The sequence below is a fragment of the Sinomicrobium pectinilyticum genome (assembly GCF_003725735.1).
GTDB lineage: Bacteria > Bacteroidota > Bacteroidia > Flavobacteriales > Flavobacteriaceae > Sinomicrobium > Sinomicrobium pectinilyticum.
Genome location: NZ_RJTM01000081.1, coordinates 1 through 52,847, shown reverse-complemented (window position 1 = coordinate 52,847; position 52,847 = coordinate 1). Strand labels below are relative to the sequence as shown.

General features: G+C 46.2%; 39 protein-coding genes, 1 tRNA gene and 1 other RNA gene. 17 read left to right on the top strand and 24 right to left on the bottom strand.

The window, feature by feature from the left end; translation table 11 throughout:
- Positions 1–99 precede the first annotated feature (99 nt).
- Together aspD and aspT are read right to left on the bottom strand one after the other, a co-directional pair.
- On the bottom strand, positions 100–1,755 hold the full coding sequence (gene aspD / locus ED312_RS11490; RefSeq protein WP_123216159.1) for an aspartate 4-decarboxylase: 1,656 nt from the start codon (positions 1,753–1,755) through the stop codon (positions 100–102).
- 58 nt (positions 1,756–1,813) lie between these two features.
- Complete coding sequence (gene aspT / locus ED312_RS11485) at positions 1,814–3,508, bottom strand: aspartate-alanine antiporter (RefSeq protein ID WP_123216158.1); 1,695 nt, start codon at positions 3,506–3,508, stop codon at positions 1,814–1,816.
- Positions 3,509–4,282: 774 nt separating this feature from the next.
- On the opposite strand from aspT, the gene ED312_RS11480 reads away from it, so the two are divergent.
- On the top strand, positions 4,283–4,486 hold the full coding sequence (locus ED312_RS11480; protein WP_240643087.1) for a transposase: 204 nt from the start codon (positions 4,283–4,285) through the stop codon (positions 4,484–4,486).
- A gap of 93 nt (positions 4,487–4,579) precedes the next feature.
- On the opposite strand, the gene ED312_RS11475 is transcribed toward ED312_RS11480, so the two are convergent.
- Positions 4,580–4,653 (bottom strand) — tRNA-Arg (locus ED312_RS11475).
- A gap of 190 nt (positions 4,654–4,843) precedes the next feature.
- On the opposite strand from ED312_RS11475, the gene ED312_RS11470 reads away from it, so the two are divergent.
- The 5 genes from ED312_RS11470 (at position 4,844) to rny (ending at position 8,282) form a co-directional block, all read left to right on the top strand.
- Positions 4,844–5,740, top strand: coding sequence for a DUF72 domain-containing protein (locus tag ED312_RS11470; RefSeq protein WP_123216157.1), 897 nt, complete (start codon positions 4,844–4,846; stop codon positions 5,738–5,740).
- Positions 5,741–5,890: 150 nt separating this feature from the next.
- Positions 5,891–6,181: a hypothetical protein gene (locus ED312_RS11465; protein ID WP_123216156.1), complete on the top strand. Its 291-nt coding sequence runs from the start codon at positions 5,891–5,893 to the stop codon at positions 6,179–6,181.
- A 16-nt stretch (positions 6,182–6,197) separates the two neighbouring features.
- The gene (locus ED312_RS11460) at positions 6,198–6,488 is read left to right on the top strand and encodes a cell division protein ZapA (protein ID WP_123216155.1); all 291 of its coding nucleotides are present in this window, start codon (positions 6,198–6,200) and stop codon (positions 6,486–6,488) included.
- A gap of 59 nt (positions 6,489–6,547) precedes the next feature.
- Positions 6,548–6,669: non-coding RNA, 6S RNA (gene ssrS / locus ED312_RS11455), on the top strand.
- Between the two features lie 50 nt (positions 6,670–6,719).
- Positions 6,720–8,282 carry a ribonuclease Y gene (gene rny, locus ED312_RS11450; protein WP_123216154.1) on the top strand — a complete coding sequence of 521 codons (1,563 nt, stop codon included), beginning with the start codon at positions 6,720–6,722 and terminating at the stop codon, positions 8,280–8,282.
- A gap of 308 nt (positions 8,283–8,590) precedes the next feature.
- Here rny and ED312_RS11445 read toward each other — a convergent pair whose 3' ends face one another.
- The 16 genes from ED312_RS11445 to ED312_RS11370 form a co-directional block, all read right to left on the bottom strand.
- On the bottom strand, positions 8,591–9,289 hold the full coding sequence (locus ED312_RS11445) for a DUF2490 domain-containing protein (protein WP_123216153.1): 699 nt from the start codon (positions 9,287–9,289) through the stop codon (positions 8,591–8,593).
- A 204-nt stretch (positions 9,290–9,493) separates the two neighbouring features.
- Positions 9,494–11,485 carry a DUF349 domain-containing protein gene (locus ED312_RS11440; protein WP_123216152.1) on the bottom strand — a complete coding sequence of 664 codons (1,992 nt, stop codon included), beginning with the start codon at positions 11,483–11,485 and terminating at the stop codon, positions 9,494–9,496.
- A gap of 201 nt (positions 11,486–11,686) precedes the next feature.
- Entirely contained in the window at positions 11,687–12,427 is a 741-nt protein-coding gene (locus tag ED312_RS11435) for a shikimate dehydrogenase family protein (RefSeq protein WP_123216151.1), read from the bottom strand.
- An 86-nt stretch (positions 12,428–12,513) separates the two neighbouring features.
- On the bottom strand, positions 12,514–13,530 hold the full coding sequence (locus ED312_RS11430) for a DUF368 domain-containing protein (protein ID WP_123216150.1): 1,017 nt from the start codon (positions 13,528–13,530) through the stop codon (positions 12,514–12,516).
- Entirely contained in the window at positions 13,523–14,497 is a 975-nt protein-coding gene (locus ED312_RS11425) for a DUF368 domain-containing protein (protein WP_123216162.1), read from the bottom strand. Before ED312_RS11425 ends, ED312_RS11430 begins: the two co-directional genes overlap by 8 nt.
- A 33-nt stretch (positions 14,498–14,530) precedes the next feature.
- On the bottom strand, positions 14,531–15,931 hold the full coding sequence (locus ED312_RS11420; RefSeq protein ID WP_123216149.1) for a tetratricopeptide repeat protein: 1,401 nt from the start codon (positions 15,929–15,931) through the stop codon (positions 14,531–14,533).
- Positions 15,932–16,028: 97 nt separating this feature from the next.
- Positions 16,029–17,240 (bottom strand): aspartate aminotransferase family protein, encoded by a 1,212-nt coding sequence (locus ED312_RS11415; RefSeq protein ID WP_240643086.1) that lies wholly within the window; start codon positions 17,238–17,240, stop codon positions 16,029–16,031.
- Positions 17,224–19,248 (bottom strand): OstA-like protein, encoded by a 2,025-nt coding sequence (locus ED312_RS11410; protein ID WP_123216148.1) that lies wholly within the window; start codon positions 19,246–19,248, stop codon positions 17,224–17,226. Before ED312_RS11410 ends, ED312_RS11415 begins: the two co-directional genes overlap by 17 nt.
- Positions 19,249–19,415: 167 nt before the next feature.
- The gene (locus ED312_RS11405; protein WP_123216147.1) at positions 19,416–20,687 is read right to left on the bottom strand and encodes an adenylosuccinate synthase; all 1,272 of its coding nucleotides are present in this window, start codon (positions 20,685–20,687) and stop codon (positions 19,416–19,418) included.
- A 134-nt stretch (positions 20,688–20,821) separates the two neighbouring features.
- Positions 20,822–21,280, bottom strand: coding sequence for a Fur family transcriptional regulator (locus tag ED312_RS11400; protein WP_123216146.1), 459 nt, complete (start codon positions 21,278–21,280; stop codon positions 20,822–20,824).
- Positions 21,281–21,586: 306 nt separating this feature from the next.
- Positions 21,587–23,803, bottom strand: a complete 2,217-nt coding sequence (locus ED312_RS11395; protein ID WP_123216145.1) for a RelA/SpoT family protein — start codon at positions 23,801–23,803, stop codon at positions 21,587–21,589.
- Between the two features lie 251 nt (positions 23,804–24,054).
- Positions 24,055–25,290, bottom strand: coding sequence for a M48 family metallopeptidase (locus ED312_RS11390; protein ID WP_123216144.1), 1,236 nt, complete (start codon positions 25,288–25,290; stop codon positions 24,055–24,057).
- Between the two features lie 95 nt (positions 25,291–25,385).
- Complete coding sequence (locus ED312_RS11385; RefSeq protein ID WP_394342862.1) at positions 25,386–26,189, bottom strand: TrmH family RNA methyltransferase; 804 nt, start codon at positions 26,187–26,189, stop codon at positions 25,386–25,388.
- 393 nt (positions 26,190–26,582) lie between these two features.
- Positions 26,583–27,890 carry an amidohydrolase family protein gene (locus tag ED312_RS11380; protein ID WP_123216142.1) on the bottom strand — a complete coding sequence of 436 codons (1,308 nt, stop codon included), beginning with the start codon at positions 27,888–27,890 and terminating at the stop codon, positions 26,583–26,585.
- Positions 27,891–27,985: 95 nt separating this feature from the next.
- Positions 27,986–30,961, bottom strand: coding sequence for an amidohydrolase family protein (locus ED312_RS11375; RefSeq protein WP_123216141.1), 2,976 nt, complete (start codon positions 30,959–30,961; stop codon positions 27,986–27,988).
- A 236-nt stretch (positions 30,962–31,197) separates the two neighbouring features.
- Positions 31,198–32,253, bottom strand: a complete 1,056-nt coding sequence (locus ED312_RS11370) for a DUF3810 domain-containing protein (protein ID WP_240643085.1) — start codon at positions 32,251–32,253, stop codon at positions 31,198–31,200.
- A gap of 287 nt (positions 32,254–32,540) precedes the next feature.
- On the opposite strand from ED312_RS11370, the gene ED312_RS11365 reads away from it, so the two are divergent.
- From ED312_RS11365 to ED312_RS11320, 8 genes are all read left to right on the top strand, one after another.
- Entirely contained in the window at positions 32,541–34,004 is a 1,464-nt protein-coding gene (locus tag ED312_RS11365; protein WP_123216139.1) for an aminoacyl-histidine dipeptidase, read from the top strand.
- A 115-nt stretch (positions 34,005–34,119) separates the two neighbouring features.
- Complete coding sequence (locus tag ED312_RS11360; protein ID WP_123216138.1) at positions 34,120–34,980, top strand: helix-turn-helix domain-containing protein; 861 nt, start codon at positions 34,120–34,122, stop codon at positions 34,978–34,980.
- A 190-nt stretch (positions 34,981–35,170) separates the two neighbouring features.
- The gene (locus tag ED312_RS11355) at positions 35,171–35,884 is read left to right on the top strand and encodes a pirin family protein (RefSeq protein ID WP_123216137.1); all 714 of its coding nucleotides are present in this window, start codon (positions 35,171–35,173) and stop codon (positions 35,882–35,884) included.
- A gap of 149 nt (positions 35,885–36,033) precedes the next feature.
- Positions 36,034–36,318, top strand: a complete 285-nt coding sequence (locus tag ED312_RS11350; RefSeq protein ID WP_123216136.1) for a GNAT family N-acetyltransferase — start codon at positions 36,034–36,036, stop codon at positions 36,316–36,318.
- Positions 36,319–36,336: 18 nt separating this feature from the next.
- On the top strand, positions 36,337–37,209 hold the full coding sequence (locus ED312_RS11345; protein ID WP_123216135.1) for a pirin family protein: 873 nt from the start codon (positions 36,337–36,339) through the stop codon (positions 37,207–37,209).
- A 41-nt stretch (positions 37,210–37,250) separates the two neighbouring features.
- Positions 37,251–37,790, top strand: a complete 540-nt coding sequence (locus ED312_RS11340) for a YceI family protein (RefSeq protein ID WP_123216134.1) — start codon at positions 37,251–37,253, stop codon at positions 37,788–37,790.
- A gap of 370 nt (positions 37,791–38,160) precedes the next feature.
- Positions 38,161–38,736: a DJ-1/PfpI family protein gene (locus ED312_RS11330; RefSeq protein WP_123216132.1), complete on the top strand. Its 576-nt coding sequence runs from the start codon at positions 38,161–38,163 to the stop codon at positions 38,734–38,736.
- 747 nt (positions 38,737–39,483) lie between these two features.
- Positions 39,484–40,887, top strand: coding sequence for an acetylxylan esterase (locus tag ED312_RS11320; RefSeq protein ID WP_123216130.1), 1,404 nt, complete (start codon positions 39,484–39,486; stop codon positions 40,885–40,887).
- Positions 40,888–40,915: 28 nt separating this feature from the next.
- Here ED312_RS11320 and arsC read toward each other — a convergent pair whose 3' ends face one another.
- The 5 genes from arsC to fahA all read right to left on the bottom strand — a co-directional run bounded on the left by arsC (position 40,916) and on the right by fahA (position 46,077).
- Positions 40,916–41,257: an arsenate reductase (glutaredoxin) gene (gene arsC / locus ED312_RS11315; RefSeq protein WP_123216129.1), complete on the bottom strand. Its 342-nt coding sequence runs from the start codon at positions 41,255–41,257 to the stop codon at positions 40,916–40,918.
- 87 nt (positions 41,258–41,344) lie between these two features.
- Positions 41,345–42,443 (bottom strand): peptide chain release factor 2 gene (gene prfB / locus ED312_RS11310; protein WP_123216128.1). Its coding sequence is split into 2 segments (ribosomal slippage): positions 41,345–42,379 and positions 42,381–42,443, totalling 1,098 coding nucleotides; the frame shifts between segments, so codons are not numbered across the junction.
- A gap of 239 nt (positions 42,444–42,682) precedes the next feature.
- A complete protein-coding gene (locus ED312_RS11305; protein ID WP_123216127.1) occupies positions 42,683–44,023 on the bottom strand; it encodes a M28 family peptidase in 1,341 nt (446 codons plus the stop codon).
- 193 nt (positions 44,024–44,216) lie between these two features.
- The gene (locus tag ED312_RS11300; RefSeq protein ID WP_123216126.1) at positions 44,217–44,690 is read right to left on the bottom strand and encodes a GNAT family N-acetyltransferase; all 474 of its coding nucleotides are present in this window, start codon (positions 44,688–44,690) and stop codon (positions 44,217–44,219) included.
- A 97-nt stretch (positions 44,691–44,787) separates the two neighbouring features.
- Positions 44,788–46,077 carry a fumarylacetoacetase gene (gene fahA, locus ED312_RS11295; protein ID WP_123216125.1) on the bottom strand — a complete coding sequence of 430 codons (1,290 nt, stop codon included), beginning with the start codon at positions 46,075–46,077 and terminating at the stop codon, positions 44,788–44,790.
- A gap of 179 nt (positions 46,078–46,256) precedes the next feature.
- Here fahA and glyA point away from each other — a divergent pair, with 179 nt between their 5' ends.
- From glyA to ED312_RS11280, 3 genes are all read left to right on the top strand, one after another.
- Positions 46,257–47,531, top strand: coding sequence for a serine hydroxymethyltransferase (glyA, locus tag ED312_RS11290; protein ID WP_123216124.1), 1,275 nt, complete (start codon positions 46,257–46,259; stop codon positions 47,529–47,531).
- 350 nt (positions 47,532–47,881) lie between these two features.
- Positions 47,882–50,965, top strand: a complete 3,084-nt coding sequence (locus ED312_RS11285) for a SusC/RagA family TonB-linked outer membrane protein (protein ID WP_123216123.1) — start codon at positions 47,882–47,884, stop codon at positions 50,963–50,965.
- Between the two features lie 19 nt (positions 50,966–50,984).
- A complete protein-coding gene (locus ED312_RS11280; RefSeq protein ID WP_240643084.1) occupies positions 50,985–52,562 on the top strand; it encodes a RagB/SusD family nutrient uptake outer membrane protein in 1,578 nt (525 codons plus the stop codon).
- The last annotated feature ends 285 nt before the right edge of the window (positions 52,563–52,847 follow it).

Below are 52,847 nucleotides of genomic sequence, written 5' to 3'. Positions count from 1 at the left end.
ATCCCATTAAATGGGTCTAATTCCCCGATGCTCTGCATCGAAATGAGCTAAGGTTTGGCTCATTTGAATACCTCGTGGGCTTGCCCCGAGATAGTTGATTCAGGAGTTTGATTTTTTAGAATCTTGCCATTCCTGAACATATTCCATAAGGATCTTTCTGATATTTTTTCCGATAACGCCGTAGCTTTTCGTAGGCAAATTGGCCAATGATACCCTTATGCTCCATTCGGGGCCGGCAAACCCGCCACCGTTGAGCAATACGATGGATGTTTTCTCTGCGAGGCGAAATAGGACATCTACCGGTTCAAAATTATCTTTTAACCATTGGGCTAATTCATTTCCGTAAAAATGTTCCGCCCCTACCATAACATCTATTTCAGAATAGTAGCCGGCGCGCATGCTATCCGGAATGATATCAATACCTATACCTTCCCATAATAATTTCAGTCTTTTATGAACAAGGTCCTGGGTAAGTTTTTTGTAAGTATTCTTTTTATCGAGTAAGCAGAAGGATGCAAATAGCATCATTTGGAATTGTTGAGGGAGTGATAAACCGGCCGTATGGTTTAAAGCCACCTGCCGGCTGTCTGCTACCATGCGATCGATGAACTTTAACTTTTCCGGATGCAATGTCATGGTCTCATATCTTTTATGCAATTCCTTCTTAGCGGCATCGGGCAGGGCAGCGATCTTATCGTCATAAATATTTTTCTGATGCAACGCTATGGCCCCTAAGCGCCAGCCGGTGCATCCAAAATATTTGGAAAATGAATAGACGGTAAGCGTATTGTATGGCAGTACGCTCATTAACGAAACAAACCCCGGAACAAAAGTGCCATAGACGTCATCCGTAATGACCATCAGGCCGGGATTATCTTTATTAACGATATCTACTATGTGTTTTAATGCCCGGGGACGTATGGCCGTAGAAGGAGGGTTACTCGGATTTATGACAAAAGCTATTTTTATATCCGGATCTTTCAGCTTGTCTATTTCATCATCCGGGTATTGCCAGGTGTGAAATCCGTTTTCAGCGGTGGTATTGGCGATTATTTTTACGACTTCAAAGCTATAACGGTCGAGCTCCGGAATCTCAATATAAGGGGTGAAAGTAGGGACGAGCAGTGCTATTTTATCCCCGCGCTTGATCAGAAGGTTTTGCATCAGGGAATCGAAAATATAACACATGGCAGCAGTACCACCTTCTACGGCGAAAATATCGTATTTGCCTTTTGGGGCCTTGCCTGCACACATTTCCTGTATCAGGTAATCGTGTACAATAGGTTCTATGTGTGCCAGCATACGATCGGGAACGGGATAGTTAAAGCCTATACAGGCCTCCACCATTTCGCGTACCCAGGCATCTGCGTCAAATTGATGTTGCTCCATCCCGTATTCGTAGGTTTGTTTCAATAAATCGATCCCCGGGGCACTTTTATTTGCAGATAAAAAAGATTCAAAGCGTTTGGCTATACCGCTTTTATCCTGTACGATACCGGCCATCCCTCCGGATACATCCATATCTTTTCTGCATTCCGCCAAAGCAAAGGTACCAAAGGTAAAAAAGGCTTCACGGGGTGCAGCGGCAATCCAATTCGGATTACCCCGGCCGGCATTCAGCATAATAGAAGAAGTTTTATGCATGTGCTCTTCGGCCAGTGCGATCAACTCGTTCTTGATCTCAAAAGGGCTTAATGCCTCCAACTCTTTTTGTGTGGCTCTTGAAGTTTTTGTTCTTGAGGTGTTTGTTGCCATGTCCGGATTGTTTTTGAATTAGAATTATGATTACTTTTTTCTGAATCAGGTGAAATAATTAGCTCATCAAGAGCACAATAACGACTCCCCAAATGATAAGCAGTGTATTGCCAACGGCATAAGTAACCGTATATCCCAAAGCGGGGGTTTGACTTTTTAAAGCATCTTGAATTGCTCCCAGTGCTGCTGTGGTTGTCCTGGCTCCGGCTGTACATCCCAATGTGATTGCCGGGTGAAATTTAAACACAAACCTACCCAGTAATACTCCAAGAATGAGTGGTATGGCGGTTGCTACGGCCCCTGCAATAAATAATCCCCAGCCGGCTTCTTTAAACCCTTCTATAAAACTGGGTGCAGCCGTGATACCGGCAACGGCGATAAACATGTTCAATCCTACATTATTCATTACCCAAAGTGCCGGCTGCGGTATACGCCCGAAAGTAGGGTGTTGCCCTCGTAGCCATCCGAATACCAGGCCGGCGATAAGGGCACCGCCGCTGGTACTTAGACTTAGCGGGACACCACTTACATGCAGGGTCAATGTACCTATCAGCCCGCCGAGGACAATGCCCAATCCTACAAATATCATATCTGTCATATTTGTCGGCCTGTCTGCATATCCAATATGTGAGATTGCCCGTTCCACGTGTTGTTTTATCCCCACCAATTCGATCATATCGCCTTTTCTTATCACAGTATTGGGGAAAACGGGCATTTCAATACCAGCTCTTTTGATCGTTCTGATAACGACCCCATGCATAAATTCCATGTTTCCAAGGTCTGCAATGGTAGTATCGGTGACTTCTTTTTTAATGACCATAACACTGAGTACTTCTAAGGGAAAATTGAGCAATTCCACATCCAGTATTTCTTCTTCCGTGGTCCTCCTGTAGTTCATCATAAATTCCCTGCGTCCCCCGATGACGATCACATCGTTTTCATTTACAATCGTATCCCCGGTTACTTCCATAATTTCCTCACCTTTTCTGATACGCTCCACAAATAAATGACGACCGTGTTTTTGTAATTCTTCTTCTATTTCCTTGACGGATCTATTATTGGCGAAGGAATGCGCTGAGATCCGGTAAGCACTATATATGATCCGGTCATAAGCAGAGGTGATACCGGGTTCATTACCAATGGCATCTCCTCCTAATTTTGCTTCCAGCTCCTTTGTTCTTTCTATTAAATTGCCTCCAAGTAATTTAGGGCCTAAAGAAGCCAGTACCCATGCAGAACCGGCTGTACCGAAAATATAAGTTACGGCATAAGCCACCGGTATCTTATTGATGTAATCTGCTTTTTGGTCAGCAGGAATATACAGTTGGTTAATGGTATCGGAGGCTACCCCAATTACAGCTGATATTGTTTGAGAGCCGGATAACAACCCGGCTGTAAGCCCTACATCATATCCCATTAATTTTCCGATAACAAGGGGGCAAATAAGACAAAGAATACAAACAATAACTGCAAAAAACATTTGCGGCAATCCGTCCTTTTTAAGGCCTCCAAAGAATTGCGGGCCTACACTATAACCCACAGCGAAAAGAAACATCAGAAAGAATACGGATTTTACAGTTGGAGAAATGTCTATGTTTATCTGGCCTATGAGCAACCCCATAATTAAAACACCAGTGACAGTACCTAAAGAAAATTTTCCGATTTTAATTCCCCCGATAAAGTAGCCTGAAGCGAGCGTTAAAAAAATAGCCAGTTCAGGATAATGTTGGAATACTTGAATGAGCCACTTCATAAAGAAAGTTAAGTTTTTTGGGACAAAATATTGACTATGTCTTCTTTTTTGCTAGGGATTAACAAATAGATGAAATTTATAAGAAGGAAAGCATATATAATTGTTTTAAAGAATTATCCTATAATTATTTTAAAGAATTATCCTATAATTATTCATGTATTAAATCTGTTATTTTGAACGAATTTATTTACTAATATAGGGAATAATTTTTAAAACCTTATATACTTCAAAGGAGCATTTGGATGTTTAATAAAAAAATCTCGTTTTTTAATACCCTTAATACCTGCCAGGAGGTATAGATATTTGAGGAAGAGAAGTTTTCGGATAGGATGGATAAATCGTTATTAAAAGATGAGGCATATTATCAAAGTATGCTTCCCTGAAGCCACACAGGTAACCAATCGTTTTCATGTGTAAAAACTAGCGATAGAAGCACTTCAGGAACTTCGTGTCAAATACAGTTAGGGAACCTTAGATCAAGAAAATGAATAGATTAAATAATGTAAAGAAGCCCACAAAGCATATATACTTTTTATCTTTTCCAATGGGGATAGTGCAAAGCAACTTCTTGCAAGAAGCAGATATCCGCTTTATAAATCCCCTGATAAATGGACTCCAAGCCAAAAGGAACGTGGAGAAATCCTATTTAAGGAATATCCATTATTTTAAAGAAAGCCTATAAGCTGGTTCAGGGCTTGAGAACTATTTTTAACCAGGATACGGATATAAAAATAGCCTATACCAAATTAGCACATTGGTATAAGGAAGTTGAAGATGCCGGGTTTTAAAACCTTCAACACCATAGCGAACAGTATTATACTGAATTACAAGTCCATCCTGAATTACTTCCGTAATCGCAGTACAAATTCCTCAGCCGAATCTTCTTTTAGTGCTAAAATAAAAGCCTTTAGAGCACAGTTTAGAGGAGTGAAAAATGTAGAATTCTTCCTTTATAGATTAACTACAATCTTTGCATAAACACAACAATTGGGAATGATCCTAAAGAATGCCGATTTACCTACAAATAAAAAAACGGGACAAAAAAGGATTTTTCCTCTTTGTCCCGTGAAGTGACCTCGGCAGGATTCAAACCTGCAACCTCTTGAGCCGTAATCAAGTGCTCTATTCAGTTAAGCTACGAGGCCATTTTGCGGGTGCAAATATATTCTTTTTTAAGAGCCGGGCAAAGAAAAATTAATGAAAATTGTTTTATTGAGGCCTAACTTCAAAACATACTGTTTGTTACCTTCTGAAAAAAAATAGTGGAGTTCTCAACAGTTTCGCAAATTTACGGAATTATGCGTACTTTGTAAAACAATAATAAAAACGGTAAAAATGAAATTTGGTAAAGTGGATAATCCGGAAACCGTAGATTTTTCCTTTCCGGAAGACCATCCGGATACGGCTGCGGTCCTTTCCGCAAATAAGAACAAGAAAAAATCTCCCCAGATTTATATAGGATGTGCCAAATGGAACCGGCAGGACCTCAAGAATTTTTATCCGAGGGGGACCAAAGATGAACTGGTGTATTATGCGACCCAGTTCAACGCTATAGAGCTTAATGCCACCTTCTACAGGAATTTTCCGCCATCCCAGTTTGCGGCCTGGTATGATAAGGTACCGGAAAATTTCCGGTTCTTCCCGAAGGTGAACCAGATGGTAAGTCACCTTAAAAGATTGCTGGATTTCCAGGGGCCGGTGGAAGAGTACCTGGACGGTGTAGTTCATCTCAAGGAGAAGCTCGGGACCGTATTTCTGCAGATGCATAACAATTTTGCCCCGAAGGATTTTGACAGGGTAGTAAGTTTCATCGAATTCTGGCCTGATGAAATTCCCCTGGCAGTAGAATTTCGTCATACCGATTGGTTTAACGATCCCGGCGTGGCCGCAGAACTGTACCACCTGCTGGAAGAAAACAATATAGCCAATATCATAGTAGACACTGCGGGCAGGAGAGATCTTATGCATATGAGGCTGACAAACAACGAAGCATTCGTAAGATATGTGGGAGCAAATCACGAAAGTGATTACGATCGGCTGGACGAGTGGGTTGCAAGATTGAAATCATGGGTAGAACAGGGGTTAGGGCATATCCATTTTTTTGTACACCAGAATCTCGAAAAAGCGTCCCCCTTATTATCGGCCTATCTTATCAAAAAGCTGAATAAAGAGCTGGGAAGCAGTCTTTCCGTTCCGCATACCCTGGCAGACGGACAACAGAAATTGTTCTGAAAACAGGAGAAACCGGGTGCTATTCGGACCGTAATTATTTCACTTTGTTGAGTGCCTGTATGGATGAAATGCGATAAAAATGAGGGAAACTATTGCGAAGTATGATCAGGTATGTTAACTTTGTAGGCAGATGTATTGTTATTTGCAGGTATGAGTGATATTACAGAAATTGTTGATTCTCTTGAAAATAGGATTAGCAGGCTGCTTCACAAAATGGAGATTTTAAAGCAGGCTAATCTTAAATTATCGCAGGAATTAGCAGATTCCGAAAAGGTGATACAGGAAAAAGAAGCTGTTATAACCAACTGGGAAGAAAAATATAATGCACTTAAACTGGCGAATGCAATGTTGGGCAGTAATGAAAGCAAAACGGAAACTAAGCTTAAAATAAATACTTTAATACGGGAGATTGACAGCTGTATAGCACAACTCTCGGAATAGTGTTCTGTAAAGACGTATGGATAAGCTCAGAATTAAGATATCTATAGCAGATCGTGTGTATCCGCTGACCATTGATCCCGCTCAGGAAGAAGGGTTGCGGAAAGCGGCTAAAAGCATAGAAGGGCTTGTGAAGCAGTTTGAACAGAATTATGCCGTAAGAGACAAACAGGATGTATTGGCTATGTGTGCCCTGCAGTTTGCTTCGCGGCTGGAACAGAAAAGTATAGACAAAGAAAGAGGAAATGAAGAGGTCAAAGAACGCCTGGAGGCTTTGAATGAACTTCTTCAGGCTAAACTTAGTTCATAAAAAAGAAGTTCTTTAAATAAGATAGAGGTACTGCCTACATTGGTATTATTGTTTGATAAACTCAACGCTATTCAAATTAAAAAGGGTGAGTCTCGGTTGTAAAAGCATGCCGTTTCCGGTTTCGGCCGGATAAACGGACCCTTGATCAGCCGGTTAATCCTAAACTTGTCTTTTGGAGTTTATACATAACCCTTTACCGATGTAGGCTTTTTTTTTAAAAGAGAAAACAAGATGGATATAACTATGATTATTGTTGCGGGTATAGTTGGCGTGGCCCTGGGCTTTTTCATCGCCAGAATAATGGAAAAGAAAAATGCGTCTAAAATATTGGCCAATGCCAAGAGAGAAGCAGCATCCATTGTAAAAGAAGCCACTACCGAAGGCGAAAGCATAAAAAAAGATAAGATATTTCAGGCCAAGGAGAAATTCCTTGAACTGAAGGCAGAGCACGAAAAGGTAATTGTAGCAAAAGATAAGAAAATTGCAGAAGTTGAGAAAAGGACCAGGGACAAGGAAGCACAGGTTACCGGGGAATTGTCCAGAAATAAAAAGCTCAACGAAGAACTGGAAGTAAAACTGAAAGACTACGAATACAGGATGGAGATCCTGGACAAGAAACAGACAGAAGTAGAAAAGCTGCATAAAAGCCAGGTAAAACAGCTTGAAATTATTTCCGGCTTGCCGGCGGAAGAGGCCAAAAGCCAGTTGATAGAGTCCCTGAGAGCGGACGCTAAGAGCGATGCGATGAGTTACGTGCAGAATACGCTCGAAGAGGCAAAACTCACGGCACAGCAGGAAGCCAAGAAAGTAATTATAAACACCATTCAGCGGATAGGCACCGAAGAAGCCATAGAAAACTGTGTTTCCGTATTTAACCTGGAATCCGACGATATCAAAGGTCGTATCATAGGCCGGGAAGGGAGAAATATCCGGGCACTGGAGTCGGCTACCGGGGTGGAGATCATTGTGGATGATACTCCCGAGGCCATTATCTTATCCTGCTTTGACTCCGTAAGGAGGGAAATCGCCCGTTTGTCCCTGCATAAGCTGGTAACGGACGGAAGGATACACCCGGCACGTATTGAGGAGGTGGTACAGAAAACAACCAAGCAGATAGAGGAGGAGATCATCGAAGTCGGAAAGAGAACGGTCATTGACCTGGGGATACACGGCCTTCACCCGGAACTGATAAAAATGGTAGGACGTATGAAGTACCGTTCTTCTTACGGACAAAACCTGCTGCAACACTCCCGTGAAGTGGCCAAGCTATGCGGAGTGATGGCAGCAGAACTGGGACTTAACCCTAAACTTGCCAAACGCGCCGGACTGCTTCATGATATAGGGAAAGTTCCTGAATCCGAAACCGAAATGCCGCATGCTATACTCGGTATGGAATGGGCTGAGAAATACGGGGAAAAACCCGATGTTTGTAATGCTATCGGGGCGCACCACGACGAAGTGGAAATGAAATCGCTCATAGCGCCGATAGTGCAGGTCTGTGATGCTATAAGCGGGGCAAGACCGGGTGCAAGGCGCCAGGTACTCGATTCCTATATACAGCGTCTGAAAGACCTGGAAGATATAGCTTTCGCTTTCCATGGCGTTAAAAAAGCTTACGCAATCCAGGCCGGAAGAGAATTGAGGGTCATTGTGGAAAGTGAAAAGGTAAGCGATGACAAGGCCGCGGAACTGTCTTTTGAGATCTCCCAGAAAATACAAACGGATATGACCTATCCGGGACAGGTAAAAGTAACGGTAATCCGTGAGACCAGGTCGGTAAATATAGCCAAGTAGAGGACCTGGAAGATTTCGGAGAACTTTTTTCGAGTTAAAAAAAATATGATTAATATAAGAGCGACGTGGCCGGCAGATATCTGCCGGCCACGTGTGTTATTGATGGGAGAAATAATAAAAATCATGTCCTTCCCTTATTAGTGCCCCTCTGCAGGAGTTGGCTGGTTTCCGAAAAGCTGTATTCCGGAGGAAGGACTTAATGAACTTGTTGAGGTGATGCGTGTTTTTTATTGATAATCATTTGTTTAGGTGTTTTTGACATCGCCACCCGTACCTGTGCCTGTACATGATTTTCAGGACTTTAATTTTTAAAGCGTATGATGCAGGCTTAGTTGTAATTGCCCTTTATCCACAGTATTGGTGGACTGGCGCATATAACCCGCCTGTACTTTAAGGTTGTCCGTAATGCTGTACCCCAGCGCGGTATAAAGGCGGTTCCTGTCGAATATTTCTACCGTGTTGCCGTTGCCTGTCTCTTTTTGTCCGTTGATAAACAATTCGTTATAAAGGGCGATGTAAATTGCTCCCTTATTCAGGGAGACCTGGTTTACCGGGATATTCAGGAAGAGGTTATAGCGAAAGCGTGTACGGAAGTCCTGGCTTTCCACCCAGCGTTGTTCAAACCGGAAACGATGGGTGAGATAAAAACGGTCTGCCAGTTTATGGGGGAGCAGTGCCTCCTGGTATATTCTGCTTTCTTCACTGGTGCTATTGCTGTCGCCATATTCGCCGGAAAGGACATAGCCGTACCCGAGGGTAAATTTAACATTGGCTTTCTCCGGTTCGTAAGTGACACCGCCACGCAGGAGAAGTTGCTCCAGGTCGCCCATAATGTCCCAGTTCCTGTATTGCACATCCCCCTGAAAACCAAACCGGCTGTTTTTTAATGTCGTATTCCAGAAGTACATATACCAGGCTCCTGTTTCGTTTTCATTGACCTGCGCGAAGGTTGAGTCCGGGAAGAGAAAATATGCCGTTAGAACAAGGCAAAATGCTGCTTTTTTCATTGTTTTGAAACGTTTGTGAGTTTTAGAATAAATCAGATTAGGTGCGATGGGTAACAGGGAACGGTAATGGCGCTCTGCTTCACGGGGCCGTAAATGCCCGGGTACCGTATAGCGTTGTGTAATGGTCCCGAAAGAGATCCGGCGGTTTTCCGGAATGAAAAAAACAACTTTTTCAGGGATTTGAAACCGGGGAAACGGCTGTTATTAGTCCATTTCCCTCAGTTGTTTGAGCTTGGCCTTCCACAGTGCAAGTGTTTCCTTATGTTTGTCGATGTTTTTGTTTACCTCTCTTACAATAGGATTGGTCTCATCGGCATTGATGAACTGCAGGTTGTTTTCCAGTTGACGGATCTCACCTTTTACTTCATCTATCTTGCGGCGGATAAAGATCATTTCGTTATCGATCAGGTTATCCTGGTCGGAATTGGCCAGTTGTTCCAGCTTGTTCCCGTATTTAATAAGTTCTATGTCGCGTTTGGCAACGTCCAGTTTTTTAAAGAGGGCATCGATAATCTTGTTGAACTTGCTCTCTATGCTCCTTTTGTAATAGGGGACACGCCCGTAAGACCTCCATTGGGAGATAAATTCCTTGACTGTTTCCAGGTCGTCCTGGTGATCGCCGGTCAGCTGGAACTCCTTGAGTTCATCGAGTAAGGCTTCTTTGCCCTTGTAGGCTTCCATTTCATCTTTATTGCCTTCATCCCTGTGCTGGTGAAGCCTGTCGAAATAATGGTTGCAGGCTGCCTTGAATTCATTCCATATTTTGTCGGAATACTTACGTGGCACATGGCCTATCTTTTTCCAGTCGGACTGTATTTTCTTCATCAGCGGGGTTACCACTTCCCAGTCGTCACTGTCTTTGTTTTCCTGGGCTATTTTGATGAGTTCCTGTTTTTTGGCCAGGTTCTCGTGCTGATCTTTTTTGAGATTTTTGTAAAATTCGTTTTTGTTCCGGTTAAAGGTCCTCACTGCAGTTTTAAAGGCCGCCCACACTTCTTCATTAACCTTTCGCGGCACTCTTCCGGCGTTGAAAAAGGCTTCCCTGAGCGCTTCGATCTCCTTGATCTGTCTTTGCCACTGGTTATGAGAAGAGACTTTATTTTGCGCAATCGCATTGATTTGGGCAATAATTTCCTCCTTTTTCTGCAGGTTCTGTTCATGGATTTCATCCATGTTTTTAAAGTACTCCTGTCTTTTTTCGTGAATGACTTTGGTAGCTGCGCTGAAACGGTCCCATACGTCCTCACGGTGTTCCCGGTCTACGGGACCAATGTCTTCCTTCCATATTTTATGGAGCGATTGCAACTCCCTGAAAGCCGTATTTACGTCGGAGATCTCTGCGAGCTGTTCTGCCCTCGCGATCAGTTTTTCCTTTTCTTCCAGGTTGTGCCTGAAATCGAGGTCCCGAAGATCGCGGTTGATATCCAGGAAATCATAGAAGCGCTCTACATGATGCTGGTAGGTCCGCCATACGTCGTTGTAGTTGACCCTTGGGATAGGCCCGGCTACTTTCCAGCGGTCCTGGAGCTCTTTGAAATGTTTGTAGGTAGTATTGATGTTTTCCTCTACATTGATCAGGCCTTTTAATTCCTCGATGATCTCCAGTCGCTTATTGAGATTGCTTTTAAGGTTTTGCTCCAGGTTTTGATAATACTGGTTCCTTTTGTCCTTGTAATCTCCGTAAGCATTGAGAAATCTCTGCCTTACGGGCGGATTATACCGGAAGTCTATTTCATTGCCCCCGTCGTTGAGGAACTCTTCCTTCTTTTCTTCCAGAAGATCCTGGAATTTCAGGTCAAATTCGTATTTAATGCCATCCACATGCTCTTTTATGGCCTGTACCTTTTCTCTTTTGATAAGCTTTTCCAGTTCCTCGGCCAGTTTATCCAGGCTCATGGCATGATAATCCAGTATCGGGATGGAATGTCTCTTGGCGTTATCTTCGTCTTCGGCATCTTCGGCATTGGACTCATCTATTTCGTTCAGGACCTCTTCTTCATTTACCTCAATAGCGGCTGGGGTTGCCTGACCTGCATCGTTGTCTTCCACCTCTTCGGTTTTATGCTCTTCCGCCCCGGATTCCGTATCGGGAGCCGCCGTATTGTCCACGGCAATCTCTTTTTCCTCCCCTTCGGTCCGGCCGGTAGCAGCATTTTCCTCTGCCTGGTGCAGGTTGTTGTCTTTTTGGTCTAACATCTTAAAAATGTTTAAGGTTCATCATCACTTTAGAACGTGAAAGATACTAACTACTCTTAAAATAGCAAAACTTTTGATACTTTTAGAGAGGCTGTTTCTTAAAAAAATGGGAATTTTAAAAAACGGAGAAAACCCTGTTTTTTTCTCCCTGGGCGGAAATGCCGGTAGATTTCATGGCAAAACGGCAGGCCATACAGGGATTTACCGGTCAGAAGAATTCCATATTTCCCAGGCCTTTTCTGCCTGAAGCTGCAGCATGCGAAGTCCGTTGCTTGTAGTGGCGCCCCTTTCTTTTCCTTCTTTTAAAAAGGAAGTTTCCGCCGGATTGTAAATAAGGTCGTATAACAGGTGTTTCGGGGTAATGTAATCGTATGGGATTGCCGGTTTGCTTTCTATATCAGGGTAGGTGCCCAGAGGGGTACAGTTTATGATAACCGGGTTGTTTTTCATTGTTTTTTCGTCCAGGTCTTCATAGGATATTTGCCCTTCTTCGGGCTTCCTGGAAACAAACGTATGATCAATGCCGAGTTCTTTAAGGCTGAAGGCTACCGCCTTGGAAGCACCTCCCGTGCCAAGTATAAGGGCTTTGCCGTGCTCTTTTCGCAACAAGGGCTGCAGGGAGGCCTGGAAACCGTAGTAATCCGTATTGTACCCGGTAAGGCGATCTTTCTCGACCTTAATGACATTTACGGCACCTATCTCTTTTGCTTTATTGCTGAGCCCGGAAAGATAAGGTATTACCGCTTCCTTATAAGGGATAGTCACGTTACATCCCCTGAGGTCCGGGTGTTTGGTAAAGATAGACGGGAACTTTGTAATGTCCTGCAGGTCGAAGTTGACGTAGGAATGGTCTGTAAGTTGTAGTTTTTCAAATTTTTCCCGGAAATATACCTGGGAGAAAGAGTACGATATGTTTTTTCCGATAAGTCCGAATAGTGGCATATTTTTCTGTTTTTTGTGCGGAAGCCCTGTGGATATTGATGCGCTTTACGCTATGGCTGTCGAAGGCGGGGCTTCCCGGGAAATCATTATTTAATCCTTCTTGTGCGCCTTCCGTACCAGTCCAGGGACAGTACGATCAATACCCCAAATATAACAAAACCTATGGCTCCCCAGGTCTCCGGAAGTGAAAAATCGGGAATATAGCGCTGGTAGTTCTGGATGATCCGGTGTCCTTCACTGTCCAGGATGTATTTTCCGGCTTCGTCTATACGGAATATGGTCCTTTTCCACGGCCATACCACGCCCAGCGAACCGGTAATAAACCCTATTATGATGGCAGTGGTTATATTGCGGTAGTGTTTTAATACGTAATTGAGCAGATGGGACAAGGTTACCAGCCCGGTTGCCGATCCGAGGGTAAAAACTCCCAGGATAATAAGGGTATCAATGCGTTCCTGATTCCGGATGAAGGAAAAATCACCCTGAAAGATTTCTGCGAAAGTGTCGTACAGCGCATTGACCGAATCTACCAGCAGAAGTACATAATTTCCGAGGAGGATAAGGATAAAAGAACCGGACAGGCCCGGAAGTGTCATTCCGGAAACACTTATGATCCCGCAGAGGAAAACAAAGAAAAGGTTAGGGTTTTCCCTTGCCGGGCTCAGGAAGCTGATCGAGATTCCGGCTAAAAGCCCTATGATTGCGGAGAGGATGGTTTTCCGGGTCCAGTGAAACCCTTTGGAAATATAGTAGATGGAACCTATGATCATCCCGAAAAAGCTGGCCCAGACGTAAAGTTCTTTAAGGCCTATAAAATAATCGAGCAGCCTGGATACACTGAAGTAGCTGACGAGCATACCGAAGATCAGGAGCCCGAGAAACCTGCCGTTGATATAGCGGTAAAAAGAATTGAATCTGCCGTTGATAAGCAGTTTCAGCGCCTTGAGGTTGATTTTTTGAAGGGAGTAGATAAATTCTTCGTAAAAGCCGGCGACAAAGGCCACGATACCTCCGGATACCCCGGGCACCTTGTTGGCAGCGCCCATGGCAAGTCCTTTTATCACTAAAAAGATCCTGTCCCGGAGTGTTCTGGAACTATTCATTCGTTTTTTGTGCTTTTACGGCTATTTTCTCCAAAAGATATATGGTGAGGAATCCCGCAATGGCAACAAGGCATGCCAGTATTACCTGACTGTCTCCTTCGAACCGGAAAGGAGATATACTTCTTTGCAGTACGGGAACCTGTTCATTGTGTGAATTTACTCTCCACGAAAGGGTTTCTTTCCAGGGCCATATTTTGTTCAGGGACCCGACCATAAAGCCGGTCAGGAGAGCCAGGGTTGTATTCTTATAGTGCTTGAACATCCAGTTGAGGACGCCCGAAAACAGTTTGAGGCCCAGGATGGCTCCTATACCAAATGCAGCCAGTTTGGTAAAAGCCTGCTCCAGAAGTTGCATATCGGCACGAAATATCCCTTCACGGAGCTGATTTATAGTGTTGATAACAATTTCGTATGATCCCATGAGCAGCAGGATAAAGGCACCCGATATACCGGGAAGTATCATGGCTATAATGGCTACAAAACCTGACAAAAACAGGTAGAGGTATCCGTCCGGCGAACTTACGGGATGTGCAATGGTTACGTAATAGGATACGATCACCCCCAGCAGGGTGGCTGTTATAACCCTTGCGGACCACCGGGATATCTGCTTGCCTATGAAATAGATGCTGGCTATGACCAGGCCGAAAAAGAACGACCATACGGCTATGGGGTGGGTGTCGAGCAACCAGCTGATAAACCTTGCAAGGGAGAAGATGCTGATGGCGATACCTATAACAAGGGCCAGTAAAAAATTACCGTTAATATCGCTCCACATGGCCTTGAAACCACTTCGTTTCCAGATCTTCAGCGAGGACAGGTTGATCTTGTCGATAGAACCGATAAGTTCTTCATAAATCCCCGAAATAAATGCTATGGTACCTCCGGACACCCCGGGAACAACATCGGCGGCTCCCATAGCCATCCCTTTGAAAGTGATTATCAGGTAATCAAATAGCCTTCTTTGCATATTCTGTTCTTTGACGAACAAAAATAGACAATTTTAAATAGAAGCCTTTTTAAAATCTGTTATAAAATTCTTAACGGTCTTGCTGCTGAAAACTGTAGGAAACAGCTCTTCCATAATGATCCGGTCCTCGTAATTATCGGTCAGGGCATTCCTGAGGTGAAAACGTCCTTTACTGTAGTCGGACAAGGTAAAATAGAGCCCTGCGATACGGTATTCCAGGCAGGCTTCTTTAGGATAGAATTCAAGGGCCTGGAGCATAACGTGCACGGCGTTTTCAAATTCACCGATCTTTACGAGAATATCACACCAGGAAGTCCACGTTTCCAGTTCGTAGTTACCCAGTTCAATGGTTTTCTGGTACGAAATGTCTGCTTCCTCATAAAGGTGAAGTTCCTTGTTTATTTCGGCACAACGTTTCCAGTACGCTATATTTTCGCTATCAATGTTAAGGGCTTTGTTGATGTAGTATTTGGCTTTCTGGTAATTGTATTGTTTCAGGTAAAAATCGGTGATGGCTATCCATCCTTTGTCCAGTAACGGGTCTTCATGGACAGTTTTGTAATAGTACTGTTTGGCTACATTGTCATTACCCAGTTTTTCATGGCATTTTCCTATCCTGAGGTAAGCAAAGGAGGTAGGATCATCCAGGGTCAGGGTGAGTTCGTAGTTTTCAATGGCTTCGTTGTATCTTCCGAGTTTTTCCAGGACTTTGCCTTTTTCGAGGTAAGCTCCTATAAAGGTATCGTCGGAAATGATCGCAAAATCAAAGGCGGCAAGCGCTTCGTTAAGCATCTTCTTGTGGAAGAACTGTTTGCCTATCTGGTGCCAGCCCACTTCACTGTACGGATTGTCTTCCAGGTAAGTATTCAAATAGGTTATGGCGCCGTCATGATCCTCCAGGAAGTCAAAACAGTAGATGATATTATAAAGGGCGGAATAGTCTTCCGGGTCTTCTTCCAGGCATTTTATAAAACAATCCTTGGCTTCGGCATACTTGTCCAGGAAAAGATATTCCATACCTATGAGCGAATAGACATCCGCACTGTCCTCGGTATAGGCCAGGGCCTCTTTGAGGAGTTCAATGGCCATGACGTGATTGTCTTTCTTGGAATATATATTAGCCCGCTGAATGTATATTTCCTCGTTGGAGGTTTCGAGGGCCGCGAGTTCGTCCAGCATTTTTTCCGCTACTTCAAACCGGTTTTCAAAGATCAGTACTTCGATGAGCAGCAATTTCAAGGTGGTCGAAGTGGTGTGTTGTTCCAGTCCGATCTTTATGGCTTTTTTGGCCAGGGCCACTTTCCCTAAATCGAGATAGTGGTGGATAATGTCCTCAAAATCATCCGCATCAAAAAAATACACGTCATTTGTCTTGAGCATGGACTCGAATTTCGAAATGGGAAAGTTTCGGTCTTCGTTAGAACTAAATGGCATAAGCATGCTTTTTTAGGATTCTACGTTAATAAATTTAGGGTTTGCGGCCTTTATTTCCGGCAAATCCCCTTATTTGTTATCAACAAAGTAGTTAACATTAATCGTGCCATTGATCCAGGATGTCCAGGATAACGGAACACCCTTCACGTATTTCCGCTTCGGAAATGGTGAGGGGAGGGGTTATGCGTACTGCGTTCGGCTCAAAAAGTAACCAGAACATCAGTACGCCGCGTTTAAGGGATTCCAGGATGACATAATTGGTCATTTCCGCGCTTTCTGTCATTATGGCAAGCATCAGTCCTTTTCCGCGCACTTCCCTGATCCGCGGATGAACGAGTAATTCGCGAAACAGTTTTTCTTTTTCCAGGGTAGCTGCCATAAGGGAAGTTTCCGTTACTTCGCGTAATGTCGCCAGGCAGGCCGCCGCTATTACGGGATTTCCTCCAAAAGTTGTGACATGGCCCAGTTTTGGATTGTCCTTTAGCAGAGCCATCAGGGCCTTTGATGCCGTGAATGCACCAACAGGCATCCCTCCGCCCATGCCTTTACCCATGACCAGGATATCGGGAACAATTCCGAAGTGTTCAAAACCGAAAAGCTTCCCCGTTCTGCCGTATCCGGGTTGAATTTCATCAAGTATGAGCAGGGTCCCGGTTTCGTTGCACCGCATCCTGACTTTTTGCAGGTAATTATCGGAGGGGAGAATGAATCCCGCTCCGCCCTGTATGGTTTCCAGCAGGACGGCTGCTGTTCTTTCTGTGATATTCTCCAGGTCTTCTTCTTTATTGAACGTAATGAACCTGCTCCCCGGAATAAGGGGGCGAAAGGCCTGCCTGCGTTCTTCGTGGCCCATCACACTCATAGAACCCTGGGTGTTGCCGTGATAGGCATTCCGTGCAGCGATAATCTCGCTTCGTCCCGTAGCTTTTTTGGCCAGTTTCAGGGCGCCTTCTATGGCCTCGGTACCGGAGTTGACAAGGTAAGTAGTCTCCAGCGGAGCGGGAAGGTGCGATGCCAGTAACCTGGTGAGTTCCACTGCAGGTTTCTGGACAAATTCCCCGTAGACCATAACGTGCATATAGCTACCGGCCTGCTCTTTTACGGCTTCTACCACGCGGGGATGGCTGTGCCCCAGGGTGTTTGCGGAAACTCCTGCAACAAAATCCAGGTAAGCCTTGCCGGTAGTGTCGTAAATATAGCTGCCTCTGGCATGAGAAACTTCCAGGGCAAGAGGGTGAGGTGATGTTTGCGCCTGGTATTCAAAAAAATCCTGTTTCGTCATTGACATATTCCTATAGGTCTTCTTCATTTTTCTCCCCGGTGCTTTGTTGTCCGGATGACGGGGATGTAATATTCTGCTTTTCTTTCCTGCTAATGGAATCATTCCGCTCCGGAGGAATAATACTGTCCGGCTCCTTTTTTACCGGGATGCTGTCCGTTGCGGGGGTACCCGGTGTTGCGGACTTCAGGGAACCGGCTTGTGTGTTTCTGATGCTGTCCCTTTCTTCCGGGAGGTTGTCTGTGGCCGGTGTTACAGGTTGCCGGATACGGAGGGAGTCGGTCCCTTCGCCTTCCGTGGCAGTACTGTCTTTTTCAACAGGCGGTGTCACGGAGCTGGTGTCCCCGGCTTCCGGCGGAATGCTGTCCGTAACCTTGGCAGGTGGCGGCACTTCTTCCCGGGGAGGAAGTGCCGTCGGCTCCGTATCCATAGCCCTTCGGTATTCTTCTTCCTCGGCTTCGATAGCTATGGGATTGTCAATTCCCCGTATTTTTACAAGTTCGATATTGTTGTCGTCCTCATCGAAAATATCGTCCTTGCTCCGTATCATTTCATCTCCGTACCAGACAAAGCCCCGGAGTTTTCTGGCGTTTTCGGGAAGCTGGCTTTCCGGGTAGAGAACGGCATCGGGATTGATAAAATAGGAGATGTCCTGTATTTCGTTGTTCTCAATGGTAAATTGGATATTACCGCTGACATGCTTGTCAATACCGATCAGTTCGTTTTTATCGTTCCGGGTGTAGTAGATAGATTCCGCATTTTTGATTATATCCACTACCCGCAATTCGTTCTCCTCGAAGTAACCGAGCAGTTCTTTCCCTTTGATCTGGTTATAACCGTTTTCTGCCAGGGAATCTTTTTGTACGACAAAGGCATTGTCCCAGACACGAAGCGAATCGAGTTTTTCGGTTTCGGGGTCGGAAAGGAGGTTGATACTGTCTCCCGTCATCTGTGTTTTGCCCGACCATAATATGGGGCGGGTAATGAGCTGGGTGATCCCTGTTTTCTGATCGGAATGTATGGAATCGCACTTGCCGCTCAGGTCCGACTTGTAAAACCTGGCTTCGCGGAAAGCACGAATAATACGGTGTTCCGGTTTGCCGGTTACCATCAGGGTATCCCCGTGTATATATATGGAGTCCTGTTCTACCAGGTTTACGGCGACGGCCCTTTTGGTTATGAAAACGGAATCCTTCTCCTTGAACACTTCGGCATAATGTCCCTTGACGATCCCTTTATTAATGGTGTCCGTGATCTTTATGTTGTTTGTGGCGGAAGCGAAATTTTGTTTCTGGTTGAAATAGAGGCTATCCCCGTTGATAATCCGGTTATTGTAATCAACCCGGGAGTTCTTTACGAAATAGCCTTCTTCTTCTTCCGTTTTATAGAACCCTCTTTCGCAGTATATGGTGTAGTCTTCCCCGATAATAGTGGAGGGGCCATACATATAGGCATGCTTGGTAGTGGTGTAGTAATCCAGCCGCAGGGAATGCACTTCATATTCCGGGTTATCGATCTTTACATCGGTGACAAACTTGTATTTCTTGGGAGTAAGATAATAGCGCCCTTCCTGGCTGGTCAGTACATTGGTGGAATCCTTTACCCTGCCGAAAGAATTGTAATAAGCTTCCTGTGTGTTCCGGTCAAAATACAGCGTGTCCGTAGTCAGGGTCATATCCGTGTTCTGGAGCACTACATCCTCTTTGGCCAGTGCCAGTTTCGTATTTCCGTCATATTCTATATAACCGCTGTTTAGCTGTACCGTATCACCTTGTTGCAGAAAAACATTACCAAATGCTTTCAGGAGGTTTTCTTTCTGGTAAAATACGGCCAGGTCGCACCAGAGATCAATTCCTTCATGTTCGAACTGTACCTGCCGGTCATCGCGGCTGAAAATGGATGCCCCGGGATATTTCTGTTCATTCTGGTTGTATTCCCCGCTGTATACAATGTTGATCTTCTTCTTTTCCTGGGCTTGCACGGTCAGGGAAAGAAAAGCCAGAAGACAGTAAATTATTTTCTTAAAAGATACCGGCACGTTATGAAATTTATTTCAAAAATAGTTTTTTTGAAGAAGGGAATGGCGGATTTAAGAGGAATTTAATAGTGGTGGCAGGTAAATAAATTAATAAATTCCAGGTTACAAGTTACAGGTTGGTCTTATAACTTGTAACCTGCAACCTGTAACCTGTAACCTGCAATCCCTTACCTATAAATAGTCTGGGTCCTGTCGGGACCTACAGAGACGATCTTTACAGGTACTTCCAGGTTCTCTTCCAGGAAGGTGATATAATCCTGTAGCTCTTTCGGAAGTTCATCTGCCGAAGTCAGCCCGGTAAGGTCCTTATCCCATCCTTTTAATTCGGTATAGATGGGGGTCACGTTTTCTTTTTCTATCGAAAAAGGCATGTGTTCTATGGTTTGTCCGTTGTATTCGTATGCGGTACAAACTTTCAGCGTTTCGAATTTGGAAAGTACGTCGGCTTTCATCATCATAAGCTGGGTAACACCGTTTACCTGCACGGCATATTTCAACGCTACCAGGTCCAGCCATCCGCAACGGCGGGGACGCCCGGTAACTGCTCCGAATTCGTTTCCTATTTTGGCCATACGCTCTCCGTCCTCGTCAAAAAGCTCGGTAGGGAAGGGGCCGCTTCCCACACGGGTAGTATAGGCTTTGAATATCCCGTAGACCTCTCCTATGCGGTTTGGTCCTATTCCCAGTCCGGTACATGCCCCGGCAGCCGTGGTGTTTGACGAAGTAACAAAAGGGTAAGTCCCGAAGTCTATATCGAGCAGGGAACCCTGCGCGCCTTCGGCCAGGATCTTTTTGTTTTCTTTCAGCGACTTGTTCAGGTACTCTTCACTGTCTATGAAAGTAAGTTCTTTCAGTACTTTTACGGCTTCAAAAAACTCTGCTTCCATTTCCGGAAGGTTGTATTGAATATCCACGTTGTAATGGCGGATCATGGTTTCGTGCTTTTCCGCCAGTGCGCGGTACCGGGCCTCAAAAGTATCCAGTTCCAGGTCTCCCATACGCAGACCGTTCCTTCCGGTCTTGTCCATATATGTAGGGCCTATACCTTTTAATGTGGAACCTATCTTGGCCTTTCCCTTGGCAGCCTCGGAAGCAGCATCCAGGAGACGGTGCGTAGGCAGTATAAGGTGCGCCTTGCGCGAAAGGATGAGTTTGCTTTTGTAATCGATTTCGAATTTTTTAAGTCCTTCCAGCTCGCTTACCAGTACCACGGGGTCTATGACAACGCCGTTTCCTATAACATTGATGGCATTGGGGTGAAAAATACCGGAAGGTATGGTGCGCAATACGTGTTTGATTCCGTCAAATTCCAGTGTATGCCCTGCATTCGGGCCGCCCTGAAAGCGGGCTATGATGTCGTAATCTTTGGTGAGAACATCTACGATCTTGCCTTTTCCTTCGTCTCCCCACTGGAGCCCGAGTAGTAAATCTACTGCCATTGTCTTGTTCGTGTTTATCTTGTCTTTTCGTTAATACAATATACCGACCTCCATCAGGTAAAATAATGATATGGCCACGGAAAGTCCGCTTGTCCTGACAGAGCGTCTGTTTTCTGGTTTATGTCGTTACGGGTTTATGATTTTTCTTCTTCCCTGGTAGCGTAAAAATACAGGGAATGATTGTGTATTTTGATATTGAAAACTTCTTCTATCGTTTGTTTGATAGACTGGATACGCGGATCGCAGAACTCCATAACCTCACCGGTGTCCGTAAGTATGACATGATCGTGCTGCCTGTCAAAATACGATTTTTCGTAGTGTGCCTGGTTCTGGCCGAACTGGTGCTTTCTTGCCAGCCCGCATTCCAGAAGCAGCTCTATGGTATTGTACAGGGTAGCTCTGCTGACCCGGTAGTTCTTGTTCTTCATTTTAATATACAGCGACTCTATATCAAAATGATCCTCGCTGTCATATATTTCCTGGAGAATAGCGTAACGTTCCGGGGTTTTCCTGTGACCGTTGTCTTCCAGAAAACGGGTGAAGACATTTTTTACGATCTCCTGGTTCTTCTTAGTGGTTGTCTCATTTGTCATAACGAAGGACGTCAAAAAAATTAACACACAAACTTACATATTTTTTTTTCGTTCCTGCAACATTTTCGCGATTCTGAAAAATATGTAAATCCTTAATTTAAAATGTATAACGATGTAAAACAGCCCGTTTTAACGTTTTTCCATAAAAATGTAGTATAAACAAGTTAGCACCACATTTTCACAACGGGAATCCGTCCGGGAAAAACAGCCCGGGATGTTGTCCGTACAAAGATACGTAAAGATTTTGGTTTGGTACTATCCTTTCCTGTCCCGAAAGACGGGATAAGGTCTTGTGGTGCCGTTTGATTACAACCTGGATACCTTATCGATACCGTTTACTTTTTTCAGATTGTCGATGAGTTTTTTCAGGATGGTATTGTTTTTAACCACTACGGTGATCTTGCCCGAAAAGATACCGTCATTGGTATCGAAGTTGATATTCTTCATATTTACGTGCATGTTATTGGAGATCACCTTGGTGACATTATTCACCAGGCCCATATTGTCTATCCCGGAAAGGCTGAGCATAACCACGAATTCCTGCTGAGTGGAATCGACCCATTTGGCGGGAATGATCCGGTAAGCGTAGTTGGATTGCATGGCTATGGCATTCGGACAGTCTTTTTTATGTACTTTGATCCCTTCGTTTACCGTAATAAAACCGAAGACATCATCTCCCGGAATGGGATTGCAGCAACTGGCCAGTTTATAACTCAGTTTTTCCTCTTCTTTGCCGAAGACCAGCATGTCGTATTTGGCAGTTACCTCTTCTTTATCAAGGTCTTCCTGCGGCGGGGCGGAAGGAGTCTTCCGGATACGGTTCTTGAAAAAGTTGATAAAGGTATTGGTGCGGGAAGCTGCAAAATTCTTCAGCATCTGGTTGTCTATGGTGCCGATCCCCACGCGGAAGAACAGGTCCAGGCTGGTTTTCAGCTTGAAGTAGACCACCAGTTCGTTAACCACTTTTTCATTGAGGGTTATCTTCAGGTGTTTCAGCTTCCGGCGTAAAAGTTCTTTTCCTTCTTCGCCTATCTGTTTTTTGTCTTCCTTCAGGGAAGTTTTTATTTTGGAGCGTGCCCTGGCCGTAGTGGCATAGTCGAGCCAGTTGGCATTGGGTTTGGACTGCTCGGAGGTAATGATCTCTACCTGGTCACCGCTTTTCAGCTCATAGCTGAGCGGCACCAGCTTGCCGTTTACCCGGGCCCCTCTGGTACGCATACCTACCTCGGTATGGATATTAAAAGCAAAATCGAGCGCCGTGGCACCTTTGGGAAGGGACTTCAGTTCACCTTTCGGGGTAAAGACAAAGATCTCCTTGGAATACAGGTTGAGTTTGAATTCCTCGACAAAGTCCACAGCGTTGGAATTGGGATTTTCCAGTGCTTCCTGCAGCCGGTTGAGCCATACTTCTATGCCCTGTTCCTTCTGGTCCCCGTGTTTGTATTTAAAGTGTGCGGCATAACCTTTCTCCGCGATCTCGTGCATCCGTTCACTGCGTATCTGTACTTCCACCCAACGCCCTTTTGGTCCCATGACCGTAATGTGAAGGGCTTCATACCCGGTAGATTTCGGAGAGGATATCCAGTCGCGCAACCGGACGGGATTGGGACGGAAATGATCCGTGACTATGGAATATATTTTCCAGGCCAGGAATTTTTCGTTGGCCGAATCGGATTTATAAATAATACGTATGGCAAATTTATCGTAAACCTCATCGTAGCTCACATTCTGGACCTTCATTTTTCTCCGTATGGAGAAGATAGATTTCGGCCGTCCCTTGATCTGGTAGTTCAGTCCTTCTTTATCCAGGCTTTCGCTTATAACATCGGAAAAGGCAGTGATATAAGCCTGCTGCTCTTCCTTACTTTCTTCTACTTTACTCAGAATATCGTTATATACTTCCGGTTCCGTGTATTTCAACCCGAAGTCTTCCAGTTCGGTCTTGATGTTGTACAGGCCGATACGGTGGGCCAGGGGGGCATAGATGTACAGGGTTTCGGAGGCTATTTTCAATTGTTTGTGTTCCGGCATAGACTCCATTGTCTGCATGTTGTGCAGCCGGTCTGCAATTTTGATGATGATCACCCGTACATCATCGTTGAGCGTAAGCAGCATTTTACGGAAGTTTTCCGCCTGCAAGGATATATCCTTTTCCTTACTGAGATGCGATATCTTGGTAAGTCCGTCCACAATAAGGGCAATGGTTTCCCCGAACATTTTTTCGATATCATGGAGCGAATATTCCGTGTCTTCCACCACATCGTGAAGCAGGGCAGCCGCTATGGAAGTGGCATCCAGCCCTATTTCGGAAGCAACTATCTTGGCTACCGCAATGGGGTGGAAAATATAAGCTTCCCCGCTTTTACGCCGCTGATCTTTATGCGCATCAACAGCCGTATCAAACGCTTTCCGGATGAGTTTTTTATCTTCATCACTCAACGTCTGATAACTGATGCGAAGCAGTTCTTTATATTGCTTGGCAATCTCTTTGTTCTCTTTTTCCGTATCTATCACTACTGCCATAAAAGCACTTTCTTTTGTCGGTTACAAGATTTGTGTCCGGGCCTGCTCCCCGGATTTTCCGGGGGCCGTGGCTTTACATAAAGTTAATAAACTTTTACAAATAAACATCAAATTCCATGCCTTAAAAAAGAAGGGATGCCAATTTCTTTTCTGTTCATATAACCGGGCAGGTCATCCCCTGCTATTACAATGTTTTTTTGTTCCGGCATGTATATCGTCCGCATTCTCCTTTCGAAATCCGAAAACAAGGTTCAGTGTTTTCTCAGGTTCCGTATACGCTGCAATAAGGTGGGGTGGGAGTAGTGCATATTCACATAGGCGGCATGCGGGGTAAGGTTGCTCAGGTTGTTCCTGCTCAGTTTCTTGAGGGAGGTGATGAGGGGTTCGGCACCAAAGGTCTCTTTCGCATAGTTATCGGCCTGATATTCGAACTTCCTGGATATATAATTCATGATAAAGCCCGTTATTTCCGAAACCGGACTGTAAAGTATACCGAAGGCGATTAACCCGATATGAAAGCTTTGCTGGGATACCCCGAGGGCATAGGATAGCTCCGGTACATGGATGCAAAGCGAAAGAATATACAGGGTAAACCCCGTAAGCAATACGGATGCCAGGATATTAAATAAAATATGTTTTTTCTTATAATGTCCGACCTCATGGGCAAGGACGGCAACGATCTCTTCGGTGTCCAGGTCCCGGATCAGGGTATCGTATAGGGTGATCCTCTTCTGCCGGCCGAAACCGGAAAAATAGGCATTTGCTTTTGTAGACCTTTTGGAACCGTCTATGACAAATATTTTATCCGGAGTAAAATCTGCGGTAGAAGCGTATTTTTCTATGGCCGTTTTCAGTTCGCCGTCTTTGAGAGGGGTCTGTTTGTTAAACAGCGGAACAATGAGTTTGCTGTAAAATACATTCATAAATACCGTAAAAACGGCGATCGCACCCCAGGCATATAACCAGAAGGCTTTTCCGGCAAACTGGTAAAACCATATAATCAACGCCAGGACGCCGCCCCCCAGGACGGCTCCGATGATCCAACCTTTTAACTTGTCCAGGAAAAATGTCTTTTTGGTGGTTTTGTTAAAGCCGAATTTTTCTTCGATGACAAAAGTGTGATAGTAAGAGAAAGGTGTAGTGAGAATATCGCTGGCAAAAAATATAATGCCGAAGAATACCAGGGCTATCACAATTTCATTATCCGAGATGCCACGGGCTATCTGGTCTACATACTCAAAACCGTCGAGAAAAAAGAAAGTCAGGGTCAGTATGAGCGAAAAAAACGAAGAGACCTTTGAAAAGTTATAATTGGTCTTTTTATAAGCCTGTGACCTGGCGTATTCCTTATCGTCGTAAACGTCACTGAGTTCTTCGGGAACAGGATCACTGAAATGCTTGGCATTCAGGTAATCCAGTACCTGGTCTACAATAAAATCCAGTAATAATATACCGATGATAAGATAAAAAAGTGTGGTTGGAGTCATAAGTCTTTTGTTGATCTAATCCCGGACAAACTTCGGGAAAGTATGTGAAATAATCAAAGGGTCTCTTATGGCACTGAGAATACCTTCAGGAGAAATTACAGGAACCCTCTCTGCCTTTTTGCTTCGAATATCAGAATTGCCGCACTCACGGAAACATTCATGGAATCTATTTCTCCCTGCATGGGAATGATAATATTCCGGTCTGAATTCCGGAGCCATTCGTCGCTCAGTCCGGTAGCTTCAGTACCGACCACCAGGGCGGTCGCCCCGGTAAAATCCACCGTATGATAAGGGACCGACGCCGTAAGCGCAGCGCAACAGATCCTGATGTTATTTTTTTTCAGAAAACTGATAACCTCTTCCGTACTTCCCGTGGCAATCTGCCTGGTAAACACACATCCTACACTGGAACGAAGAATGTTAGGGTTATAGAGGTCGGTTTTCGGGTTGGCGATGATCACGGCATCTGCATTGGCCGCATCTGCGGTACGGAGAAGTGCTCCTATGTTTCCCGGTTTCTCCGGGGCCTCGGCCACAAGGATAAGCGGGTTCGCTTTGGTAAACGAAACCGCATTCAGCGTGTGTTCTTTATTTTCGGATATGGCCAGTACACCTTCGGTAGTTTCCCGGTAGGCCAGTTTCCGGTAGACTTCTTTGGAGATACTTATGAATTCCGCTTTGCGGGGGGTATTATCAAAAAGAGCTTCTATTTCGGCAGCCGGGCAGATATCTTCGTATATCAGCACCGGACCTGTCCGGTAATTTCCTTTTAAGGCCAGCGATAATTCCCGTTTTCCTTCCAGCACGAATAAACCCGAAGTTTTCCGGACTCTGGATTTTTCCTTGAGTTGAAGTACCTGTTTGACGATCGGGTTCTGAACACTGCTTATTGTTTTCAAGTCTGGACGTTTTGCCGCAAAAATACGAATCTTCTGTGTACTCATTAAGTGAAGTTAAAAATACCCCCGGCACCTGCCCTGATCAGTCGAAAGGCTAATTCCGGGTTTCAGGATATGAATTACAGGTTGCAAGTTACAAGTTGCAGGTTCGAGTTTGCGTCCTGAACCCTTCGGTACTTCGACTGTGCTCAGTGCAGGAAAACTCAGGATACCGCCGCCGGACGGGCAGGAACTAAAGCCGAAGAGTAAGTTGTGGGTTTTCAAAGCCAAAAACAGAGGTGGCTGAGTGTCCCGAACTACGTTCGGGATGTACCGAAGCCACCGGGCTTCAAATAACACAAGGCCGTCTTTCCGGGATAAGACGGCCCTGCAGTTCATCCGTACGGGCAGAGGTTAACGTCCGGCCTCATATTTGCCCATATAGCGTTTCCACAATTTGGTCTGGTGTGATTCCAGGCTTATTTCCCTGCCCTGGATAAAAGCATGGGAGAGAATGTTGGTACGCATATCCAGTGCATCTCCTTCGGAGATAAATAACGTGGCATCCTTTCCGGTTTCCAGGGTTCCGGAAAAGTCGTTTATGCCCAGTATCCTGGCATTGTTTTCCGTGATGATCTGTACGGCTTTCTCCTTGTCCAGTCCGTAGGCAGCAAAAGTACCGGCATAGAAAGGAAGGTTCCTGGTGTTCATACGTTCCATGGCCCCGCTCATTTCCAGGCCCACCAGAATGCCCTTATCCGATAACATTTTTGCCAGCATATACGGTTGTTTTACATTATCGTCTTCTCCGGAAGGAAGCCTGTGCGGCCGGCTAAGCAGCACGGGAATATTATTTTTAACCAGCAGGTCGGCCACTTTATGGGCTTCTCCGCCTCCTACGATAACAATGTTCCGTATACCGTTTTCTTTGGCAAAGTTGACGGCATCGGTAATTTCCTTTTCGCCGTCGGTATTTATATACAGTTTTTGAGAACCGTCAAAAAGTCCGGAAACCGCTTCGTAAGGAAGGTTTTTGGGAGCTTTATCTCCCTTCAGGTAGGCTTTGGCACCGGATATAAAGGTGGTGATCGCCTGTATTTCCTTCTCGTATTCTTTGTTTGGCTTAAACTCGCTTGGACCGCTGAAACCCCATCCCTCCGAACGGAAGGCATTGGGCCAGTGCATATGGATACCGTCGTCGGTTTTAATGGCAGCATCTTCCCAGTTCCAGGCATCCAGTTGTACTACCGAAGATGTCCCGGAAATAAGTCCCCCTCTGGGGGCAACCTGGGCCATCAGAATTCCGTTGGGCCGGCAGCTTTCCACAATTTTGGATTCTGCGTTATATGCAATAAGGCTCCTGACATGCGGAATCAGGTCACCCGTATCCGCCTGGTCATTACTTGCCCTTACCGCATCTACCTCTACCAGTCCGAGGGTAGAGTTGGCGGCAATAAATCCCGGGTACACGTGTTTGCCCGGGGCATTGATAACCTTGTTGTATTCCGAAGCAGAAACCCCCGATTGCGGTCCGGCATAACTAATCTTCCCGTCTTTAAATCCGATGGCACTGTCCTCTATGACATTACCGTTACCTATATGTGCCGTGGCACCCGTAATCAAAACGGATTCGGTTTGCTTTGCCGCCGGGGTTTGCTGTGCGGAAGTAACCGTACAGGAAAGCAGCAGGATGAAAAAAAAGATGTTTTTATGAATTTTCATGAGTAAATTTTTTACAGGTATATTTAATCTCTCCGGTACGCCCGGGGTGACGGCGTAATTTTATAAACCGTCCGGCCGGGCGGGGCAGAGGCCTTTTAAATTCCGTACACTTCCGTATCGCAGTGAAAATGTTTTTCTTCCTTCTGCTTCGGTGCCTGGGTTTTCATCCCTTTGTTTTTGGCTTCGATCATCTGGTTGATAAGCTTGTTCCTTTCCCGGGCAATGCTCGCCTGCATTTGTTTCATCGTTTCATAGTCGTAGTAAGGGACCCCTTCGATAAAGGTTTTTTCGGCAATAGCGTAAACGGATAGCGGGTGATCGCTCCAGAGGACGATGTCGGCGTCTTTTCCTTCTTTGATACTGCCTACCCGGTCGTCCAGGTGCAGCATTCTGGCCGGGTTGATGGTAACCATTTTCCAGGCTTCCTCTTCGGACACCCCGCCGTATTTTACGGTTTTACCCGCTTCCTGGTTAAGTCTTCTGGACATTTCGGCATCGTCGGAGTTGATGGCGACATTCAGTCCCTGGCTTTGCATAATGGCCGCGTTATAAGGAATGGCATCATTAACCTCATATTTGTATGCCCACCAGTCGGAGAAAGTGGAGGCACCGAGTACTCCGTGTTCCTTCATTTTATCCGCTACCTTATAGCCTTCGAGTATGTGGGTAAAAGTATTGACGGGAAAGTTAAATCTTTCCGCAACTTTCATGAGCATGTTAATCTCGCTCTGTACATAGGAGTGGCAGGTAATAAAGCGTTCTTTGTTAATGATCTCGGCAAGCGTTTCCATTTCATAGTCAAAACGGTACGGTTTTCCGCTTTTCTTTTTGGCATCGTATTCTTTAGCACGCTGGAAATAATCGGTATATACCTGTTCGACGCCCATTCTGGACTGTGGGAAACGTATGGTCTGCGTATCTCCCCAGTTCGACTGTTTTACATTTTCTCCCAGGGCAAACTTGATGAATTTGGGCGAGTTCCCGTAAATGAGCTTTTCTGCCGGGAGTCCCCATTTCAGCTTGATGATGGCAGATCTGCCTCCTATGGGATTGGCGGAACCGTGCAGTATCTGTATGGAAGTAACTCCTCCGGACAGGTTTCGGTAGATATTAATGTCGTCTGCATCTATAACATCTTCCATGATCACTTCCGCAGAAGAATTATGCCCTGCTTCGTTAATGGAAGCGGCCGCGATATGCGAATGTTCGTCTATGATCCCCGCGGTAAGGTGCTTTCCGGTGGCATCTATAACCGTGGCACCGCCGGCGGAAAGGTCTTTGCCTATACGGGATATTTTTCCGTTTTTAACAAGCACATCCGTATTTTCCAGTATGCCTTCCTCTTCACTGGTCCATACGGTGGCATTTTTAAAGAGGATGTTTTCCTGTTTCGGAAGTTCGGAAAATCCGTAGGCTTTATTAGGGAAAGTAACCGGGACTGCTTCCGGGACAAATTTTTCCTCTTTTTCCTTTTTCTCCTTTTCATCATAAGCTGATTTCCTGGTCGCGGTCCAGCTTCCTTCCGTACCGTTCGCCAGCAGGGCTTTCCCCCCAAACGTTTCCGGAGTGGTAACATGGCCCGAAAGTCTCAGGAAACCGGAGCCTTCCGTTTCGGGAGAAAAGAAAAGATTGAGCCATCCGTTTTCATAGGTTAATCTGGAACTCAGTTTTGTGGTGTCCGATTTCAGTTCCGGTTTAGGGGAAGCGGGTTCCCCGGTAATGTTCAGAGTATATGTTTTGCCTCCCGCATTCAGCGTATATTCACCCCGGATGTCTTTGATGTTCCTGTCCGTTATGGTGTATTTTTCCCCTAAGACCCAGTTTTCATAAAGGGTAGTCTCTTTGTCGAAGATATCTCCGGAAGTTATGAGAAAACTGGCATAACTCCCGTTGTTGAGGTTGCCTATGTCGCTCTTTCCAAGGAGCCCCGCAGGAACAGTGGTAAGGGCTTCCAAAGCTTTGGTTTTATCCAGTCCGTAATCGATGGCACGGAGCAGGTTTGTTTTAAAGTCCGCCGTTTTTTCGAGCCCCGAAAGTGTAAAAGCGAACGGCACCCCGTTTTTAGCGAGTGCGGCGGGGTTTCCGGGAACCTGGTTCCACAAGCGCATGTCCGCGAGAGATACTTTTCCGGCCTGGTAAGGATCGGTTACGTCATAGGCTTCCGGGAAATCGAGCGGAAGGATAAAACTGGCCCCCGTGGCTTTTATTTCCCGGATACGCTGATATTCGTCACCACCGCCTTTCAAGATGTATGCCAGGCCGAATTCCCCGGCGATCCCGGATGCCCGAAGGTCGTTCTGGTAACTACCCGCGTCAAATATCTGGGGAAGTGATTTGTTGGCGTTCAGCGCTTCGAGAGACATATCCCTGTTCTCTGCATTTCCTCCTGCATACCACTCCGCATCCTTGTACATCTGGCGGATAAGTGCCATGGCTCCCATGAGAGAAGTAGGATAATTCTGGGCGGAAGCGATGCTTTTGGCAAAAGAGAGGTGCTGGGCAGCTTTTTCGTCCAGGACACGCATATGATGAGTATCCAGGGAGTCCAGGGCCACGAGGACACTTGTTCCCCTTACGATACCGTCGGCCACATGGGCATTCACCGTTCCGAAACCGGCCCGGAGCAGTTCCCCGGCTTTTTTGGTGTCGAACGAAAATTTATCGAAGGCATTTTTTTCGGGCATGATATGGTCGTTCCAGTAAAAGCCTTTCCGGGAAGCATCGTATTGAGGCGAACGCCTGCCACGACCCGGTCTTGCCGGCTTTTGTATACCGAATTCGCTGTAAATATCAATAAAAGAAGGATAAATGTGTTTCCCCTCCAGGTCCACCACTATACTGTTAGCGGGTACGGAAACCCTGCTTCCGGCAGCAATAACCCTGCCCTTTTGAATAAGAAGAGTCCCGTTGTCGATAACCCGGGTGGGAGTGATGTAAATTTTCGCATTGGTAAATGCCGTGTAGTGGTGGTCTGTGGTTTTAACACCGTCATTCTTCGGAAAGTACTCCTGGGCGTAGATCGTAAACGAACACAGGAATACCAGTAGTAATACGGGTAGCCTTTTTCTCATAATGTATTTGAATTAGAGTTTAGTGGCTTAAAGTTAAGATAACCGTTAAAAAGCTATGGTTCGTTAAGGAAATTTTAACTTTTGTTGACTTCTTAAGGAATTAAACTCCTGCTCCCGATCGGTACGGGGATTATTGTAGTAATTTAAGAGTTCGAATCAGTGCAGCGTGCTTTGGCCATATAGTTGTACTGAAGTATCCGGCGACAATCCCTGCGGAACTGCCCGGGAAGCGTTCTTCAGAAAGGGTACTTTTTATGGTAATTTACCAGGAGGGCTACGACGTAACTGTACGTCTTTATCCCATCCGTCTGGTTGTTGGCTTTCAGGTAGGCATTGAAGGTATTCTTAAATACCGGTTCCGCCGGGTTTTCATATTTACTCCAGAACATGGCTGCCTCTTCGTAGTTTTTGAGAATACCCCGGTGTACCTGTTCTTTCAGCCTGGCGAATGCTTCCCGGTCTCTCCTGTAAACCTCGTTCAGGCAATAACGAAGCATATAAGCGTAACCTGAAAATTTAAAGTAAGGGTCTTTATTGGCTGTAGCAGCCAGGTAGCCGATGAAATTGGCCTCATTTTCCGCGGAAAAACCGATCTGGTGGGCCTCCTCGTGACAGCTTATAAGCGGATAACGATAATCCAGTTGCAGGCTGTTTACCTGGGCTTCGTTGGTAAACGGGTTGAGGTAGCCACTGTAGCCCATATAGGTAAGAGGCAGGGAGAAAAGTGAACTTTTTATACTTTCCGGGGCATAGGAAAAGTGCGGATTTTCCGAAGAGATTTCTCTATATCCCAAAACGGACATGTCATATATTTCCCTGCGGGAATAAGGTAATTTTACCAATACGGAATCATTATCCGTCAGCTTCTGGTGTATGTTATTGGTCCTGTTGATCAGTTTTTCGGTAAAGCTAAGCAGTTCCTCAGTCGTATATTTACTTCCGATGTCCAGGGTCTGATGCAGGGGAGGGCGGTAATAGTTCATCCCCCAGAAAAGATGGAATGAAAAATAAGCGAAAGAGAGGACGATGAGGATTTCCCGGAGGAAATACCACGGCCGGCGGAAGAGACACCTTGTATTGCGGATCAGGAAACGGAATACAAAAATACCGGCAAGCGTATAAAAAACATCTCCTACGGAAAAGGGGACCCACCCGAAAGCATAACGGAACCCTGCCGATATGAAGGGATAGATGCCGTTACTGTAATATTTTTCGATAAATTCCGGGGCCAGGGCCAGCAGCTTTACCGTAATCACCTGGAGGATTATGGAAAGTGCCAGGATGTTTTTCATTTTTTCGGACATGGGCTAAAAATAGGAAAATATATATTACGACCGCGAGGCCGAATCTAAAATTCCGGAGCAAATATACCACACAATCCCAACTCCCGGCTCCCCGATTCTCCGGCTAAAAAAAATCCCCCTGAATTTTAAAAGGAGTTTTGTCCTGTGCAAAATTCACCGGTAATTGTCGCTGGCTTTTTTATGGCATTCCGGGACCAGGGCAAAATACGGCTTATAAATAATTCTGCCCGGCTTTAAAAGTTTCTGTAGTTTTGTAACAAACTAAAGGAGAAAATATGAGTTCAGAAATAAAAACCCTGGAGCCTTCTGCGGTATGGAGCAGGTTTGCAGACCTCAATGCCGTGCCCAGGGCTTCCAAGAAAGAAGAAAAAGTGATTGCGTTTATGCTGGATTTCGGTAAAAAACTCGGACTGGAAACCCTGAAGGATGAAACCGGAAATGTCATTATCCGTAAACCGGCAACACCGGGCATGGAAAACCGGAAAATGGTTGTGCTGCAGTCGCATTTGGATATGGTACACCAGAAAAACGCGGATACCGATTTTGATTTTGATACCCGAGGTATAGAAATGTATGCCGAAGGGGACTGGGTAAGGGCAAGGGGAACTACGCTCGGGGCCGATAACGGGTTGGGAGTAGCCGCTATTATGGCCATCCTGGAAAGTACCGATATACCGCATCCTGCCATAGAAGCTTTATTTACCGTTGACGAAGAGACAGGGATGACCGGGGCGCAGGGACTGAAAGCCGGGTTGCTGAAGGGAGAAATACTACTGAACCTCGATACGGAAGAAGATGACGAGATAGGCATAGGCTGTGCGGGAGGAGTGGATGTAACGGCGCAACGTACCTATAAAGAAGAGCCCGTACCCGAAGGAACCATAGCTTTCCGGATTAAGGTAAAAGGCCTGCAGGGCGGCCACAGCGGAATGGATATTCACAAAGGCCTCGGCAATGCCAACAAAATAATGAACCGCCTGCTTTTTGACGGTTTTGAGAATTATGGCCTGCGTATTGCTTCTGTGGACGGGGGAGGACTCAGGAATGCCATTCCCCGCGAAAGTTCTGCTGTGGTAGTGATAGATAAGGTCCATAAAGATGCTTTTGTTTTCGAATTCGGTGAACAGGAACGCGATATAAAGCGCGAGCTGCATACTACGGAACCCTCCCTGGAAATAACCGCAAAACCAATAGAACTCCCGGCTAAGGTAATGGAGCTGGGTGTACAGGAAGGTATAATCAAAGCCTTGTATGGGGCACATAACGGTGTGTACAGGATGAGTGCCGATATGATTGGGCTTACGGAAACATCCAATAATATCGCTAGGGTAGAGATCAAAGACGGAAATATAAAGATCTCCTGTCTTACCCGTTCTTCGGTAGACAGTTCCAAAACGGACCTGGCCAATGCCCTGCGGGCCGTGTTTGAACTGGCCGGCTGTGAAGTGGAATTTTCGGGTAGTTATCCCGGATGGCAGCCCGACCTGGATTCGCCGGTATTAAAGGTACTTCGCGAAAAATATGAAGCCCTGTTCGAAGAAAAACCGAATGTTGCCGCCTGCCATGCCGGACTCGAATGCGGAATATTAGGACAGAACTATCCCAAAATGGACATGATAAGTTTCGGACCTACCATTCGTGGTGCACATTCTCCCGACGAAAGAGCGAGTGTAACATCGGTAAAGAAATTCTGGAAGTTCCTTAAAGAGGTATTAAAAGATATTCCCGAAAAAGAATAAAAACACGAAGTGAGGGGAAAGACAGTCGGTTTTCCGTTGATGTGCTTTCCCCTTTTTATGGCTTTCTTCTGAAAAACAGCCAAAAAGAAGTATCTTAAGGGAGGTAAAAAACAGGGTGGACCCCATTAAAACATACAACGATGTAGACCCGGCGGACAGCCGGATGACCTTTCGTATCCGTACGATGGAAGATATCTATGAAGAGCATTCCGGCAAGGCGGACGAACCCCACCGGCACGATTACTATATTATAGTACTCGTCAGGAGGGGTAAAGGAACGCACAGCATAGATTTTACGGAATACCCGCTTTCGGACCGGCAGGTTTATTTTATAAGCCCAGGGCAGGTGCACCGGATAGTGGAAAAGGAGAAGTCCCGGGGTTATGTGATTACGTTTTCCGGCCGGTTTATGACAGAAAACCAGATAGATTCCTGTTTTATAGATGACATCAATCTGTTTAAAGATTACGGGGAAGCACCGCCTTTACCACTGGCAGGACAACAACTGGAACAATTGAGCAGCTATTGCGAGCAGATGATGGAATGGAACAGTAAGAATATGAAGTTCCGTTCGCAGGGCATAGGGGCGTTGCTGAAGCTTTTTCTGATATCCTGTAACAACCTGTGTTCGTTGCACGGTGAAAATCCGCAACAACTTCATGCCGGCGGCACCCTGCTCAGGGATTATAAACAACTGGTGGAAGAACACTTTACGGAATGGCACCTCGTTTCCCGGTATGCCGAAGCCCTTCACGTCACTCCCGACCATCTTAACCGTACCGTAAAGTCTCTCATAGGTAAGACAGCCAAAGAGTATTTGCAGTCCCGCATTACCGTAGCTGCCCGTCGTATGCTATACTTTTCCGGCCAGCCGCAAAAAGAAATAGCCTATGCACTTGGCTTTTCGGAACCGGCCCACTTCAGCAGTTTCTTTAAAAAATGCACCGGAATGTCCCCCTCGGACTTCAGGCGATAGATCTCATATCGTATTTTTATAAGCCTTTCCCGCATTCTTGTATTTCCCCGTGCCTGTATTGTTCGCAACTTTGTACAGAACAAAAAGAGTATAGCCGTGAACCCGGCATGTTTAAAAAATCATTGAACACACAGAAGGATGATTGTTTTAAACGTCAAAGGTTCCCGTAACCGTTGAAAAAAATAAAGACATGAAAACAATATTGCACAGGGCAGATACAAGAGGCCATGCCGACCACGGCTGGTTGAATGCCCACCACAGTTTCAGTTTTGCCAACTATTACAATCCCGACCGGATGAATTTCGGTGCCCTGCGGGTACTTAATGACGATATTGTCAGTGGAGGCATGGGATTCGGAATGCATCCGCACGATAATATGGAGATCATAACCATTCCATTGCGGGGAGACCTGGAACACAAGGACAGCATGGGGAACACAGGACGTATTAAAAACGGGGAAATACAGGTAATGAGTGCCGGAACAGGTATTTTTCACAGCGAGTATAACCCCAATAAAGATAAAGAGACCAACCTGTTACAGATATGGTTGTTCCCTGATAAGAGGAATGTAGAACCCCGGTACGACCAGATATCTATAGAAGATTACCGGAAAAAGAATGAATTGTACCAGGTGGTATCTCCGGATGCCGATGACCAGGGGACATGGATACATCAGGACGCCTGGTTTCACCTGGGGGATTTTGACAAAGGAACGACAAGGGACTACACCCTGAAAAAAGAGGGGAACGGTATATATCTCTTTGTTATCGAAGGAGCGGTCAACGTCAACGGACAATCCCTGGGAAAAAGGGATGCGTACGGCGTATGGGATACCGATAAAATAACCGTCGAAGCAGGAAGCGAAACTCAGTTCCTCCTGATGGAAGTGCCGATGACCGTTTAATTACCAGGACAATAGACCCGAAAACTTTTTTGTCCCATCCCGGGTGAGCATGATTTTGTGATCTATTGTCCCGATATAACCGGTTTCTGGCCTGGAAAAGAGCAGGAAGTTTATTATATTTATAGAAATCATCTTATACAGATAAAAAAATGGGAGAAATAAAGCATCTTCACAATGATACAAAAGGCGCTTTTGTATACAAAGAGGACAAAAAGCGTCTGGCGGAAATGACGTACGTTATGGCCGGTGAAAAAAAAATGATCATAGAGCACACCGGGGTGGATGAGTCCCTGAAAGGACAAGGTACGGGTAAAAAGCTCCTCGAAACACTGGTGGAGTATGTCAGGGAAAAGGGGATCAAGGTAGTGCCTTTATGCCCGTTCGCCAATGCAACTTTTAAAAAAGTAACCGAATGGCAGGATGTTCTTGCCTGAAAAAATAAAAATTAACAGATGTCCAATACCGATCTTATCATTGAAGAAAGAAGCCGGGATATAGGAGATTTCCTGGTGGGGAGGCTTATTCCTTTCCGTAAAAAACGTATGGTGGGCCCCTTTATATTTATAGACCATATGGGCCCGGAAAAGCTGGGTCCGGAGAAATACATGGATGTAGACCGGCACCCGCATATAGGCCTCGCTACATTGACATATCTGCTGGAGGGAGAGATTATGCACAGGGACAGCATAGGTACGGAACAGCGTATCCGCCCCGGCTCAGTGAACCTCATGGTGGCCGGTAAGGGTGTGACCCATACCGAGAGAACGCCGGACGACATGAGGGGAGGACGCGAATTTACCATGCACGGTTACCAGATATGGATAGCATTGCCTGAAAAACTCGAAAACATGGACCCCGAGTTTTATCATGTCTCCAAAGACGAATTGCCGGCATGGAGTGAGAAAGGAGCACATTTTACACTAGTGGCGGGAGAAGGGTTCGGCAAAAAGTCACCCGTACCCACATATTCGGACCTGTTTATGGTTTCCGTAAAGGCAGAAGAGGATTTTGCCCTTGATATTGCAGGTAACCTGGAAGGGGAAATAGGTATCTGTATCGTAGAAGGATCGGTAAATGCCTGCGACCAGGAAGTAGGGGCAGGAAATATGCTCGTATCCAAACTGGACAACCAATGCGCCTTACAGGTAAAAAAAGGGACCTATCTCCTGTTGTTCGGGGGACAGCCCCTGGACGGGGAAAGGCATATTTACTGGAATTTTGTTTCTTCCGATCGCGAAACCATAGAAAAGGCCAAAGAAGACTGGAAGGAAAAACGATTCCCGGAGATTCCCGGAGACAATACATATGTGCCTTTACCTGAATAGGATTAAGAAAGAAATTGGTTGAATAATAAAAAGTCAGAAAGATGGAAACAACAAAAAAAGTAACGTGGAGTATAGATCCCGCGCATTCCGAAGTACAATTTAAAGTTAAGCACCTGGTGATTTCCACCGTAACCGGTCAGTTTACCTCCTTTTCGGGAGGACTGGAAGCGGAAGGGAAGGGTTTTGAAAACTCCAGAGCAGTTTTCGAGGCTGATGTGGACAGTATTTCCACCAATAATAAAGACAGGGACACCCACCTGAAATCCGCGGATTTTTTCGATGCGGAAAACCATCCGAAAATCACTTTCGTATCTACCGGGTTTAAAAAGACTGGGGAAGATACCTATGAGATTATAGGAGATATTACCATTCGCGGTACTACAAAACCCATAGTATTGAAAGCCGAGTACGGAGGGACAACGGTCGATCCGTACGGGAATACCAAAGCCGGGTTTGAAGTGACCGGGAAACTGAACCGGAAAGAATTCGGACTGAAGTGGAACGGGGTTACCGAAACCGGGGGCGTTGTAGTCGGTGATGAGGTAAAGCTGCTGCTCAACCTGCAGTATGCCAAAAATTAAATAAAGGTTAAAATCTTCAGGGGGTATTCGTTACCCCTTTTTTTTTAGGTATATTTAAAGGAATGTTAAGCAGGGAAAACAAGGCAGGTAGAAGGATAAAAATGCAAAAGAGGTTTTTTCTGCGGATCGGGGCGGCACGGGGTGCCGGTCCGGCATTTCTTTCCGGCCCCGCCGGTAATGGGAGAAACTTAAAAAGTTGTTTTTGGTCCCGTTAATTGTGAACGAGAGTGTATTTTTCGTCTGCGAAGGTATATTGAGACAAATGGTCATGGCAACGGGCCCGGGAATGGCCGGGCGGGGTAAAAAAGACGCCGGAAGGAACCGAAGCATATAACCCGGAGAGTGTCTAACATAAATATCAGCTATTCCAATGAAAAAAATATTGCTAATAACCGGTGATTTCGCAGAAGATTATGAAACTATGGTACCTTATCAGATGCTTCTGATGGTGGGTCATGAAGTACATGCCGTCTGCCCCGGTAAAAAGAAAGGAGATTCGGTCAAAACCGCAATTCACGATTTTGAAGGAGACCAGACCTATTCGGAAAAACAGGGACATCATTTTCAGTTGAGTTACACTTTTGACGAGGTGAAACCGGAAAATTACGATGGCCTGGTCGTAGTAGGAGGACGTGCCCCGGAATATCTGCGGCTGAACTCGAAAGTACTGGATATTGTAAGGTACTTCTTTGATAAAGACCTTCCCGTAGCGGCCATTTGTCACGGTATCCAGATCCTTACCACTGCCGGGGTGGTCTCCGGGAGAACGCTCACCGCTTACCCGGCAGTGGGACCGGAAGTAACCCTCGCCGGAGGCACCTACAAAGAGGTGCCGCCTACCGAATCGGTAGTGGACGGCAATCTCGTAACTTCACCGGCATGGCCCGGCCATCCCGGATTTATCAAGGCCTTCCTGGATTTGCTGGGGACTAAAATTTCACTGTAACCCGGTAACCGGGGTCTGCAATCCATGACCTGGTTATTTCCGACGGATAATCAGCCGGAGGGTTCATACGGTCAGGCCGGGTTTTTCGACAAATCCGGGACCTCGTTTTAGGGACCGTTCGAACCAGAAGCCCCGGTTCACATTTCAATACGCTTACGATTGTTAAGGTCCGGAAGAGAAGCTTTCCTGTCGTTTTTCTCCGGGCTTTTATTTTGTAATGCCTGCCGGGGACACAGGAGTTTTCCTTTTTATATCCGGCGTAGGGCAAACGCATTAAAAAAAACTATAATTGTAACGTGTAATGGTTCCAGGTTTAAAGTTACAAGTTGCAAGTTACAAGTTTGGCCTTTGGCCTTGCCTGAATGTTGCCGGTTGCCGGTTCCGGTTTTTTATATTTTACCTCTAACTTGTAATCTGCCCATCCGGCGGGTATCCTGAGCATTCTAAGGGTTCAGAGACCGGGAGAATTAGTGATTTATAGTGTTTTGTTGTGACTAATCATGAGAACTATGTTTGGGAGTTCCGGAGTTTTGTAGGGAAGGTTTCCGTTTCAACTCCCTGACTAACCAACTCCGAACTCATCAAGAACCGGCAAACCGGCAAACCGGTAACCGGAAACACCCCTTAAGCTTTTAACCTTAAATGAAATTACTCCATTATAATGCGTTTGCCCTGATATCCGGCGCGATTTATTTTTTTAATCCTCTTTTTTGAATTATCTTGTACTTATTTATTCAAGATGAAAGTATGCGTAACTTACCTATATTGAACAGTTGTATGATGTTGCTTTTCCTTTGTGCCTTTTCCGGAAAAGCCCAGGATTTACATTTGTCGAAAGGTGTGATTACCGATGCTGTCCCCGTGCCCGGTTCCGAACTTATTAATTATGCCATTTATCTCCCCGGAGATTATACTGTGGACAAAAAATGGCCGGTCATTTTTGTGTTTGATATCGAAGGAAAGGGGAAAAAAGGACTGGAAAACTTTACTGCTGCTCCCGGAGGGGAAAACTTTATTCTCATCGGGGCGAATAATGTGCAGAATATATCTTACGAAGAGAACTTTTATATCGCCAAGAGGCTTTTTGAGGTGGTATTGAAGAATTTCCCCGTGGATAGCAAACGGATTTATACCGCCGGTTATGGCGGGGGAGGCAGACTGGCTACTGCAATTGCGGCCATATCCGGAGACGTGGATGGAGTGATTGCATGCGGGGCTGCCTTACCGGGAAATAAAAATTACCAACCCCAAAAAAACAACTTCCTGTTTATAGGGCTGGTGGGGGATGAAGACGGAAATTTCCGGGAGATGCAAAGCACGGTAAACCTACTGAACCGGAAAAAATTTCAGGCGGATTTATTGGTATACGATGGTTCTTCCTATTATCCGCCCACGGATTATATGGAGAAGGCCTTGCGTACCCTCATGATAAAAGCTATTGCAAAAGGAGCGGTTGACGGTGGTGAAAAACTGGTGGATTCGTTGTTTGAAGCCGACCTGGATTTTAACAGGAAGACCGAACGTAAAGGACGGGCTTTATACGCCTTTGAAGATGTAGACCTGTTGATGGGCAATTACAGCAGGTACAAGGAAAAGGACATATTCCGCGAGCGAAAAAAAGAAATCCGGAAGAACAGGCAGTTCCGAAAGCAACGCAGTAATAATTACGGCATAGCCGAAGAGGAAAGCTACTTTATGACAGATTACCTGACTTTCCTGTCCCAGGACCTTTCCAACGGAAGTATAGGGCAACTCCCGTCCTGGGAAGAGGAAATGCTTTCCCTGGAAAAACTGGAAAAAGGAGACAACCCGGCCAGGGCGAAGATGGCAAGGCGTTTAAAGAATATGCTGAAAGCCGTCATGAAGGAAACCATACCCACATTGGATAGCACCAATACGGACCAGCTGTTGTTTGCCAATGCTTTTATGGTTTTGCTCGATCCCGCGCAGGAAGAGGCCTATCTTGAAGTATTGCGTTACAGCGTGGAAAAAAGTGAATACGGAATGGCGCTCTTCTACCTGGAACAGCTTTTGGACCGGGGCTTTAAGGATGTGGATAAACTGAACAACATGGAAGACCTGGCCCTTCTGAGGATATTGCCGGAATATAACGATATCCTGGAAGAACACGGTTTAAAAACACTCTATTAGTATACCCCTTAAACAGGGCCGTCCCTTTCTACAATACCGATTTTATATTTTTCGGTGGCCGGCCTATGACGGCTTTTTTCCCGGATATGACAATAGGCCTTTCTATCAGTTTCGGATTTTCTGCCATGGCTTTGATAATATCGGCATCCGAGAGGTCCTTTCCTTTATAATTGTCTTTCCAGATGCTTTCGTTTTTCCGGACGAGTTCTATCGGGGAAATTCCGAGGAGATCTGTAATTTCACGGAGTTCTTTTTCCGAAGGTACATCTTCCAGGTATTTCACAACTTCAAATTCTTTCCCGGATTCTTCCAGAAGGGAAAGCCCCTGCCGGGATTTACTGCAACGCGGATTGTGATATATTTTTATCATTTTTTCAGGTTTTGGATACGAGATTTAGTGGTGAAAGACAAAGTGTACAGGGATAGATCGGGGATTATCCCTGTACATTTTATCTGGCTATTGTTCTTCCTTCTGACCCATCATCATGAGGTAGGCCTTGAGGAAAGGATCTATTTCTCCGTTCATCACCCCGTCTACATCAGTAGATTCTTTGGATGTTCTCACATCCTTAACCAGTTTGTAAGGGTGCATAACGTAGTTTCTTATCTGGGACCCCCATTCGATCTTCATTTTCCCCGCCTCGATCTCGGCCCTTTTCTCCTGTCGCTTTTTAAGCTCTATTTCGTAGAGCTGCGATTTGAGGAGTTGCATGGCCTTGGTCTTGTTGTCCAGTTGCGACCGGGTTTCGGAGTTTTCTATGACAATCCCGGTAGGATGGTGACGAAGGCGTACGGCGGTTTCCACCTTGTTGACATTTTGTCCCCCGGCACCGCTGGAACGCATGGTCTCAAAGGTTATATCCGCAGGGTTGATCTCTATTTCTATACTGTCATCCGCAAGAGGATAAACATATACCGATGCAAAAGAAGTATGGCGTTTGGCATTGCTGTCAAACGGTGATATACGCACCAGGCGGTGTACCCCGTTCTCTCCTTTTAGCCAGCCAAAGGCATATTCCCCTTCGATCTCAAGAGTCACGGTTTTTATTCCCGCTACGTCCCCTTCCTGGTAGTTGAGTTCCCGTATTTTATATTTCTGGGATTGTGCCCACATGAGATACATACGCATGAGCATCGCAGCCCAGTCACAGCTTTCCGTACCCCCGGCACCGGCAGTGATCTGCAATACGGCACTCATGGCATCGCCTTCTTCCGAAAGCATGTTTTTAAATTCCAGGTGCTCTATATGGTCTACAGTATTTTTATACTGTATTTCCACCTCTTCCGCCCCGGTTTCACCTTCTTTGTAAAAGTCGTACAACACTTCCAGGTCACTTACAAGGGCTTTGGCTTCTTCATAGCCTTCCACCCATTTCTTCTTGCTTCGTAACGATTGCATAAGTGCTTCCGCTTCTTTTGGGGTGTCCCAGAAATCGGGAGCAAAGGTTTTTTCTTCTTCGTTCTGTATCTCTATAAGCTTGGCATCTACGTCAAAGATACCTCCTTAACGCGCCAAGGCGTTCCATAAGGCTTTTCACCTGTTCTGTTGTAACCATATCTGTTTTTAAGTTCTGTTTTGCCACTGACATCTTCCGTCACCGGGCATTTCCCGGCAAAAATAACATTTACGCGGTGCAGTAAAAAGTATTTGTAATAAATTTATAGTACTAACGGGTTAACTGACCAATTGCATAAAAAAGATTATTCTCTTCACAGCTGTTGCCCGGGGACAGGCCGGAGGAATCCGGAGAACGCCCCTTAGCTGAAATACGCCTGGTCCCCTGGCAGGGTTGGATTAATCCCGGAATGTTTCCGAAGGAAATACGACAACGCTTTCATGCCCGTCCCTGCCCACGGTAGCCACACCGAAATAGAAGTTGTCTATGACAATGCTTTCGAGGGTAAAATGATCGGTATTGCCTACAAAACGACTGAATTCCCATTGTGGTGAAGTCGTATAGCGCCAGTATATTTTATATCCCTTTACATCGGGATCATTGACTTTTTCCCATTTTAATTTGGCAGAAGCTTCCACAACGCCTCCTATGGCGACTTCAGACGGGGGAGGGGGAGCCCATGCCAGTGCGGCGAGATTAATGGCATTAACGGCAGTGAGTTTTTTTGCATAATCAAAATTTACACCTTCTATGACATCTCCGTATGCAATGCCATTCTCCGTACGGATATCCTGGTGCTGCCTGTTGTAATTTTCATGGGCTTCCATGATCCGGACACCGGCATAACCGAGGTCATTAAAAGGACGATGGTGCCCGCCGCGGCCAAAACGGTCCAGGCGGTAGACCATCATGGGATTCATTTCCGGCATGTATGTCCGTATCGTTTTATGGATATACCTGGCGAGTTGCCGGGAAATGCCATCTACTTCCCCGCCGTAGAACCGTCGCATTCTTCGCTGTTCTTCGGTTTCCGTGGGAGGAACAGGCTCGGAGAAGATACGGAAGGTACGATTGTCTATCACACCGTCCACCCCTTCGATGTTCCCTATCATGTCGTTGTTGAACACCCCGATGATCTCCCAGTTGTTCTTTTTGGCATATTCGGCCAATCCTTTACCTCCGAAAAGCCCCTGTTCTTCACCGGATAAACCTACATAAACCACGCTGCTCTCAAATTTATACCCGGACAGTACCCTTGCAGCTTCTATGGTGCCTGCCATACCGCTGGCATTGTCATTGGCTCCGGGGGCATCCGTTTTATAATCCATCGCATCGGACGCACGGGAATCTATATCCCCGCTCATAATAATATAGCGATCGGGATATTTAGTGCCCTTCTGTATAGCCACCACATTCACCACCCAGGCGTCGTGAGGGACCCGGCTGCCGTCTTTCGGGGTTACAAGGTCTTTCTGGTAAAATACCTCCAGGCAGTCGTTACAGTCTTCGGATATTTTGTCGAATTCCGCCTTGATCCACCGCCGTGCCGCGCCGATACCCCGGGTCTCGGAAATGGTGTCACTAAAGGTATTCCGGGTGCCGAAACCGGCAAGTGTACGGATGTCCTTCTCGATCCTTTTGGCAGAAACGGCATCGATAATGTCGTAAATGCGCGGGTCGGTCTGCGCAAAACACAGTATAGAGGAAAAAACAAGAATTAAGGATAAGGTAATTTTCATGGTCGCTAGTTAGTTTTTTATAAAAATCAGTCCATCGGAATAAAAACCCTCTGAAAAGATGACTTTACCGGTTTTTTTCGGTTTTAAATATATAAAAACTTCTTTCCGAAAGCTAACCGTGATTATAAAAAAAGTGGCCGAAGATGAGAATCTATAGGGGTGGATATTTTCGGAACAGGGGTAGGATGAGAAATTATAAAGTCTTTGTCATAACATAATTGGTGAGTTCCGTTCCTTTCACAAAAATGACCTGTTCTTTTACAGTACGGAACCCGCATTGTTCAAAGAAAGGCTTTGCTGTTTTACTGACATTTGCCGTTAGTCTTGTCTGCCCGTTGTTTATGGCCTCTTTTTCTGCCATACCGTATAATTTTCGTGCTATTCCCTGTCGCTGATACCTGTGGTGTACGAACAGGAGGTCGATGTGGTTGTAATTCAGCAAGGTACAAAAACCGGTGATTTTTTCTTTTTCCTCCGCAATGACTACAAACTGTCCGCCCATTACGTTCTGCCAGCGGCTTTCATTTTCAATACCGGAGGCCCATGCCCGCGTTTGTTCGGCCGTATAATCTGTGCGACAAACGGAAAGTATAGTATTGCGGAACAATTGCTGTAATTCCGGAAGGTCTTCCGGTTTTCCCGGTCTTATGGTTATTTCGGCAGCCATACATATTCTCTTCGGAAAGGAATGAAAAATGCCCGGGCACAGTCTGTAACAGCATACAGGTACCATGTCCGGGCAGATCGTTTTGTGATATTTGCAGTTACTTTCGTTTTCCGCCGAAGGCGGGCAGCAGTTTTGTGGAAACTTCACCGAAGCCGATCCGCACGTGTTCATTGCGGCAGAACCCTTTCATCGTCACGGTATCCCCGTCTTCGATAAAACTCCTTTCCGTGCCGTCTTTCATTTTCAGGGGTTTCTTACCGCCCCAGCTGAGTTCCAGCATGGAACCGTAGCTGTCCGGGGTGGGACCCGATATGGTACCGCTTCCCATCATGTCCCCCGATATGACATTACACCCGTTTACGGTATGGTGGGCAAGCTGCTGTGCCATGGTCCAGTACATATACCTGAAATTGCTTTTGGATACGGTGACCTGTTCACCGTTTTCCGGGGTAAGACTGACTTCCAGGTGAATGTCAAAACTCTTCTTTCCCTCGTATTGGAGGTAGGGAAGGGGAGCCGGGTCCTGCTTTGGTCCCGCTACACGAAAAGGCTCCAGTGCATCCAGGGTAACGATCCAGGGAGAAATGGAAGATGCGAAATTTTTGGCCAGGAAAGGCCCCAAAGGTACATATTCCCATTTCTGGATGTCCCGTGCACTCCAGTCGTTAAAAAGGACCATACCAAAAATGTAATCCTCTGCTTCTGCTACGGGGATAGGTTCCCCGAGCTGATTGGCATCTGTGGTGATAAAAGCCATTTCCAGTTCGAAATCCACCCGTGCGGACGGACCGAATACGGGGGTAGTTGCTCCCGGCGGCAAGGTCTGGCCGAGGGGGCGTCGTACCGGAATACCGGAGGGGACAATAGACGAACTCCGCCCGTGATAGCCAACGGGGATATGAAGCCAGTTGGGAAGCAGGGCATTTTCCGGATCACGGAACATCTTCCCGACATTGGTCGCATGTTCTTTACTGCTGTAAAAATCGGTATAATCACCGATCTGGACCGGGAGTTGCATTTCTATTTCGTCCAGCGTAAAAAGCACAATGTGTTTGTGTTCTTCGTTATCCCGGAGTTCCGGGTTGTTTATGTCAAATAATTCGGCGATGCGGTTGCGCACCAGTCGCCAGGTTTTTTTTCCGTCAGATATAAAGTCATTAAGGCTGTCCTGCAAAAAAATATCGTCCGTGAGCGGAATGCCCTCAAAGTATCCGAGCTGGTGCAGGGCCCCGAGGTCTATAGCTGTATTTCCTATCCTGGTGCCAATGGTTATCACATCGTCCCTGGTGAGAAAAACACCGAAGGGGATATTCTGGATGGGAAAATCAGAATCCTTTTCTACCTGGATCCAGGATCTTCGCTGCGGGTCGTTCGCGGTGATAGGCATAATAAAATTGTTAATTTATGTTTGATAAAATTGTATTCAAAGATATTATTTTCGACCAATTTACCGAATGTATTTGTTATTTTTGGCATTTCTTTGAGAAAGTTGTTTCGAATACTCCTCATGTTCTTGAAAACAACGGACAGCCGGACACTGATTATTGAACTTTGAACTTAAAAATAATGCAACGAGACGAACAGATTTTTGAACTGATTGAAGCCGAAAAGGAGCGCCAGTTACACGGACTGGAACTGATAGCATCGGAAAATTTCGTAAGCGGACAGGTCATGGAAGCGGCCGGTTCTGTACTGACCAATAAATATGCAGAAGGGTATCCCGGCAAACGTTATTACGGTGGTTGCGAAGTCGTGGATGAAGTGGAGAATATAGCTATCGAAAGAGCCAAAGCCCTCTTTGGTGCCGAATGGGTTAATGTACAACCGCACAGCGGGTCCCAGGCCAATACGGCGGTATATCACGCCTGCCTGAACCCGGGAGATAAAATCCTCGGTTTTGATTTATCTCACGGAGGACACCTTACACACGGCTCTCCTGTGAATTTTTCCGGTAAGCTCTACAATCCTGTTTTCTACGGGGTGGATGAAGAAACCGGAACACTCAATTATGATAAGATCGGGGAAATAGCCAAAAAAGAACGGCCTAAACTTATTATTGCCGGGGCTTCCGCGTATTCCAGGGATATAGATTTCAAACGGTTCCGGGAAATAGCCGACAGTATCGGCGCCATATTGTTTGCCGATATTTCTCACCCGGCAGGGCTAATTGCCAAAGGGATACTCAATGACCCTATTCCGCATTGCCATATCGTAACCACTACCACACATAAAACCCTGCGTGGCCCGAGAGGGGGGATGATAATGATGGGCAAGGATTTTGAAAATCCTTTCGGTATAACCCTTAAAAACGGTAAACCGCGTATGATGTCCTCATTACTGGACAGCGCCGTATTCCCAGGTAACCAGGGAGGCCCGCTGGAGCATATTATCGCTGCCAAAGCAATAGCTTACGGAGAAGCGCTTACCGATGAATTCCTGCACTATGCACTGCAGGTGAGGAAGAATGCACAGACGATGGCGAAATTATTTGTGGAAAAAGGCTATAAAGTGATAAGTGGGGGTACGGACAACCACATGATGCTTATAGATCTCAGGAACAAGGATATTTCCGGGAAGGAAGCCGAAGAAGCGCTGGTTAAAGCCGATATTACCGTGAACAAGAACATGGTGCCGTTTGATGATAAGTCTCCTTTTGTCACCTCGGGGATCCGTATCGGTGCCTCCGCCATTACTACCCGCGGACTGAAGGAAGACGATGTAAAAACCGTAGTGGAACTTATTGACGAGGTTATTGTAAACCATACCGATGAGGCCGTTATAGACGGAGTAAGGGAGAAAGTCAATAACCTGATGAAAACAAGACCGCTGTTTCAGTGGTAACCCGGATTCCGACAGGAATATAAAATAAAAGAAGCCTTCCGGGGCTTCTTTTTTTTGTCCGGGAGAGAAAATACCGGGGTTCCCGGAAAACCGGAATTGCAGTCCCTCCAAAAACATTCCCATCAATATGCACTTGCGTTCCGGATACCGGAAACCCGCGCCTGAAATATGTGGGGATAACTTCGAATACCTGACAGAAAATCCCCTCAACTTTTATGGATCGGGATTAAAATCACATTAAAAGTGTAATTTTTACAATAAAACATTTGTTTTTTTAGGAGTTCTTTGGTTATATTTGTAAATGTACTGATTACACTTATAATCGGTTCACTAATCAAAACCAGAGGAATATGATAGCTACACCACCAAGAACTTGTCGTCCGTTTCACCTTTTCAGCAAAGGAATTATAGCGACGATAATGCTGTGCGCTGCAATGAGTTTGCATGCACAACAACAAAACGAGGTAAGCGGAACAGTTTTGTCTGCTGTAGACCAAATGCCTTTACCGGGCGTCACCGTTCGGGTAAAAGGTACAAGTACCGGAACGGTTACCGATTTTGATGGAAACTACACCATACCCATCACCGGTGAAGATGATATCCTTGTTTTTTCCTATGTGGGATTTAAAACGGAGGAGATAGCCGTAAACGGGCAGGCCCGCATAGGTTTGTCCATGCAGGAAGACCGCGCCTTACTGGACGAAGTTGTTGTCGTGGGGTACGGTACGCAGCGCCGGCAGGATCTGACCGGTGCGGTGAGCGTGGTAAAAGCCGAAGAACTTCAAAAAACCTCTACCAACGATGTCGGGCAGATGCTTCAGGGGCGTGCTGCCGGGGTAACCGTTTCATCGGACGGAGAACCCGGGGCCGAACCCAATATCCGGATCCGGGGGGTGAGTACCTTTGGCGATAACCAGCCACTGTATGTCATTGACGGGGTACCGGTAGGAAATTCCATAAGGGATTTTAATACCAACGACATAGAAACCATACAAGTATTAAAAGACGCCTCGGCAGGAGCCATTTACGGTTCGCGTGCAGCTAACGGAGTCGTGATCATCACTACCAAAAACGGGTCAAAAAACACGCCCCTCACCGTTCGGTACAGCGGGTACTACGGCATAGATGAAGTGGCTCAAAAAGTCCCGGTACTGGGAAGAGAAGACTACCAGATGATTACCAACGAGAAGCGCGTAAATGCCGGAATGGCACTATTGCCCGGAAACGACCCCGGTTCCGATGCGTATATCAGCGATATAGATACCGATTGGCAGGAAGCGGGACTAAAAACAGGAAGCCGCCAAAACCATAATTTTAACTTTTCCGGCGGGGGTGAGCATGTGACCTATAACGCCTCGGTAGATTACTTTACCAACGAAGGTATCTTTGTGGGAAACGGCCCCGACTACGAACGGTATTCCGGCCGTATCAACACCACCATGGAAAAAGGGCGGTTTAAGATGTCGCCTTCCCTGTACTATGCCCATTCCATGGAAAATTCCCTCACCTTCCGCGACGATGTGCTCACGGGGGGAAGACCGCCGCTTATCAACGATTTGCTTATTGCCATCCCTACGATGGGAGTATATGACGAAAACAATATCGGGGGATATGCAGGTACTAATTCTGCCATACATCAGGCTATTGTGTTAAATGTACCGGGAATCAACAGTTTGTTTACCAACTGGGTAGAAGTAGACCGGACCTTTGCCATCATCAACCCGGAATTTAAAATACTGGATAGCGAAGACCAGACCCTGACCTATAAGCTGAACCTGAGTTACGACAAGACCCAGACGAGGGATTTCTCCTTTGTTCCGGAATTTCAGATGGGCTATTTCTTTAACTCCGGCATGTCCAGGCTGAATGATAATTCCCGTACCTATACCGTAGAACTGATTGAAAATACGCTTGCCTACAAGAAGACCATCGATAAGCACAAATTTGATGCGGTTTTGGGTATGACCTATCAGAAGAACTCCTATGTATGGAAAGAGGGCTATTCCGAAAACCTGCCCAAACCTTATTATCCCGTACTTTCCAACGGAGAAAACCAGACCTCTGCCGGAGGCGAAGACGCCAGTGCCCTGGCTTCCTATTTCGGGCGACTGAATTACAATTTTGACGACCGTTACCTGCTTACGGCGACAGTAAGAAGAGACGGGTCCTCTCGTTTTTCCCCCGATAACCGGTGGGGAACCTTTCCTTCCGTTGCCCTCGGATGGCGGATTTCCAACGAAAAATTCTTTGATGTACCCTTTGTCGATGACCTGAAAATAAGAGGGAGTTACGGTACCCTGGGAAATCAGAATATAGCGAATTATATGTACCAGCCGGTAGTAAACCGAAGTGTGTTGTATAACTTCGGAGGCAGCGTGGTTAACGGCGGTATACAGACCAACCTGTACAACGAGGATATCAAATGGGAGAGCACCACCTCTTTCAATGCAGGATTCGACGCTGCCTTTCTGGATAACCGGTTTGACCTGACGGTAGAGTACTACCAAAAGGAAACAACAGATATCCTTGTAGGCGTACCGATCCCCGCTTCCACAGGATCGATCAACACCGCACCTACCATCAATTCCGGGAGCCTCAGGAATTCGGGGGTCGATATAGAATTGGCCTACCATTTTCAGGGGACGGATGATTTTAATTTTGACATATCCGCCAATGTCAGTACCCTTAAAAACAAGGTGCTGGCCCTCGGAGGAAACGAAGAGCCCGTATACGGCACAGGGTCTATCACCCGGGTAGGGGGAGAAATAGGAGAACACTTCGGTTATGTATATGACGGCATATTCCGGGACCAGGCCGAGGTAGACGCCCATGCCGCACAGGGAGGTGCCGCACCGGGAGACATCCGGTTTAAGGATATCAACGAAGACGGTATAGTAGATGCCAATGACAGGACGACCCTGGGAAGTGCCGTGCCCAGTGTGACCTATGGGTTGAATTTCACCGCCGGTTACAAGGACTTTGACTTTACCCTTTTTGCATCCGGAGCCGCGGGGTACTACATCAACAGCCGCCTGTACCGTACCCTGATGTGGTCGTCCGACTATCTCAATGCGCACAAGGACATCCTGGACTACTGGACCCCGGAAAATACGGATACCGATATACCGCGACTGGTAGCCAACGATCCCAATCTCAACAACAGGGATTCCGACAGGCCGGGATGGCTGCAAAAAGGAGACTACCTTCGCATCAACACGGTCTCTTTGGGATATTCTTTCCCTGAGACCTTGTTAGACAAAACAAACTTTTTCACCTCGGCACGAATATACACCACCGTGCAGAACCTGCATACGTTTACGGCATATAAGGGGTACAATCCGGATTTTAACTCCGGTGTATTCGAACCCGGATTTGACAACGGGACCTACCCGAGGCCGAGAACGTATATGTTGGGAGTGCAACTTTCTTTTTAACCGATTAAAACGCTACATCATGATGCTCAACTATAAAAAAAACAGATTCCTGAAATATTGCGCAGTGCCGGTATTGGCGGCTGTATTATTGGGATGCGAAGACAAGTTAAACCTCGACAACCCCAATGCCATGCCAACGGAATACTACTGGCAGACCGGGGACGATGCTGTTGCCGGGGTAAATGCCGTGTACAATTCCCTCCTGGTGGACGGCTACTATATGCGTATGACGCCTATTCTTACCGATGTAAGGGGAGACGGATTGTATGGCGACAGCCCGTGGCTGGATTTGAACCAGGTAGGGAACTTCACTATTCTCGCCGTTTCCGGTCCCGTACAGTGGAGCTGGGCGGCCTATTACCAGGCGGTCTTCAGGGCCAATCAGGTCATAGCATTTGTTCCGGCCATAGCGATGGATGAAGAAACGAAGAATTCGGTGCTGGGAGAAGCCTATTTTTTAAGAGGGCTGGCGTATTTTAACCTCAAGACCAACTTTCAGAAAGTACCTTTGGTCACCGAAGTCCCCGAGCAGGGAGAGGCCTACCCCCCGGAGGACTATTATCCCGCAACGGCAGAGGAAGAAGCAATCTGGCAACAGATAGCAGACGATTTTTCCAGGGCTCAGGAGTTACTCGGAGAAGAACCGATGAACGGACAAAGAGGCAGGGCAACCAAAGGAGCGGCAACCGGTTTCCTGGGAAAGACCTATCTCTATATGGAACGCTGGTCTGCTGCCGCAACGGAATTCGCAAAACTGATTCACGGTCCGCTGAACCACTATAGTCTCGCAGAAAACTATCAGGACAATTTCAGTCCCTTTGTCGACAATAATGAAGAATCCCTTTTTGAAGTACAATTCTCCTACGACGCCGGGGGAAACGTGATGAATTATGGGGGCGAACCTAACGTATTGTGGCGACAGGTATCTTCCGTAGGACATACCTATGCCATGGACGGCTACGGGTATTCCGATTTCCTGCCTACCCGGTGGCTGTATGAAGAATTTAAAAAAGAACCTACCCAATCGGGGGGAACAGACCCCCGTTTATTTGCGACCATAGCCTCCTACGAGCCGTCTGAAGGCAAAACCACGGTATACAACGGTACGCCGTGGCCGCATGCGGAAGATGCCATTTACCCGAGGAAGTATACCAATGACGGATTCGGACTGGATACCGAAAGTCACGGTGGCGTAGAATTCTCCGGGATCAATTACCGGCTGATGCGCTATGCCGATGTATTGCTCATGTATGCCGAAGCCCTGAATGAAACAGGACAGACCGCGGATGCGGCGGGCTATATGCAGCAGGTGAGGGACCGTGCCGGATTGCCCGATCGCACGGGTGAATTTGCCGCCATGTCGCAACAGCAATTCCGGGACCAACTGGCACACGAACGTTCGCTGGAGTTTGCACTGGAAAACATCCGTATCCACGACATCGTACGATGGGGATGGTTGTACGACAGTGAAAAACTGGCCGAACTTCAGGAGCGTGACCGGGATTTTGCCTCCTGGTCACCCGGTAAGGAATACCTGCCTATCCCGCAGACGGAGCTGGACGTAAATCCGAACCTGGAACCGAATGCGGCCAATTAAAAAATAGTAGTTTGTTTAGTAGATGATAAAGATCGAATTTCTATAATTTAACCGGAAAATCAGTTTATCCCCGGCGATTTCGACAGGGCTCAATGCAGCGCCTAAAGGGCAATGTCATTTAGTTAGTAATATAATAGACTGAAAAAGAAGTATGTTTAGAAAAACAAAAAAGCTCCTCCTTTCAGATGAAGGGAGGTACCCAGGCGAAGCAATGGGGGGAGGGTTTGAAATCCCGGGCCGTAGGATAAGCGCAAATGTTTGAGTATATACGCTAAAGCTCGGGCC

Excerpts from the sequence above, each read along its gene's own strand:
- ED312_RS11320 (WP_123216130.1), top strand. The coding sequence starts at position 39,484 with ATGCGTAACTTACCTATATTGAACAGTTGTATGATGTTGCTTTTCCTT.
- ED312_RS11355 (WP_123216137.1), top strand. The coding sequence starts at position 35,171 with ATGAAAACAATATTGCACAGGGCAGATACAAGAGGCCATGCCGACCAC.
- ED312_RS11440 (WP_123216152.1), bottom strand. The coding sequence starts at position 11,485 with ATGTTAGACCAAAAAGACAACAACCTGCACCAGGCAGAGGAAAATGCT.
- fahA (WP_123216125.1), bottom strand. The coding sequence starts at position 46,077 with ATGCCTATCACCGCGAACGACCCGCAGCGAAGATCCTGGATCCAGGTA.
- ED312_RS11300 (WP_123216126.1), bottom strand. The coding sequence starts at position 44,690 with ATGGCTGCCGAAATAACCATAAGACCGGGAAAACCGGAAGACCTTCCG.
- rny (WP_123216154.1), top strand. The coding sequence starts at position 6,720 with ATGGATATAACTATGATTATTGTTGCGGGTATAGTTGGCGTGGCCCTG.
- ED312_RS11425 (WP_123216162.1), bottom strand. The coding sequence starts at position 14,497 with ATGCAAAGAAGGCTATTTGATTACCTGATAATCACTTTCAAAGGGATG.
- ED312_RS11465 (WP_123216156.1), top strand. The coding sequence starts at position 5,891 with ATGAGTGATATTACAGAAATTGTTGATTCTCTTGAAAATAGGATTAGC.
- ED312_RS11350 (WP_123216136.1), top strand. The coding sequence starts at position 36,034 with ATGGGAGAAATAAAGCATCTTCACAATGATACAAAAGGCGCTTTTGTA.
- ED312_RS11345 (WP_123216135.1), top strand. The coding sequence starts at position 36,337 with ATGTCCAATACCGATCTTATCATTGAAGAAAGAAGCCGGGATATAGGA.
- ED312_RS11390 (WP_123216144.1), bottom strand. The coding sequence starts at position 25,290 with ATGACTCCAACCACACTTTTTTATCTTATCATCGGTATATTATTACTG.
- ED312_RS11470 (WP_123216157.1), top strand. The coding sequence starts at position 4,844 with ATGAAATTTGGTAAAGTGGATAATCCGGAAACCGTAGATTTTTCCTTT.
- glyA (WP_123216124.1), top strand. The coding sequence starts at position 46,257 with ATGCAACGAGACGAACAGATTTTTGAACTGATTGAAGCCGAAAAGGAG.
- ED312_RS11415 (WP_240643086.1), bottom strand. The coding sequence starts at position 17,240 with ATGAAGAAGACCTATAGGAATATGTCAATGACGAAACAGGATTTTTTT.
- aspD (WP_123216159.1), bottom strand. The coding sequence starts at position 1,755 with ATGGCAACAAACACCTCAAGAACAAAAACTTCAAGAGCCACACAAAAA.
- ED312_RS11435 (WP_123216151.1), bottom strand. The coding sequence starts at position 12,427 with ATGCCACTATTCGGACTTATCGGAAAAAACATATCGTACTCTTTCTCC.
- ED312_RS11400 (WP_123216146.1), bottom strand. The coding sequence starts at position 21,280 with ATGACAAATGAGACAACCACTAAGAAGAACCAGGAGATCGTAAAAAAT.
- ED312_RS11420 (WP_123216149.1), bottom strand. The coding sequence starts at position 15,931 with ATGCCATTTAGTTCTAACGAAGACCGAAACTTTCCCATTTCGAAATTC.
- aspT (WP_123216158.1), bottom strand. The coding sequence starts at position 3,508 with ATGAAGTGGCTCATTCAAGTATTCCAACATTATCCTGAACTGGCTATT.
- ED312_RS11375 (WP_123216141.1), bottom strand. The coding sequence starts at position 30,961 with ATGAGAAAAAGGCTACCCGTATTACTACTGGTATTCCTGTGTTCGTTT.
- ED312_RS11365 (WP_123216139.1), top strand. The coding sequence starts at position 32,541 with ATGAGTTCAGAAATAAAAACCCTGGAGCCTTCTGCGGTATGGAGCAGG.
- ED312_RS11445 (WP_123216153.1), bottom strand. The coding sequence starts at position 9,289 with ATGAAAAAAGCAGCATTTTGCCTTGTTCTAACGGCATATTTTCTCTTC.
- ED312_RS11380 (WP_123216142.1), bottom strand. The coding sequence starts at position 27,890 with ATGAAAATTCATAAAAACATCTTTTTTTTCATCCTGCTGCTTTCCTGT.
- ED312_RS11285 (WP_123216123.1), top strand. The coding sequence starts at position 47,882 with ATGATAGCTACACCACCAAGAACTTGTCGTCCGTTTCACCTTTTCAGC.
- arsC (WP_123216129.1), bottom strand. The coding sequence starts at position 41,257 with ATGATAAAAATATATCACAATCCGCGTTGCAGTAAATCCCGGCAGGGG.
- ED312_RS11480 (WP_240643087.1), top strand. The coding sequence starts at position 4,283 with ATGCCGGGTTTTAAAACCTTCAACACCATAGCGAACAGTATTATACTG.
- ED312_RS11305 (WP_123216127.1), bottom strand. The coding sequence starts at position 44,023 with ATGAAAATTACCTTATCCTTAATTCTTGTTTTTTCCTCTATACTGTGT.
- ED312_RS11460 (WP_123216155.1), top strand. The coding sequence starts at position 6,198 with ATGGATAAGCTCAGAATTAAGATATCTATAGCAGATCGTGTGTATCCG.
- ED312_RS11430 (WP_123216150.1), bottom strand. The coding sequence starts at position 13,530 with ATGAATAGTTCCAGAACACTCCGGGACAGGATCTTTTTAGTGATAAAA.
- ED312_RS11280 (WP_240643084.1), top strand. The coding sequence starts at position 50,985 with ATGATGCTCAACTATAAAAAAAACAGATTCCTGAAATATTGCGCAGTG.
- ED312_RS11340 (WP_123216134.1), top strand. The coding sequence starts at position 37,251 with ATGGAAACAACAAAAAAAGTAACGTGGAGTATAGATCCCGCGCATTCC.
- ED312_RS11330 (WP_123216132.1), top strand. The coding sequence starts at position 38,161 with ATGAAAAAAATATTGCTAATAACCGGTGATTTCGCAGAAGATTATGAA.
- ED312_RS11395 (WP_123216145.1), bottom strand. The coding sequence starts at position 23,803 with ATGGCAGTAGTGATAGATACGGAAAAAGAGAACAAAGAGATTGCCAAG.
- ED312_RS11405 (WP_123216147.1), bottom strand. The coding sequence starts at position 20,687 with ATGGCAGTAGATTTACTACTCGGGCTCCAGTGGGGAGACGAAGGAAAA.
- ED312_RS11370 (WP_240643085.1), bottom strand. The coding sequence starts at position 32,253 with ATGAAAAACATCCTGGCACTTTCCATAATCCTCCAGGTGATTACGGTA.